Origin of the sequence: Halobellus clavatus, from assembly GCF_900107195.1 — an archaeon.
In the GTDB taxonomy this organism is placed as follows: domain Archaea; phylum Halobacteriota; class Halobacteria; order Halobacteriales; family Haloferacaceae; genus Haloquadratum; species Haloquadratum clavatum.
The window spans coordinates 562,528-620,198 of record NZ_FNPB01000001.1; the positions used below are offsets into that span (position 1 = coordinate 562,528).

The 57,671-nt window shown below is 53.8% G+C and carries 50 protein-coding genes (1 of these 50 running past the window's edge); 32 read left to right on the top strand and 18 right to left on the bottom strand.

From position 1 onward, the window contains the following. The 5 genes in view from BLU74_RS02765 to BLU74_RS02785 are tightly spaced (at most 4 nt apart) and all read left to right on the top strand, a layout consistent with a single transcriptional unit that may run on beyond the window. Window positions 1-1,110 carry the 3' portion of a metallophosphoesterase family protein gene (locus BLU74_RS02765; RefSeq protein ID WP_089764889.1) on the top strand. Its footprint begins 264 nt before the window's first position, so the window shows 1,110 of its 1,374 coding nt (coding positions 265-1,374); the start codon falls outside the window, past its left edge; it ends in the stop codon at window positions 1,108-1,110. Then, window positions 1,107-3,806, top strand: coding sequence for an AAA family ATPase (locus tag BLU74_RS02770; protein ID WP_089764892.1), 2,700 nt, complete (start codon window positions 1,107-1,109; stop codon window positions 3,804-3,806). The genes BLU74_RS02765 and BLU74_RS02770 overlap by 4 nt, the downstream gene beginning before the upstream one ends. Next, a complete protein-coding gene (locus BLU74_RS02775) occupies window positions 3,806-5,023 on the top strand; it encodes a DNA double-strand break repair nuclease NurA (protein WP_089764895.1) in 1,218 nt (405 codons plus the stop codon). The genes BLU74_RS02770 and BLU74_RS02775 overlap by 1 nt, the downstream gene beginning before the upstream one ends. A 4-nt stretch (window positions 5,024-5,027) precedes the next feature. Further along, on the top strand, window positions 5,028-5,651 hold the full coding sequence (locus BLU74_RS02780) for a DUF8166 family protein (protein ID WP_089764897.1): 624 nt from the start codon (window positions 5,028-5,030) through the stop codon (window positions 5,649-5,651). After that, window positions 5,652-7,292 carry an ATP-binding protein gene (locus BLU74_RS02785; RefSeq protein WP_089764900.1) on the top strand — a complete coding sequence of 547 codons (1,641 nt, stop codon included), beginning with the start codon at window positions 5,652-5,654 and terminating at the stop codon, window positions 7,290-7,292. Here BLU74_RS02785 and BLU74_RS02790 read toward each other — a convergent pair. From BLU74_RS02790 to BLU74_RS02815, 6 genes are read right to left on the bottom strand one after another with little or no spacing between them, the layout of a single operon-like run. Continuing rightward, window positions 7,284-7,691, bottom strand: coding sequence for a hypothetical protein (locus tag BLU74_RS02790; RefSeq protein ID WP_089764902.1), 408 nt, complete (start codon window positions 7,689-7,691; stop codon window positions 7,284-7,286). The genes BLU74_RS02785 and BLU74_RS02790 overlap by 9 nt on opposite strands. Continuing rightward, window positions 7,684-9,603 (bottom strand): type IV secretory system conjugative DNA transfer family protein, encoded by a 1,920-nt coding sequence (locus BLU74_RS02795; RefSeq protein ID WP_089764905.1) that lies wholly within the window; start codon window positions 9,601-9,603, stop codon window positions 7,684-7,686. The genes BLU74_RS02790 and BLU74_RS02795 overlap by 8 nt, the downstream gene beginning before the upstream one ends. After that, complete coding sequence (locus BLU74_RS02800; RefSeq protein WP_089764907.1) at window positions 9,600-10,577, bottom strand: DUF8128 domain-containing protein; 978 nt, start codon at window positions 10,575-10,577, stop codon at window positions 9,600-9,602. The genes BLU74_RS02795 and BLU74_RS02800 overlap by 4 nt, the downstream gene beginning before the upstream one ends. Then, window positions 10,574-12,733 carry an ATP-binding protein gene (locus BLU74_RS02805; RefSeq protein ID WP_089764910.1) on the bottom strand — a complete coding sequence of 720 codons (2,160 nt, stop codon included), beginning with the start codon at window positions 12,731-12,733 and terminating at the stop codon, window positions 10,574-10,576. Before BLU74_RS02805 ends, BLU74_RS02800 begins: the two co-directional genes overlap by 4 nt. Beyond that, window positions 12,733-13,812 carry a TrbL/VirB6 family protein gene (locus BLU74_RS02810; protein ID WP_089764912.1) on the bottom strand — a complete coding sequence of 360 codons (1,080 nt, stop codon included), beginning with the start codon at window positions 13,810-13,812 and terminating at the stop codon, window positions 12,733-12,735. The genes BLU74_RS02805 and BLU74_RS02810 overlap by 1 nt, the downstream gene beginning before the upstream one ends. A 6-nt stretch (window positions 13,813-13,818) precedes the next feature. After that, complete coding sequence (locus BLU74_RS02815; protein ID WP_245705706.1) at window positions 13,819-14,169, bottom strand: pilin; 351 nt, start codon at window positions 14,167-14,169, stop codon at window positions 13,819-13,821. 108 nt (window positions 14,170-14,277) lie between these two features. Between BLU74_RS02815 and BLU74_RS18365 the strand changes: the two genes are divergently transcribed. After that, a complete protein-coding gene (locus tag BLU74_RS18365; protein WP_139175597.1) occupies window positions 14,278-14,649 on the top strand; it encodes a hypothetical protein in 372 nt (123 codons plus the stop codon). On the opposite strand, the gene BLU74_RS18370 is transcribed toward BLU74_RS18365, so the two are convergent. Both BLU74_RS18370 and BLU74_RS18375 read right to left on the bottom strand, forming a co-directional pair. After that, window positions 14,638-15,192 (bottom strand): hypothetical protein, encoded by a 555-nt coding sequence (locus BLU74_RS18370; RefSeq protein WP_139175600.1) that lies wholly within the window; start codon window positions 15,190-15,192, stop codon window positions 14,638-14,640. The two genes, BLU74_RS18365 and BLU74_RS18370, sit on opposite strands and share 12 nt — an antisense overlap. A gap of 144 nt (window positions 15,193-15,336) precedes the next feature. Next, complete coding sequence (locus BLU74_RS18375) at window positions 15,337-16,728, bottom strand: hypothetical protein (protein ID WP_139175604.1); 1,392 nt, start codon at window positions 16,726-16,728, stop codon at window positions 15,337-15,339. Between the two features lie 383 nt (window positions 16,729-17,111). On the opposite strand from BLU74_RS18375, the gene BLU74_RS02820 reads away from it, so the two are divergent. The 11 genes from BLU74_RS02820 to BLU74_RS02870 all read left to right on the top strand — a co-directional run bounded on the left by BLU74_RS02820 (window position 17,112) and on the right by BLU74_RS02870 (window position 30,614). Further along, window positions 17,112-18,035 carry a DUF932 domain-containing protein gene (locus BLU74_RS02820; protein WP_089765267.1) on the top strand — a complete coding sequence of 308 codons (924 nt, stop codon included), beginning with the start codon at window positions 17,112-17,114 and terminating at the stop codon, window positions 18,033-18,035. 70 nt (window positions 18,036-18,105) lie between these two features. After that, the gene (locus BLU74_RS18380; protein WP_139175607.1) at window positions 18,106-18,531 is read left to right on the top strand and encodes a hypothetical protein; all 426 of its coding nucleotides are present in this window, start codon (window positions 18,106-18,108) and stop codon (window positions 18,529-18,531) included. 584 nt (window positions 18,532-19,115) lie between these two features. Continuing rightward, window positions 19,116-19,520 carry a hypothetical protein gene (locus tag BLU74_RS02825; RefSeq protein WP_089764915.1) on the top strand — a complete coding sequence of 135 codons (405 nt, stop codon included), beginning with the start codon at window positions 19,116-19,118 and terminating at the stop codon, window positions 19,518-19,520. 144 nt (window positions 19,521-19,664) lie between these two features. Further along, complete coding sequence (locus BLU74_RS02835; protein ID WP_139175610.1) at window positions 19,665-21,068, top strand: hypothetical protein; 1,404 nt, start codon at window positions 19,665-19,667, stop codon at window positions 21,066-21,068. A gap of 18 nt (window positions 21,069-21,086) precedes the next feature. Next, complete coding sequence (locus tag BLU74_RS02840) at window positions 21,087-21,488, top strand: hypothetical protein (RefSeq protein WP_089764922.1); 402 nt, start codon at window positions 21,087-21,089, stop codon at window positions 21,486-21,488. Between the two features lie 82 nt (window positions 21,489-21,570). Continuing rightward, complete coding sequence (locus BLU74_RS02845) at window positions 21,571-22,110, top strand: TATA-box-binding protein (protein ID WP_089764925.1); 540 nt, start codon at window positions 21,571-21,573, stop codon at window positions 22,108-22,110. Between the two features lie 71 nt (window positions 22,111-22,181). Beyond that, window positions 22,182-23,762 carry a type I restriction-modification system subunit M gene (locus BLU74_RS02850; protein WP_089764927.1) on the top strand — a complete coding sequence of 527 codons (1,581 nt, stop codon included), beginning with the start codon at window positions 22,182-22,184 and terminating at the stop codon, window positions 23,760-23,762. Next, on the top strand, window positions 23,759-25,027 hold the full coding sequence (locus BLU74_RS02855) for a restriction endonuclease subunit S (RefSeq protein ID WP_089764929.1): 1,269 nt from the start codon (window positions 23,759-23,761) through the stop codon (window positions 25,025-25,027). Before BLU74_RS02850 ends, BLU74_RS02855 begins: the two co-directional genes overlap by 4 nt. Window positions 25,028-25,039: 12 nt before the next feature. Next, window positions 25,040-28,024 (top strand): type I restriction endonuclease subunit R, encoded by a 2,985-nt coding sequence (locus tag BLU74_RS02860; RefSeq protein WP_245705707.1) that lies wholly within the window; start codon window positions 25,040-25,042, stop codon window positions 28,022-28,024. An 8-nt stretch (window positions 28,025-28,032) separates the two neighbouring features. Beyond that, on the top strand, window positions 28,033-28,578 hold the full coding sequence (locus BLU74_RS02865) for a TATA-box-binding protein (protein ID WP_089764935.1): 546 nt from the start codon (window positions 28,033-28,035) through the stop codon (window positions 28,576-28,578). A gap of 47 nt (window positions 28,579-28,625) precedes the next feature. Further along, complete coding sequence (locus BLU74_RS02870) at window positions 28,626-30,614, top strand: ATP-binding protein (RefSeq protein WP_175454546.1); 1,989 nt, start codon at window positions 28,626-28,628, stop codon at window positions 30,612-30,614. A 31-nt stretch (window positions 30,615-30,645) separates the two neighbouring features. On the opposite strand, the gene BLU74_RS18385 is transcribed toward BLU74_RS02870, so the two are convergent. Beyond that, the gene (locus BLU74_RS18385; protein WP_139175616.1) at window positions 30,646-31,176 is read right to left on the bottom strand and encodes a hypothetical protein; all 531 of its coding nucleotides are present in this window, start codon (window positions 31,174-31,176) and stop codon (window positions 30,646-30,648) included. 111 nt (window positions 31,177-31,287) lie between these two features. Here BLU74_RS18385 and BLU74_RS02875 point away from each other — a divergent pair, with 111 nt between their 5' ends. Next, window positions 31,288-32,193, top strand: coding sequence for a hypothetical protein (locus BLU74_RS02875; RefSeq protein WP_139175620.1), 906 nt, complete (start codon window positions 31,288-31,290; stop codon window positions 32,191-32,193). 16 nt (window positions 32,194-32,209) lie between these two features. Here BLU74_RS02875 and BLU74_RS02880 read toward each other — a convergent pair whose 3' ends face one another. Then, window positions 32,210-32,773 carry a dual specificity protein phosphatase family protein gene (locus BLU74_RS02880; RefSeq protein ID WP_245705708.1) on the bottom strand — a complete coding sequence of 188 codons (564 nt, stop codon included), beginning with the start codon at window positions 32,771-32,773 and terminating at the stop codon, window positions 32,210-32,212. Between the two features lie 282 nt (window positions 32,774-33,055). On the opposite strand from BLU74_RS02880, the gene BLU74_RS02885 reads away from it, so the two are divergent. The 6 genes from BLU74_RS02885 to BLU74_RS02905 all read left to right on the top strand — a co-directional run bounded on the left by BLU74_RS02885 (window position 33,056) and on the right by BLU74_RS02905 (window position 36,697). Continuing rightward, a complete protein-coding gene (locus BLU74_RS02885; RefSeq protein ID WP_089764943.1) occupies window positions 33,056-34,297 on the top strand; it encodes a tyrosine-type recombinase/integrase in 1,242 nt (413 codons plus the stop codon). Window positions 34,298-34,356: 59 nt separating this feature from the next. Beyond that, the gene (locus BLU74_RS18770) at window positions 34,357-34,509 is read left to right on the top strand and encodes a hypothetical protein (protein ID WP_175454547.1); all 153 of its coding nucleotides are present in this window, start codon (window positions 34,357-34,359) and stop codon (window positions 34,507-34,509) included. 34 nt (window positions 34,510-34,543) lie between these two features. Further along, on the top strand, window positions 34,544-34,960 hold the full coding sequence (locus tag BLU74_RS02890; protein WP_089764946.1) for a DUF8104 domain-containing protein: 417 nt from the start codon (window positions 34,544-34,546) through the stop codon (window positions 34,958-34,960). Window positions 34,961-35,059: 99 nt separating this feature from the next. Further along, window positions 35,060-35,683, top strand: coding sequence for a transglutaminase domain-containing protein (locus BLU74_RS02895; RefSeq protein WP_089764949.1), 624 nt, complete (start codon window positions 35,060-35,062; stop codon window positions 35,681-35,683). A 10-nt stretch (window positions 35,684-35,693) separates the two neighbouring features. Then, a complete protein-coding gene (locus BLU74_RS02900; protein WP_089764951.1) occupies window positions 35,694-36,221 on the top strand; it encodes a hypothetical protein in 528 nt (175 codons plus the stop codon). Next, window positions 36,218-36,697 carry a hypothetical protein gene (locus tag BLU74_RS02905; protein WP_139175623.1) on the top strand — a complete coding sequence of 160 codons (480 nt, stop codon included), beginning with the start codon at window positions 36,218-36,220 and terminating at the stop codon, window positions 36,695-36,697. Before BLU74_RS02900 ends, BLU74_RS02905 begins: the two co-directional genes overlap by 4 nt. A gap of 161 nt (window positions 36,698-36,858) precedes the next feature. On the opposite strand, the gene BLU74_RS02910 is transcribed toward BLU74_RS02905, so the two are convergent. The 3 genes from BLU74_RS02910 to BLU74_RS02920 form a co-directional block, all read right to left on the bottom strand. Continuing rightward, window positions 36,859-37,074 (bottom strand): hypothetical protein, encoded by a 216-nt coding sequence (locus BLU74_RS02910; protein WP_089764957.1) that lies wholly within the window; start codon window positions 37,072-37,074, stop codon window positions 36,859-36,861. Beyond that, on the bottom strand, window positions 37,071-37,523 hold the full coding sequence (locus BLU74_RS02915; protein WP_089764959.1) for an ArsR/SmtB family transcription factor: 453 nt from the start codon (window positions 37,521-37,523) through the stop codon (window positions 37,071-37,073). The genes BLU74_RS02910 and BLU74_RS02915 overlap by 4 nt, the downstream gene beginning before the upstream one ends. 85 nt (window positions 37,524-37,608) lie before the next feature. Beyond that, entirely contained in the window at window positions 37,609-38,631 is a 1,023-nt protein-coding gene (locus BLU74_RS02920) for a Cdc6/Cdc18 family protein (protein WP_089764961.1), read from the bottom strand. A 177-nt stretch (window positions 38,632-38,808) separates the two neighbouring features. Between BLU74_RS02920 and BLU74_RS18390 the strand changes: the two genes are divergently transcribed. Continuing rightward, entirely contained in the window at window positions 38,809-39,387 is a 579-nt protein-coding gene (locus BLU74_RS18390; RefSeq protein WP_139175626.1) for a hypothetical protein, read from the top strand. A 488-nt stretch (window positions 39,388-39,875) separates the two neighbouring features. Here the strand turns inward: BLU74_RS18390 and BLU74_RS02925 are convergent, their stop codons facing one another. After that, window positions 39,876-40,406: a hypothetical protein gene (locus tag BLU74_RS02925; RefSeq protein WP_089764963.1), complete on the bottom strand. Its 531-nt coding sequence runs from the start codon at window positions 40,404-40,406 to the stop codon at window positions 39,876-39,878. Between the two features lie 309 nt (window positions 40,407-40,715). Between BLU74_RS02925 and BLU74_RS02930 the strand changes: the two genes are divergently transcribed. Continuing rightward, window positions 40,716-41,510 carry a Cdc6/Cdc18 family protein gene (locus BLU74_RS02930; protein WP_089764966.1) on the top strand — a complete coding sequence of 265 codons (795 nt, stop codon included), beginning with the start codon at window positions 40,716-40,718 and terminating at the stop codon, window positions 41,508-41,510. Here BLU74_RS02930 and BLU74_RS18395 read toward each other — a convergent pair. Further along, window positions 41,505-42,254 carry a GNAT family N-acetyltransferase gene (locus BLU74_RS18395; protein ID WP_139175629.1) on the bottom strand — a complete coding sequence of 250 codons (750 nt, stop codon included), beginning with the start codon at window positions 42,252-42,254 and terminating at the stop codon, window positions 41,505-41,507. The two genes, BLU74_RS02930 and BLU74_RS18395, sit on opposite strands and share 6 nt — an antisense overlap. Window positions 42,255-42,880: 626 nt before the next feature. Between BLU74_RS18395 and BLU74_RS02940 the strand changes: the two genes are divergently transcribed. From BLU74_RS02940 to BLU74_RS02955, 4 genes are all read left to right on the top strand, one after another. Next, entirely contained in the window at window positions 42,881-47,095 is a 4,215-nt protein-coding gene (locus BLU74_RS02940; RefSeq protein WP_089764971.1) for a PAS domain S-box protein, read from the top strand. Then, a complete protein-coding gene (locus BLU74_RS02945; protein WP_217635327.1) occupies window positions 47,088-47,537 on the top strand; it encodes a response regulator in 450 nt (149 codons plus the stop codon). The genes BLU74_RS02940 and BLU74_RS02945 overlap by 8 nt, the downstream gene beginning before the upstream one ends. Further along, window positions 47,530-48,699, top strand: coding sequence for a hybrid sensor histidine kinase/response regulator (locus BLU74_RS02950; RefSeq protein ID WP_089764974.1), 1,170 nt, complete (start codon window positions 47,530-47,532; stop codon window positions 48,697-48,699). Before BLU74_RS02945 ends, BLU74_RS02950 begins: the two co-directional genes overlap by 8 nt. Before the next feature lie 394 nt (window positions 48,700-49,093). Then, entirely contained in the window at window positions 49,094-54,193 is a 5,100-nt protein-coding gene (locus BLU74_RS02955) for a PAS domain S-box protein (protein ID WP_089764977.1), read from the top strand. Between the two features lie 259 nt (window positions 54,194-54,452). On the opposite strand, the gene BLU74_RS18775 is transcribed toward BLU74_RS02955, so the two are convergent. Beyond that, window positions 54,453-54,596 (bottom strand): hypothetical protein, encoded by a 144-nt coding sequence (locus BLU74_RS18775; protein WP_175454548.1) that lies wholly within the window; start codon window positions 54,594-54,596, stop codon window positions 54,453-54,455. A 123-nt stretch (window positions 54,597-54,719) separates the two neighbouring features. Next, window positions 54,720-55,343 carry a metal-dependent hydrolase gene (locus tag BLU74_RS02960; RefSeq protein WP_175454549.1) on the bottom strand — a complete coding sequence of 208 codons (624 nt, stop codon included), beginning with the start codon at window positions 55,341-55,343 and terminating at the stop codon, window positions 54,720-54,722. 130 nt (window positions 55,344-55,473) lie between these two features. Here BLU74_RS02960 and BLU74_RS02965 point away from each other — a divergent pair, with 130 nt between their 5' ends. Then, entirely contained in the window at window positions 55,474-56,088 is a 615-nt protein-coding gene (locus BLU74_RS02965; RefSeq protein ID WP_089764979.1) for a DUF2238 domain-containing protein, read from the top strand. A gap of 127 nt (window positions 56,089-56,215) precedes the next feature. Continuing rightward, window positions 56,216-56,872, top strand: coding sequence for a potassium channel family protein (locus tag BLU74_RS02970; RefSeq protein WP_089764981.1), 657 nt, complete (start codon window positions 56,216-56,218; stop codon window positions 56,870-56,872). Between the two features lie 366 nt (window positions 56,873-57,238). Here the strand turns inward: BLU74_RS02970 and BLU74_RS02975 are convergent, their stop codons facing one another. Further along, entirely contained in the window at window positions 57,239-57,640 is a 402-nt protein-coding gene (locus BLU74_RS02975; protein WP_089765276.1) for a DUF6691 family protein, read from the bottom strand. Window positions 57,641-57,671: the final 31 nt, after the last annotated feature.

Consider the following 57,671-nt stretch of genomic DNA (forward strand, 5'->3'; position numbering starts at 1 on the left):
GTCCGAGGGAATCACGACGCTAACTTGTACAAAGAGGACTTGAACTGGCTGGAGTATCTTCACAGCCGTGGGAAACTGATTCTGTTAGAGGCTGATCTCAGTGAAGAGGAGGCAGTCTTCGAGAAACACGATTTCGATGATCCGGGTACTTCTTCCGGGTACGTTGATTTAGATGGGGTCCGGGTTTTCGGTCTCCAGTACCTTGGACAGAGAACATCTGATAATCTATCCAAGGTGGCAGATGCGATTGAACAGGTGAATGAGAAAGAAGGCGAGCCTGAAGCTACGGTCCTGATCGGTCACTTCGGCGTTGAAGGCCACATACCAGGGATGAGTGGTGGTATCTCGTTCAATGCCTTGGAACCAGTGGAGGAAGCTGTCGACTACCTCGCACTTGGTCACCTACATAAGAAATACAGTCACGGGAACTGGGTGTTCAATCCTGGTTCTCTGGAAGCCCACGATACACGGCAGGCGAGGTGGGATCTCGGTTACTACATTGTTGACGTTGAGGACGGGGAGATTTCCCCTGAGTTCCACGAGTCGAAGCGTAGACCATTCTTTGAGATCAGTTTCGAGGTTGATGCACACGACTCGCCGGATGAACTGGAGTCAGCGTTTACTGAGGAGGTCGAAGATCATCTTTCGGATCTTGACAAAGTACAGCGGAAGCCTCATTTCCAGCGTTCCGGGGAGAAGCGTGACCCAGTAATCGATCTTCGGTTAGAGGGTTTGCTACAGTTCAGCCGCTCCAGACTCGACAGTGATATTTTGAAAGATATTGTTGAGGAGAAAACCGGTGCTCTGTATGTCAATTTGAATGATGCTACGGAGTCGAAGGAGACGGCGAGCATCATCAAAGAATTGGATGGTGGTGAAGATGCAGTGAGAGATGAACAGGGCCAGATTGACCGAAGTAAGCTGGAATCCGCTGTTTTTCAGCGGTTGGCAGGTCAGGATTCACAGTACGGTGAGAAGGAAGAGGATGTTGCGGACACGTTGAGTGTGGTGAAGAAGAGCGTATTGGCTGAGGAGAATCCGGAGTCTGTTGCTGAGACTATCAAGAAACGCCGCAGAGAACTTTTCGATAACGGAGGGGATCAAGAATGAGGATTACCAACGTAGAACTCTCAAGCATCAAAAGCTACGACGATACAATCAATGAGATCGATTTCCGCCCAGGAGTGAATGCGATCATCGGGCAGAACGGGTCAGGCAAGTCTACAGTTCAGGAGGCAGTCGGATTTGCCCTGTTCGATTATCTTGATAAACGCGTCAGCCAGGGTGATTTCGTCCGGAATGGTGAGAATTCTGGAAAGGTTCGTGTGACCTTCATCTCGAATAAGAACGGGAAAAAGTACACCGTCGAGAGAGATGCGAAGGGATCGATTTACCGGGTGATTGATGAGGCGGATGGTGGAAAATTACCCTTGTCAGGTAAGGACGAGATATTGAGTTGGTTGAAGGAGCATTTGGGTATTCCAGAAGAGACTGAGCTTGAGACTCTGTGGAAATCCAGTATCGGTGTTCCTCAGACCAAGTTTACTAATGACTTTGCAGAGACCCCGAGGAATCGTGAAAGGGTGTTTAACCCGTTACTTGAGGTGAATGTCTACGACGACGTCTGGGAAGATCTCCGAGAAGCAAACAACGTAATTGAGGAAGAGATCAGTGATCTTGAGACCGAGATTGAAGGCCTGAAATCCAAGGTCGAAGACCTCGACGAAAAGAAAGAGGAATTCAACGACCTAAAGCAGGAGATTGAGGAGAAGCAGGAGAAGCTAGATGAGCTCAAAGAAGAGCAGGAAGATCTGGAGAAACGTGAAGAGGAACTCGAAGACTTAGACGACCAGATCTCTGATTTAGAGACTGAGATCGACAAGAAAGAGAGTACTATCGAAGACAAGGAAGACAGCTTAGAAGACGCTGAGGATGCGTTAGAAGAGGCTGAAAAAGCTCAGGATACTATCGAAGAGGTTGAGGAAGAGTACGAGGAGTACGAAGAGAAAGATGACGAGCTGGATGGTCTCCGTGAACAGGCGAACGAGCGAGATGATATCCAGGACAAAATAAACGGGCTAGAGAAGAAGCAGACTGAGTTGGAGACGAAGAAGGAAGGGTTGGAGGAAGATGTCGAGGATGCTGAAGAAGCGAAGGAGGAGATGGAGGATCTTGAGGACGATGTTGATCGTCAGGAAGAACTTGAAGAGAAGCTGGACGACATCGAAGACAAGGAAGACGAGATTGAGGACAAGGAAGAGGAACTGGACGACGCTGAAGATGAGTTAGACGGGATTGAAGATGAGATTGAAGAGTTGGAAGAGGAAATTTCTGAGATCGAGGATCTTGAAGACAAAGCCGATGAGTTGGATGAGTTAGAAGAGGAAGAGCAGGATCTTCGGGATGAGAGATCGCGGTTGGAGGGCCGTATCGATGACCTGGAAGAGGCTATTGACACGTTAGAGGATACTGAGGAAGCCGAGTGCCCTACCTGTGGTCAAGACCTTGACAAGAAACATCGTGGAGAGGTGCTGGAAGAGAAACGTGAGGAGAAGTCAGAGGCCGAAGACCGTATTTCAGAAATAGAAGGCGAACTGGATGATCTTGAAGACGAGATCAAGGACGCAAAGGATGCTGAGAAGGAGGTTAACCGTCTTCCTGACCTCTATGATAGGCTCGAAGGCTTGGAGGAAGAGCGCGACGACAAAGAGGAAGAGATCGATGACCTGGAAGATAAAATCGAGGAGTTAGAAGAGGAAGTCGGCGAGAAAGATGAACTCGAAGAAGAACTGGATGAACTCGACGACCCGAAGAGCGAGTATAACTCGGCGAAGGCTACGTACGAGAATAACAAGGAAGCTGAGGACGAACTTGAGGAAGTCGAAGAAGAGCTGGACGACTTAGAGGACGAGATCGACGAGAAGGAAGACGAACTTGAGGAGTTCGAAGGTCTTGATAACGAGATCGAGGAGATAGAAGATCGACTGGACGAGTTGGAGGACGCCCACGAAACCTACATCAGCAAAAAGGAGACTGCTGAGAAAGTCGAAGAGCGCCAGGAGAAGGTCGATGACCTCGAAGAAGAGATAGAAGGGTTGGAAGACGAGATCGAGGAGAACGAAGAGGAAGTTGAAGAACTGGAAGAGCAGTTCGACGAGGAAGAGTACGAGGAGGTTCAGGAGAGAATTGGTGATCTTCAGGGTGAAATCGGCAATCTTGAAGGAACTATTGAGACCAAGCAGGACCGTCTCGACGACTTAGAAGAAGAGATCGATGAGATGGAGGAGCAGCAGAAAGAGCTGGAAGACAAGCAGGACGAGTACGAGAGCTTAGAGAAGGATCACGAGTTCGGAAAGTTCGTCCGGGAGAGTATGAAGGAGGCTCGGCCTCTGATCACCGAGATCCTGGTTAAAGAGATCTCCACCGAAGCGGATCGAATCTACCGCCAGCTTCGAGGCACCGCGACAGAGCAACTGGAGTGGAGAACTGATTACGAGATAGTCATTAGAGAGAACGGCGAGGAAAAGGAGTTCCACAAGCTAAGCGGTGGGGAACAGATGAGTGCTGCTCTCGCTGTGAGACTGGCGATCCTGAAGCTTCTGAGTGACGTAGATATCGTGTTCCTCGACGAGCCTACGGCGAACCTTGACGAGGAAAAGAGACGGAACCTGGTTGACCAGTTACAGGAGTTGGAAGGTTTCGAGCAGCTCACGGTAATCAGCCACGACGACACGTTCGAGTCGGTGACTGAACACGCGATATCCCTTGAGAAAGTGGATGGCGCGACTGAGGTGGTGAGCGACTAATGCCGCTTTACAGAGGCCGTGTAGCCGAGGAACTGGAGGGGAAAAAGTCAGAGTTCACCGGAAAGGCGATCAACCAGAAGGCTGTTGAGGAGTTCCAGGGTGCTGCGCAGAATCTAACATCTGAGTTCTCATCTGAAGAGATCAAGCAGGCGCTTGAAGAGTATGAGCTCCCGAGTGCCTTGCCTACTGAGGAGTACAGTGAAGGCGGTGACCTCGTGATCTCATTCGAGGAAAGTTCTGGATGGGAATCTCACGAGGCAGTGAATAACTGGGCGAAAAAGAATATCCGTGGTGTGACGACTGTTGCAGCTGATGGTTCTCAGATTGATCCGGTAACAGAGTTTGAGCAGCCTGTTGGTCTTGTTCAAGCGGTTTGGATTGCGAACAGCCACACAGATGAAGGTGATTACCAGCGAGACGTAGAAACGAAGGTTCTCTCACCGGAGGATATCCTTTTCGAGGACCCGAATACCGGTCATATTCAGGTCGATAATGAGGAAGTGCCTCTGTCCCGGTTTGAGACGGAGATGCAGGTTCTGGAAAAGCAAATCAAAAAATACAGCGATGAGAGCGAGCCGCCGGTTGTTCTGTATGATGGCCCTCTGATCCTATCGTTTGCCCAGATGTTTGATCAACCTGTAAGAGAGCGTTACGGGGAGGCGCTGGCCCGAGTGCTGGCAGCAAGTAAGCATCACGAGGTCCCTGTAGTGGGTTACACGGCGGGTTCCAAAGCCAGTGATTTTGCGAAGATGATCGAGAAGCTGGACTTGATCGATGCGAGTAGTTCAGTGCGCGACTATCAAATCTTCGAAGAGATGACCGAGAACTGGGGTGACAGGACGATCCTGTTCAATTCAAGGCGGGACAATTCTTTGAACCAGCTTCAGACGACTTACCACGGCGTTGAGTACGACTTCTCAGATAGAATATTATTCTCGTATATGCAGATTGGAAGTGGCCCCCAATTGGACAGGCTAGATCTCCCTGAATGGGTCTTAGAGGAGGATCTGGTCGACCACGTGATGTCCGTAATCCGTTCCGAATGCGGTGTGGGCCGTGGTTACCCGGAGATTTTGCAGGCAGCGGACGCTGACGCGGTTATCAGCCGTCAGGATCGGGAAGAGTTCCTGAGGATGTATCAGGATTTCTCGAATGAGAACGATATTGAATTGAGATGGAATAACAAGGCTCTGTCAAAGAAACGGAGGCGAAGATAATACTATGACACTAGAAAACGACACAGAGGTCGGTTCGATCATTGGTTCAAACTCGCATATAGACTATGTCGGAGAGATATACACGGAGACGATGCGGGAGAGCCCGCCGGAGCCGACGGACTTTGAGTTCGGCCAGTTCGTGTATGTGCTGAAGGAGGTGCAGGGTCAACAACGGGCGTTTATTGGTATTATCTACGACACTCAGCTTGTGGATCCGGATCAAGGAAGATCCGGGCCACGGCTGGCTCAACCGGATGAGCAAAACATTTTCCAACCGAGTTACGTGGATGAAAAGCAGGTTCTCACCGGTATTGCACTTCTGGGCTATGCTGAGGTAGAAGACGGTGAGCTTGTGAATCCTGAGCACTCGATTCCGCGATGGACGTTGGAGATCGACGATGTCGTTCGGAAACTTTCTGAGGAAGACGTAATTCGGTTCCACGAGGTCGACGAAGAGGTACGACTGGAGTACTACCAGAGGATAGTCGATGTCGCTGGCGGGTTTGCTGAGGATATTCTCAGCCAAGTCTTGACCGAGCTGAAGGAGGAGAAGCCCGGTGAAGCAGATGCGTTAGATGTGATTCAGAAGAATCTAGAGTGGCAGACTAAGATGGGAGGTGTTGAATAGATGGTTGTCGGAATTGTCTCAGAGCCGGGCGAAGGTTCCAACGAGTTTGTAATCGTCACCCCTGACGATACTGAGATTAAGACGGGAGAGTTCGTGTACTACACGAGCGATGTAGAGGTCCGAAATGACGATGGTGAAATTGAAGAGCAGGAAAAGAAGATTTTTGCCCGCGTTACCGGACGTGAGCAGCAGCGCGGGTTCCCAGATCAGTTTATGGCTGATCCCGGGGTTTCACCGAATGCTGTAGCTCGTAAACTGGGTATCTCTACTGACGGAGTTGATCTGTACAATATTACTGCGACCGTCATTGGATACTACGACGAGCAACTCAACGATTTCACAAACCCACGTATTGTTCCGGAACCGGGCACTGAGATCAGTTTAGCGTCTGATTCTGATCTGGAAGACTATCTAACTGAAGCGGAGCCCGAAGAGGGTTCGGCGTTTATTGGTGACTTGATTCACCGGCCGCCGGAACGGACTAAGATTCATTTGCCGATTGATGCCTTTACGTCGACTCACCTGTCGGTGCTGGCGTCGACAGGCAGCGGTAAGTCGTATACTGCTTCTGTACTGGTTGAGGAGATGATGCAGCCAGATTCAAGAGCTGCAATACTGGTTCTGGATCCTCACGGAGAATATGGCTCCTTGGATGATATGGAGGAAGAGGAGTTGAGTGATAAGTTCCGAGGAGACGACGGTTACTCTCCGGAGGTCCAGATCAAGCGACCGGATGATATCCAGATCCGGATCAGTGAGCTTTCGTTAGGTGACCTGTTCTCGATTATCGACGATCCGTCTGATCCTCAGGAACAGGTTCTCGCAGAAGCTTGGAACCAGCTCCAGTCAGAGGAGGACGATTACATCTCCATCAACAATATCCAGGACAAGGTAGAGGAGGTCGGGGAGGAGAAAGACCTTGAGAGCAGTGCCCGCGCCTTAGATTGGCGGATTGACAAGGCTCTTGACCGGGACTTGTTCGATCATAGTAACCACCTGTCGCTTCCGGAGCTTCTGGAGCCTGGGCAGTGTACGGTGCTTCAGTTGGATACTATGGATCTCCGGGATCAGCAGATGCTGGTCAGTGTGCTGTTCCGGAAAATCAATCAAGAAAGAGTTGCCCACGAAAAGGATCGTGAGTCAGAGTTAGAGTTCCCGGTGTTTGGTCTGCTGGAAGAGGGACATCGATTCGCTCCGGCGGATGGTGATGCCCGCTCTCTACCAGTGCTCAGCACGATTCTGAGTGAGGGACGTAAGTTCGGGGTGGGTATCGGGATTATCAGTCAGCGTCCGAGCAAGATAGATGATGACGTACTATCGCAGTGTAAGACCCAGATCATTATGCAGATCCAGAATCCGCTGGATCAAGACGCTGTGAAGAAGGGTGTTGAGGATGTTGGAGAGGATCTGCTTTCGGAGCTTCCAGGCCTCACACCAGGACAAGCCATCATAGCCGGTGACAGTGTTAACACGCCGTTCCTTACCCGGATCAGAGAGCGGCATACGGAGCACGAGGCCGAGAGCTTGGAGGCCACAAAGAGATGGCAGCAGAACTGGAAAGAACAGCAGAGAGGTCCTGAAGGGGTTGCTGAACCGGAGGATGAGGAGGGTGCCGAAAACAGGGACCAGCCCCTAGATTAGCTTCTGTACCTGGTCTCTGAAGACCTCGAATTTCCTCTCCAATTCTTCTACTCGGTTTTCCAGTTCGTGGGTTTTTTCGACGAGTTCGCTGTGACTAAGATTTTCATATTCGTCTAGATCCGTCCGTTCCGAATGTTCCAGGTACTGTTGTCCTTTCTCGGTTAGCTGTGCTTGTTTGGGGTGTTGGAAGACCCGTTTCTGCCCTTCTATTACTCGTTCGACGGTGCCGTCTGGTTTTGACACCGTGAGTAGTCCGTGTTGTTCGAGTTTTTGGAATGCGTAGGTGACGTGGTGGTTTTCGAGGGTGGTTTCTGAGGTGATTTTCTGTACGTCGTCGTTGCCACTCCGGATTTGCTGGAGTATGATTTGTTCTTTGTCTCTGAGTTCTGGTTCAGTCATCAGCTGCTGTTAGGACGCATTGTGTTTCGAGTGCGGAGCAGAATCCCTGGTCGTCGCGGTAGAGGCAGAAGTTTTCCAGGTCTTCCCGGTCGTTGTGCTCCAGTTCAGGGCACTCGTTTTCCACTTCTTCGTGCTCCTCTAGGGTGTCGCCGCTGAGCTCCAGTACGCGGTACTCGGCCTGCCTCAGTTCCTCGACGTCGGTGATGGGTTCGCTGTCTTCGTTGGTGTAGTAGCTGTAGCTTCCTTTCTGGTCTTCGTGTTCATTGCCGCGGCGGTTGACCGGGTCGGAGACGATGTTCTCCAGTTTCGCTGCTTTCCCTTCCTCGACGACGAAGAACACTTCCCGATCCTCCTGGACGCCTCTACGCAGGTTTTTCAAGACTTTTCCGGGCTTTGTCAGTGTGGAGTGTTCTGCTTCGAGGTGTGCGACTTCGTTGTCGGGTAGGTGGACGTGGCCGTCGGGTTTCTCTTCTTCTTGACCTTGGTACAGCAGGTTGACGTGGAATCCCCGGTTTTCTAGATCTTGTTTGGCTGCTGCGAGGAGTTCCTGGTGCTTTTCTTGGCCGGCGTTGGCCTGGTTCCCGAGTGACTGGGTAAGCTGGACCTGTGTTTTGTTGTTGGTGCGGGCGGCAGCTTTCTCCGCTTTGATCTTGTCGACGTCGCTGTAGTCGGCTTCCCAGGGCGGGTACGTGTTGAACAGGACTGCGTTTCTCTGGTTCTTCTCCGAGGGTTTCTGGACTACGGCTCGGTACTTACCGAGGCTGGTCAACGTGTGTTTATCGATGCCTTGCAGCATTCCTGCGATCTGCGACGTGTTTTCGCTGCCGCTGGGGTTGAAACAGATTTTGGTCCGGCAGTTGTTGGATACGGCCCGCCGCATTTCTGATGCGAGTTGTTGGAGGTACTGTGTGGCGAGCCAGCAACCTAAGCGGTATTCGCGGGCTTCGGACAGGATTTTGGTGAAGTTGCTGCCTTCGCCGGCGAAGTTCTGGAGTTCGTCGACGTACAGGAAGAACGGGGTGCGTTGTTCCTGGGGTTGTGTGATCCGGCTTTGTGCTGCTGCCCAAATCTTGGTGATGACAATACTTCCGACGAGTTCTGAGACGGTCCCACCGACCTCTCCCTTCTGAATATCCACCAAGACGATCTTCCCGTTGTTGACAGCTTTTCTGAAGTCTAAGCCGGATTCTTCTGCGCCGATGACTCTGCGGATGGTCGGGTTCATCACGAAGTCGTTCAACCGTCGCTGCAAGGGCTCCATCTCGTAACTACTCATATCTTCTTTGACCCGAACGAGTTGTTCCCGGATGACGGAATCCCGTGTCTGGTCGATGAGCTCGGTTAGTGGTTCGTCTTGGATTACGCAGCGGAAGACGTCGACCAAGGTTTTCGAAGAGTTTTGTTTGATATTGAGGTCGAGGTGTGCCCTGAGGAGTGTTTCGAGGACTCGTCCGAACTGGTCTCCCCAGTTCTCGCTTTGGCGTTTGAACAGGTCGATGAGGTCGGAGACGATGATCTCCTTCTGGTTCTCCCTCTGCGCCTGATTCATCCCTTCCGTAACCTGGGGTTCGAGGACGTTGATCGGGGTCACCGGTTCCCTGGCCGGGTTGATGTAGACTACGTCGTCCAGCCTGTCTTCAGGTAGTTTGGCGATGAATTCGTCTATCAGGTCTCCTTTCGGGTTGAGAATGGCGAGGCCGTGATCTTTCTCTGCGTCCTGTAGTGCGACGTGGAGCAGGAGCTGGCTTTTGCCGTAGCCGGTCGGCCCGATGTTCAGGACGTGAGTCGGTCTGTAGTCATCATTGACGCCGACGTTTTCCTCGACTCCTAACTGGCTTTCACGGAAGCCGAGGTACGTCGTGGTCAGGTTTTCTGTGCTTTCGATCAGTGTACGGGTATCTTCCGGGTTCATTGTTCAGCTTGGGTGATGTTTTCCTGCTCAATGCTGGGCAGCGACAGCAGGGCGGCGAGTTCGGGAACCGAAGTTTGGAAACTGTGGCTCCAGGATCCGAACTGTCGGTGGGCGACCGTTTTTGCGAAGTCGAGGACCCGCTGTTCCCGAAGTGATTTGACGGTGACTGTGTCGAGGTATTGGCCGGTGTCCGGGTTTTCGAAGGTGTTGTAGCCGCCGCTGAGTTCCTTCACCCGGCTCTGCGTGTATTCGTCTGCTCCGATAACCAGGAACCGGATACTGGTGTGGAAGCGGTTGGTTCCGGCCTTGTCTTCGATGGCGTCGGCCTGCCGTTTTTCCCGTGGGGTCGGGTTACGGCTGCCCCACAGCTTTTCTTTCTCTTTACGGAGGTAGCCGATTCTCTGGTATGCTCTCTTCCTCCAGTACCACCGACGCAGGGGTTTGCCGATGACGGGTTGGAACAGGATTTGTACGATGAACTTGGTGTCTCTCATCGCGTGCCTGTGCAGGCTGGAGACGACGGAGTTCACCGGCGGTTGTTTGAATTCGTGTTTCAGCGGGTACCAGTCTTTCCTGCCTGTGGTGAGGAGTCCTCCGCCGACTGTGTCTTCTGAGGCGACTGGGATTCCGTTGGTGCCTTCTTCGAACCGGATTCCTGGTATTTCGTTGGTGAGGTGTGTCCGTAGTTTCCGCTCTAGTCGGACTGTGGGTGTGGAGAACTGGAACTTGATTTTGTCTGGGTGGGTTCGCCGGATTTCGAAGGCGGCGACTGGTGACGTGTTTAGGAGTCCGAAGTACTTGGACTGTAGCTCGGTGACGGCTCTCACCAGGTTTTCCGGGACTGCTGGAATGTCTCCGTTCCTTGGTGTCTTGACTTCGATGGTGTGGGACTGTACCGCGGGTTTCCGCAGGTGTTCTGCTTCCTCTTCGGAGGGTGTGGTTGTGTAGTACAGGAGGGGGTCAAGGAGGCTCACTGGTTTTCACCCTGGTTGATGATCTGGTGTTCGATGTCTGTGGATTCGATCTTGATTCGGGTGTCGAGTTTTCCGGAGATTTTCAGGAGTGCTTCGCTGTACTCGCTTTCTGTCCCGGTTTTGAGTTCGTGGAGTTCCTGTCGTTCCCGGTCGGAGAGTTGGAAGTATTCGACGACGTCGTCGGGCACCCGGTCGTGCCTCATAAACACTTTACACGGCATATTGTCGAGGATTTCACGGCCTTCTCGGCAGTAGGTGAAGTGGGAGGCGTTCTGACTGATTAGGGTGACTGCGGTGTTGGTATCTCGTCCTTCGAGGACGAACTGGTTCAGGACTTGTCGCCCGGTTTCGTGGTTCATCAGGATCCGGGCTTCGTCGATCAGGACCAGTGTTTTTCTCTGGTTTTTGCTGGTGTAGCTGTAGATGTCTTGTACCAGATCGACGAGTTCGTCGACGTCGTCTCTTTGGCCGCGTTCCTCGACTTGGAAGCAGAGGTGCTGGTCGTCGAGTTGTTCGAGGCTTTGTTTGTGTGGGAGGGTGATGCAGGTTCCGTCGAGGCTTTGAATGATTTCGTGGTACTCTTTTTTCGGGTCTACTGCGATGATCTGAAGATCGTCGTAAACGAGGTCAGCACGCAGTAACTCGATTTTGGCGGCGTAGCTTTTGCCGGAGCCGACCATTCCCATCCGGGCCATTGAGTGAGACGGCCACTGGAATCGATCGGCGAGGATGGGTGCTTCGTCGCTGGTGTCTACGCCGTAGATGACACCGTTTCTTTGACCGGTTTGCTGTGTTCCGAAGGGGAAGCCTGCTGCTGCGGTGGTGGATGGTACTAACTGGGTTTCGTTCAGAGGGTCGGGGTACAGTGGCTGCTGTGTTTTGTAGGCTTGATCGGTTCTGAGGAATGTGTTCCCGTACTTGATTTGCTGGGTGTCTAACCTGTTTTTGATCTGTCTAAGTGTTTGCCGGCACTTGGTTTTGGATTTGCTGTGTGCTGTGATGTAGACGGCGTGGTCGACGGGTTGTGCTTTCCTGTCTGCGAACAGGTCGAGGATCCATTCCGTGTCTTCGAGCAGTGATTCGAGTTTGTTGGTTCCGCGGTAGCCGTGGCTGAGGAAGGAATCGATCTCGGCGTTCAGTTTCTCCGAGATGCGTTGCAGTTTCCTCGTTGCTTTACCTGTGTCTCTGGGTTCGATGACCTGTGTTACGTCGATGAGGCCGTCGGTACGCAACAACTGTAGAGGCCAGCCCAGCTCGACGCTAGACGGGTATTCGGAGATGTACAGGGTTTTCCTGTACTGGTGGCTGGAGTTGTAGTCTTCTCTGCGTGAGTTCCAGGTCGGCGAGGTCTGCGGTCCTGTGTCTCCACCGATTATGACATTTCCCTCACTGAACCGGTGTACCTTGCTTTTCAGGCTTGATTCGGTGAGGCGTTCGGCCTGTAGATCTGCTGTGTTGAGTGTGGTGATGACTTCACGGCACCGGTTGTCCAGTTCGCTTCTACGGTTTTTCTTCCGTGAGTAGTTGTTGTACTGGAGTTTGTCGAGGAGCCAGTGACCGGTGTCTTTCTCCGATTTCAAGATGATGTAGTGTTTGGTCGTGGATTGCTCTTCCTCGGAGAGTGAATTGATGTATTGCGAGTAGTGCTCTCCTAGATCTGTGCCGGGAGAGCCTCTTTGCCAGATGTTTTCCTTGTAATTCCTCAGATTGCGGCTGCGCTGCTGTGAGTGGATGTGGATCGGGTAGGTGACGGTGTCCAGCAGGTCCTGATAGATGTTGTGGAGGGCTCCTTGCTCGGTGTCCGTCTTCATATCCAGGTTGGTCGGTGAGACCTGGATTACCGCTGCTATGGTGTCTCTATCTAGTCTGACGTACTCGTCTCTATGGGGTGCTACACTCGGTGCTTTCAGTTGCCGCTTGTTGATGAACCAGCGTGGAGCGTGGTATGCGAGCTGGTCCAGGTGGTGGCCGAGCGGGGTCCACCGGTACCAGACTGCTCCCAGCACTAATGCCGAGGCCAGTACCGGTATCGGGGCGTTGGTGAAGTATGCGAGTGCTGCCGGCGTGAGGAGCCTGGTCAGATCTTTGACTGTGAACTGGCCGAACAGTTTCGTGTCGACGTCGAGCCTGCCAGGTGCCTTGATTCTGAGACTCATCAGTCATCACCCCAGTCGTAGCTGAATGACTTGCTGGATGAGGCGCGGCGTTTCCTTCTGCGTTCGCGCAGCCGGTTCTTTTGCTCCTCGTTGAGCAGTGAGTCCTGGTTTTCAGGGCTGGAGTTGATTCGTTGTTTCACACTGCTGGAGGCGGCGTAGGTCAGTCCGACTGCGGCCTGTGAAGCATCCCATACCTGCTTCGGCACCAGCAGCAGTAAGACGAGGGATGCGACTCCGAGCAGCCAGTTCGAGACTCCTTGGAGTACTGTAGATCCTGCTCCACTGGTCAGGGCGAAGGAGAACTTCAGTACGAGCATATCCAAAGGTGCGATCAGTAGTGCGGCGAACCACCCGGCGATAAACGTGTCACTGTATCTTTTCACGCGTGGCAGGCTCCACCCTAATGCGAGCAGTGGGGAGATCGCGGCGACGAACAGGATGTAGACATCGCGGATGATGAACAGTACTGCAACCGCCAGCAACAGCAGTGACTGGAAGATGTAGGCCAGTACCAGGCCGGTGGTGATACCCCAGTTCTGCTGTATAGTTGTATCCAGGAAGTCGGGTTGGAACGCAATTGTCAGTGCGCGTGTGAAGTCCACTCCGAGCTGTAGTAGTGGAAGTGAGACTGCGGAGAATACGAGTGCGATAATGACTCGTGGCAGGATTTTTCGGACCTGTCCGTAGGAGATTCCGAGGATTGGACCGATCATATGGAGTATTCCGGCGACGATGAACGCCAGTGAGGACAGTAGGAAGGTGACGAGGAGTACGTCGGTGTGGACTTCTTCGACCGCTGGGTTGGGATGGACGTCAGGTGTCGCTGTCAACAGCCGTGCGATCAGTGATAGGAGTGCGCCGACCAAGTTGATGAACGGTTCAAACAGGATGCTGTGGAGAAGATCCTCCAGGTTTTCTTCCCAGTTCTCTGTGAACTCGGAGATTGCTTCCGTTAGTTCGGCAAGGATACCGGTCTGCTGTTCTTCCTCTGTTTCGTGATCCGCTGCCACCGGAGCAACGAACACGGTGCTGAGGGCCAGCAACGTCAACGCCGTGAAGACGAGTTTTCCACCTTTCATCGTCTTTTAGGCGCAGATGCTACCTCCAAGCTGGGAAACCAGGTACGAGGTAATCATATTCGCTGACAGGAGCAGGACTGCTCCGATGAACCCGTTCTTGGCAATGTTCTTCCCGAGGCGGTTGTAGTCCTGTCCGGGGATGATCAGGCAGGTTCCGGCGACGACGAATGTCAACGTTGCCAGGCCGACTCCGGCCAGGAACGCTAACTCGGTAATCGAGTTCAGGAAGGTGAACAACGGCTCCAGTCCATCCGGTGGGTCGCAGGGGAGGTCGTCCGCAGCGGTTTGTAGTATGATGGTTTTCACCATCAAGAGCTGTGCTTGCGATAGCGCCGTACCGATGCTTTGCTGAAGCATCAGTCAAGGTTTGAACAGGGCTGTAAAAGGAAGTTTAGAATTTCTGATATGATAAGGGATGATTAGATGCCTAAAGATTCTAAAACGAGAAAACCCAAACAGATTTCAATGAGTACTATCGGCACGGGAGAAGTGCTGACGAAAGATGAAGTCCAGATACCTTCTCATCTAAGAGCCAAGGTCATATTCGATCATCCATTAGATGGTAAGTGCGTTCGGTGGTATTACGATTCAGAGAGAAATATCGGGATTGTCTCATCTGAAACCCTTTCGGAGTATGTAGATCTGGGTTTTACCAAAGTGTATTCGGATGGTTCTTCCGTCAGGCCTCCTAAAGCACTGAGAGATCAACTAGAGTATTTACCGGAGAGTATGGTGATGGTTTACTTGTCCCTAAATGAGGACCGGCTTGGTATCAGCTTCTTCGAGGAAAAAAGGTTCTTTGAAGAAATCGACGAAGAAAACCTTTCACTTGGTTGAATTCCGCTCAGCAACGCTTTTAGAGTGATCTTCTATCACCGGCTGAAACTCTTCAGCCAACTTAGAGACAAACTCGCGCAGAATATCAACGCAGTTGTCTAAGTGGTGGTGATTGATGCCTTCCTCAATAACTACGTCAACAAGTTTGGGAGATCTATCTGGGAGATCAGGGATAGACACGTATCTTGGATTGGTGTTTTCAAAGAACATTCTCGTGAATCCGTGATATACGCCGTATCCGTTTTCGTCATCAAGCCGGAGCTTAGGGTTAATACGAACGTTTCCTTCAAGCATTATTTCGTGTTTAGATCGAAGATAGGGGGATAATCTGAAGTTCAGATAAGCAATACGGTCGGGGAAGTGGTATGTTGGATTTAACCCGGTTTGATTGCCTTCTTGATTAAGATATTCTTGAAGGCTTGTGGCTTCATCCCACTCCTGAGTCAAAAAATCAGTCTCGTGGAACTTGGATAGGTAAGGCAACCAGTCCTCCGCAGAATAGCCCTCAGAATCGAGTGTAACCGTGGAGACCTCGTCAGCCATTCTTGGGTACAGGTAGCTACTATAGGTGCGTTAAGTTTTCGACGATGTGTCTAAGAAGTAGTGTTTCGATCTTTCCCCACGAATCACATACATCAGGATGCAGAACAGCGTTAAGACACTATAACCGGAGTAAAAGAAGTTCATTTAGCTCGCAGTCACTCTTTCTTTTACTTGGTTGTAGGCTTGGTCTCTGCGGATTTGGTTGACTGTTTCTTGTGTTGTGGCTCTGATTTCTGGGTTTTCGATGGTTCCTGTGAGTGCTAGTGGTGTTTCCCAGTCTTTTGGTGTTTGTTGTCGTATTTGGTAGATGCCTCGGCCTACGTTTTCGAGTTGCTGGCGTGTATCCGGGTCTGGGTCTTCTATGTATGCTTCTATGGAGTCTCCGAACTCGTGTGAGACTACTGTGCCGCCTTCTCCCTCTCTTGCTTCGTCGATGTTTCTGTCCGGGTTTTTGTCGTATCCTGTGATTCCCGTGTCGTCAACGAGTGATACAAGTACATCATTTAAATGGTCTCCTACTGCGGTATAGTTGTCTGAACTGTTTTCTCCGAGGCCGAGTAGGTCTTGGTTTTCTAGTTCTCTTGCTTTACGGTATTCTAACGGTGTTACGTAGTGTTCTGGGAATCTTATGTTGCTTGTGCCTGCTTCTGCTGGTGTTTCTGCTTCGGCTATTTCGAGTGGTGTTGTGGTTACCCGGTCTTGGTCTAGGCTTGAGTGGTATAGGCTGTCTTCCGGGTCTCTGATCGAGTATTTGAAGCTTGGTGATTTGAGTGCGTCTACTTGTTCTACGTATTTTATGTGTGTTTCTCCGTTTTTCTGGTATTGTAGTATTGCTGCTGGGTGTCTGAATCCAGAGTTTCCGTATTCGTCTCCTGTTTCTTCTACTGTCCGTGTTTCTTCGCTTACGAATCCTGTTTTTCCTGGTTCTGCTGGTTCTGTTGCTGGTACTGTGGAGAGTTTGTAGTTGTTGAAGTCGAGGTCTAGTTGTTGGACTGTGTGTTCTGCCAGGTTTGCTGTTATGTCGTCTGCGAGTCCTGAGCTGTCGCTTCCGGCTTCCTGTACGGCTCTTATTATTGCTCGTGTGAACAGTATTTCTTCGTGTTCTTGTTCAAGGTTTATTTGGAGTGTGTCTGTCCAGCCGGTGTCGAAGTGTTGTGTCGGGTTTCTGTAGATCTGGTTTGTGTCCTGTACCAGTTGTTCTACTGTGGTGTCTAGTCCTCCTGAGTTGGGTTGTTCTCCTTCTGTCAGGGCTGCTTCTGCGTATTGTACGTCGTTTTCCTGTTTTTCCTGCCACTCGTCTTCTTCCAGTTTGTTTTTGATGATTCTCCAGTCATCTACGTCTTCAGGACGGTTCTGTGTTCCTAGTTGGCCGAGTGTTTCGAGTTCGTCCAAGAAGATGTATTGTTCTCCGTTTTTGTCGATCTGGTCTTCCTCTTCTGTGGTGTTAGTGTTGTTTCCGTTTTCGTTGCTTGAACAACCAGCCAAAGCAGCCGCTCCTACGGCTGAAGCACTTGTCAGGAATTGTCTTCGATCCATACTGTGATGATTCACTTACTGGTTGTGAGTGATAGAAGCGTTATATGATTTTGGTGGGGTTTTCTCGTCTTTTGAAGTACATCAGGATGCAGAACAGGGTTAGAGGTGCTGAGATCTTCCAGTATCCCTGAGCTATTCTTACTCCGCCTACTGCTGCGGTGAAGAGCCAGAGTTTCTGGTCTGTAAGCATCGATCTTTGACCCGGTATTTGGGAACTTGCTGTCTGTTGTTCTTATTGTTCATCCGAAACTTGGTGTGTGGTTTGAATAGTAGCGTTTCGGTCACCTGTTTTCTCGTACAAAGGTGATTCAACGATTAAAGGCGAAACCTACGTTTTCGACGATTTAGACGAGCTTTACGAAACCGCAGAAATGCTTCCGGAGGTGGACCGGCACGACGTCTACGCCCATCACACCGGGGAGGATGACTGGGAGGATATTCCGTACCGGGACAGTTTGTGGACTGACGATGGCAGAGCTACAGGAGTCGTTTCCAGTAGTGATGATTTCTACAACATCATTCAGTACGGGGATATCTTGGAGACGGTCGGTGATGCTGTCGACAGGCACGAGGATGTAGAACCTCGTGGTCGCGTATCTATTTCGCCCACGGCTCACAAGATGAGTGCGAACGTCGAGTTTGACGGGGCAACGGTGTACGCTTCCCAGGATGACCCTATCGACCTTGGTTTACAGGTTCAGAGCGGTCACTCAGGTTTTCACGGCTTGAAGTATGACGTGGGTGCTGAGCGCCAGGTATGTAGTAACGGGATGACCGCTTTCATCTCCGAACTTGGTTTTGATCAGACTCACGGGGAACCGTTCCAACCCGGCTTAGCGTACAACGCTGTTGACGCTGTTATTGAGTCGCCGGCGGAGATTGAGCACCGGTTGGCGCAGGCGCAGAACCGGGAGTTGAGGAATCAGGATGAAGCCCTGCTGGTGTTGATGGATACTGGGATTGATCGGTACTTGGAGAACCCTGTTCCTGACTTGTTGAATGCGATGCACGACGAGGTGGAGGATACGGAGTCTCCGACGCTCTGGGAGACGTACAACACGGCTACACGTGCACTTACGCATTACACGCAGGATGTACCGGATTATGAACTGGCGCAAGGGTTCGAGCAGGCTTCACAGCTCTTGGAGACCGGCGGTAATGAGGTTCCGGAGCCTGATCGACTGGGTCGTTCAGCGGTCTACAGTCGGTCGCGTGACTTGATTGAGCAGGGTGATTCGGAGCCGTACTGGCCTGATGAGGAAAACGCTCTTAGGGAGTTGATGGAGGAGCACGAGATTCAGGCATAGCCCTATTTTTTCTTTTTCTTCTCGCTACTGGATTACACTAATAAAATTTTCTAGGTTTTGTTACTATAAGGTGAGTACTTTGGGAGATTATCTTGAAGAAATAAACACAGCCCTAGCAACCCAGGGAGAAGGCATCTATTATGAGTCCTTGGAAGATGTGATAAGTGATCTTGAAAATGAGAGTGAAGAGTACCACGAGAAAGCTAAACAACGCGCAACCGCAGGACTTGGAATCTCAGGTGCTGGCGTAGCAGGTAAACTTGTTCCAGAGTTCTACTCACAGATCGCAGAGCAAGCCGACTCAATTACACAGAATGACCTTGCTACAATTGGTCTTGTCGGAGCTCTTGGTGTTTCTACAATTCCAGCATATGTGACCAAGAGGAGTCTTGATGAACGGGATGAGATCAACCAGATGATAGAGGACTTGGAAGAAGGCAACTACGACGAAGCCGACACCGATTTTGCCTACGAAGTAGCCGAGAAACTGGCTTGAACCAGGTTCTCTAATTAAGGGCCACAAACATTTTTGCATTATTTTTGTATTATTCTCATACGAAACTTGGTGTCTCATTTTTCTACTATCTTTACGGATTCCGTGTTCTCCACAGTACGATGACTACTGACACATCAGATATGCGGGAAGGTTCCCCAGAAGCCAGTCAAAAATCCTCTAAATTGAGTACTCGGCCAGCGGTGACGTACAATTACTGATTACGATGAGGAGGAGCCTATTGCGGAGTGGGAGGCCGCGTTTCTTCCGGACTGGGAGTGGGAGGCCTACGACAAGGTCGAGGGAGACGACGATGTCTACTTCGGCCGTGTCCGCTCCCCCAACACGTACGGGAAATGGGAGTATGGCTACTTCAGCCAGGAACAACTCGAAAAAGCCGGTGCCTACAGGACTGATCTAGATCCAGAGGAAGACGCACCCTTGTATCCTGACGGTGGAGAAGTTGAGGACGTCGTTGGCTTGTTTGAAACTGAGTTAGAGGCGTTGCTTGAACCTGAGGAAGGTGATGAACGATACAAGGAAAGATAGACGAGCTGCTTGAAGAGTATACGAGGGAGAAACAGTACGTGGAAGAGGAGAAGCCGTACTGGATGAATCTTACCGGCGGCACCTCCTTCTCCGGTCCTCTACGGTTCGAGTTGGAGAATTACTTCCCCGAGGCGCACTACAAAGACGCGATTGATCAGGCTTTCCAGGACAAAGCCGAGGAAGAAGTCTTGCCGGACGGTGGCAGCATGACACAGTACTACTGGAGTGGAGACGAAGGGGTTGTGTACCATACCGAGGCTGGAGATGAATTGGTTGATCCCTTCTTTGGCTCAGTAGAGGAGGCTGAGCAGTATCTTGAGAACCTAGCTGACCTTCACGGAAAGGAACAATACTCAGGGATGGTGCTGCGGAAATCAGGGAACAGGAAAGTCGAAGAGGCGACCGAGGTCTTGACTGAGCAGTCCGGCTTGACCGAGTGGTGAAACATTACTTATGAAACGAGAAATGCACAGAAGAGGTGATCAGTTATAGAAGAGGATGTCTTCGGTGTTGATGTTGAGGGATGGGTTGAGCAGAACCGGAGTCGTGACCTGTATGAGCTGGTGCGTGAGCCAATTCAGAATGCGTTGGATACCGAATCCGATCTTGACGTACAGGTTGATTACGGTGACCGAAGTATTGTCGTCGAGGATTACGACCCTGAAGGTGTAGAAGATCTTTCCCGGTTCTACGACCTGTTTTCCGGCAGCAAACAGCATGATCCTGAGAAGCGCGGTCGTTTCGGCCGTGGTGTGAAGGAGTTTATCGGTGCGACCGATGAAACTGTAATCTCGTCGACGGGAGGAGGTCTTAGATTCAGTTTTGACACTGTATACGATGAAGTCCTGGATGAGTATCAGGTCGAGTCTTCACGTGAGATGTTACCCGGTGTGGAGAGGGAGCGCGGTACGATGGTCTACGGTTCGAACTCGGACTGGACACAACAGGATCTGGAGCAGGTTGAGGATTTTATCAGCGATCTCTGGATGCCTCGTGATCGCGAGTTACGATTGGAGACTTTCAGGCCCTACAGTGAGAAGGTGATGACGGGTGAGGAGCCGGACGCTACTTTGGAAAATCAGTACTTGCCAACGATAGTTTTTGATGAAGGTGTTCAAAAGGAGAAGCACCGTAGTACACCGGTTGAGGTGAACAAGACCGAGCCTGGAGAGGGCGGTATCTATGAATTGGGTATTCCGGTTACGCGTGGTGAGGAGTTCCCGTTCCTGTTTAATGTGCATCAGAAGACCCCAGTTACGGAGAGGAGAAACGAACTAGATAACAGTTATAGAAGTGATTTGATGCGGTCCTTGCTTGATAACCGTCTCGACCTCCTAGACGACGAAGAACTAGAGGAAGAGTACGTCACCCAGTATATCTCCCAGTTCAGCCACAAAACCAGTGAGGACACCCAGCAAGAGTATATCTCCCGCAGGTTCGGTACTGACCCCGATGATCTACTGGTGTACAGTGATTCGACGCCGGATATGGCGGTTACGTGGGCCACTCAACACCAACTGCCGATGGAAAAGTTGAACGAGTACAGCCGAAACATCAGTGGAATACTTGACAGCCAGTGTCCATCGGTTCAGGAATGGTTCAACGAGCAAAACAGCGATAGATCAATCGAGCCGGTCGAAACGCCGGAAGAGAATCAAGAAGATCTGATACAGTTCTTTGAAGAAGAGATTTTGGGACGTACCAGTGCCGGCGACGTCGACTTTGAGTTAGCGTACATCAGTGAGGACTCTGATGAAGGCCAGACACACGCAACGTACAGCCCGGTGGAAGAGACAATTTATTTGAATGCGTTGGCGGATGACTGGAGTTCTCCGACACCGCGTAGGATCGGCACCGCTCTACACGAAATCGGACACCACGAAACAGATCCGAACAGGGACGGGCACGGACCCCGCTGGTACCACGCAGTCGAAGAACTCAGCGGCGAAGTAATCCAAAATCTAGAACAAGAACTCGAAGACTTCGAGTAAAGACCCTCTCTGGGTGGTGTGGTTATAGAGAGTTTGGAAGATGAGTTCGGTAGGTCGCTGGGGCATCAGGTCCGAGATCAAATTGTGAGAGAATATGAATTAGATGAAAGAGACCACGTCCTCGAAGAAGAGTACATTTCGGATGTTTCACATCAAGACGGAGACGTTCCTTACCGAATGCAGATCAGCTACGAGGACGGAGGCCCCAGCTACTTCGTCAACGATTACTTCCCGCATTTCCACTACCAGGCCTCGGCAGCCCTAGCAGACGAAGACTACGACCTACTGATTGAATACTGGGGAACCAGAGACACCGATCTGGGAGACCTAGAAACCGAATCACAGGCCTTAGAAAAGCTGAGAGAAGATGGAGCTGCCAACAATATCTCTGAGCTTGGTTTGGATTATGGTGGTATCTAGGGAATCGTAGCTAGATAACACACCGATATACAAGGCCTGAAGACAGAGGAAGGTCTAACAGTCAGGTAATGACCGGTACACTATGTATGTAGTAAGTACGATGGGCAGCGGGGATCTCGGCCGTGAGCTAGACTTAGACGCTGTTATCGAATCCTTGGAAAACGAGTTTGATATTGAATCGAACCAGCACAGCGGTTCTATGGTTACTATCCGCTTAGAATCTGAGGGACCCGCTCTTACCCTCTACCGGACAGGAACATACCAGATCCGGGGAACTGACAGTAGAGAAGCGCTGTTCGAAGCTAATGAAGATCTTTTAGATGCTCTTCGCTCAGTTGGTGTGGAATTCTCTGAACCAGATTTTGAACAAAATAACGCAGTCTTCCTTGAGGATTTTGAGACCAATATTCAATTAGAGACACTCTCATTACATCTCGGTTTGGAGAATGTAGAGTACGAGCCAGAACAGTTCCCTGGCGTCATCTACAGGCCACCGGAAATTGGCACCGTTAATCTGATTTTTTCCAGCGGCAAGACGATCATCAGCGGGACAGTACAGAATGAGGTCGCTGAACAATCTTCTGAACACCTGCGAAAACAGCTTTCCACCCTTCCCACCTAAACACAGTAACTTGGTTTCGAAGCTATCTACCCAACACAAGCATTAACAGTGTTTCCTTAGCAGTACTATACATGGCGATAGCGGGAGACTCTAACGGCGAACTTGAAAAGAAACTCTGGGAAACTGCTGAAAAACTACGGGGGCCAGTTGACCCCTCCGAATACAAAGACTTCGCACTAGGCCTACTATTCTTGAAGAGTATGTCTGACTCTTTCGAGGCCCGAAGAGAAGAACTTGAGGAGAAAACACGAGACGAAGACTCCCGATACTATACAGAAGACGAGAAAGAACGCGAATACATACTAACTGATAAAGACGAGTACAAGAGTGAAAACGTATTCTACCTCCCTGAAGATGCCCGCTGGCAGTATTTTGTCGACAACGCAACTGATCCACAAATCGGTAAGAAAATCGATGATGCGATGCGAGCCATCGAAGAGGAAAACCCGCGACTCAAAGGAATTCTCCCGAAAGGATATTCCCGCTCATCTCTTTCAGATAATTCTTCTGACGCACTCGAAGGCCTGATCAACCTCTTCGCTGATCTGGAGATGGAAGCAGGTAACGGAGACGGCGACGAGGACATCTTCGGCCGAATCTATGAATACTTCATTAAGCAGTTCGCGATGGAAGGAGGCCAGAAAGGAGGAGAATTCTACACACCAAAGAGCGTCGTCGAGCTTATGGTGGAAGTTCTGGAACCTTATGAAGGCCGTATCTTCGACCCATTCAGCGGCTCCGGCGGAATGTTCGTCCAGAGCCAGAAATTTATAGAAAGCCACGGCGGCGATACCGACAAAATCTCGATCTACGGTCAGGAGATCAAGGAAAGCACCCTCCAAATCTCCAAGATGAACCTCTACCTTCGAGGCCTCGATGGCAATATCAAACAGGGTGATAGCATCCTCAACGACCAGCACAAAGGCCTCGAAGCAGACTACGTCATCACTAATCCTCCTTTCAACATGAGCGAATGGGGGAAAGATTCGATAGCGGATGACGACCCTCGCTTTAGATATGGTCTAGCACCGTCTAATAATGCGAATTACGCCTTCATCCAGCACATGATAAGTCATCTCGGAAATGATGGCATGGCTGCTACAGTTATGGCAAATGGCGCAATGTCAGTTCAGAGTAAAGAGGGTGAAATTAGGCAAAGCATCATCGAAGATGACTTGCTTGACGCTGTTATCGCGCTTCCCAAGGAACTGTTCTTCACAACAAGCATCCCAGCTTGTATTTTTATTTTGAGTAAAGGGAAAGACTCAGACAAGTACCGTGATAGAGGCGGTGAAACACTGTTTGTAGATGCCAGAGAAGAATACGAAAGTATAAATCGGACACAAAACACCCTTACCGAAGACAATATCAATAGAATCGTTGAGAAGGTTAGAGCCTACCGAGGAGAAGATGGAGTAGACGAATACGAGGATGAGACAGGATTCTGTAAGGTAGCTGAAATCGAAGATATTGCAGACAATCGTCATATAATTACGCCTGGCAGATATGTCGGAATAAAAGAAAAAGAAGGCGACGACGAGCCATTCGAGGTCAAAATGGAGAGGCTCTCCGCTGATCTCAGAGAAAACTTTCAGAAGTCCAACGAACTACAAGATCAGATTGAGAAAAATTTGGAGGTGCTAGGATTTTGACCAAAAAGCAGCGCAAACTGGAAGGCTTAGAAAAAAAGAGTCAAGAGCGTAGAGAATGGCAAACGAAGAAGTTAGAGGAGGTAGCTCACATCAACTTAGGTCAGTCTCCAAAAGGTGAGTATTATAACGAGGAGGGAGACGGTCCACACTTTATACAGGGGAGTAAAAATTTTGGTGACAAATATCCAGAACTTGAGCGGTTCTGCTCAGAGCCAAAAAGGGAGGCTGACGAAGGAGATGTATTAATTAGCGTCCGTGCACCAGTGGGTCCAGTCAACATTGCTCCTGAAAAACTCTGTATAGGTAGGGGCGTGACTGCTCTCACATTAAACGGAGGTTCAAATGAATATCTGTTTTACTTTTTAAAGTATTTTGAAAATAAATGGTCGCAGTTTGCCGATGGAACAACCTTCAATTCAATCACAAAATCTGATCTACAGAACTTAGAACTTCCTTATCCTCCGACAAATGAGCGAAACAAGATTGCGTTCATATTAAGAAAATTGGATGAAAAAATAGAGAATAACAATAAAATTAATGAAATTTTGGAGGAGTTAGTTCAGACTCTATTCAAATCTAGGTTCGTTGATTATGAACCCTATGAGCAATTCAAAGATGCGGAGATCGGCGAAATTCCAGAGGATTTTGAGCTTCTTCAAATAGGGGATGTCTGCAGTACTAGGGGTGGGGGTACTCCGAGCACAGACAATGATGAGTACTGGAATGGCGACAATCTATGGTTGACACCTAAGGAGGTTACTTCACTTGATTCGAAGATCGTGTTCGATACGGAGAGGAAGGTTAGTGATGAGGGTCTAAACAATAGTTCTACGGCAATTATGCCAGAAAAGTCAGTACTTCTTACAAGTAGAGCTACTGTTGGAGAAGTAGTTGTTAACCGGGAACCAATGGGTACTAACCAGGGATTCATTTGTATTCAGCCAAATGATAGGGTAGAACCGTATTATCTTGCTTGTCTTGTTGAAAATAAGCGGCCTGAAATAGAGAATCGAGCTAGTGGCAGCACATATGATGAAATAAGCCAGACTTCATTTAATGGAATCCAAGTTGCGATTCCTCCGAAAGAAGATATTGAAGAATTCGAAGACAAAGTAGAGGAGATCTATGAGGATATATACACTAGGGAGCTTGAAAACCGTCGTTTGGAGGAATTACGCGATACTCTGCTTCCGAAGCTGATGTCGGGTGAGATCAGGGTTAATGATATAGAGTTGGATGAGTTAGAGGTTGATAGTGAGGTTTGATCTGTTATGTCTATGAATGAGATGGAGTTGTCGGAGAGGCCGGCTCTACAGGCTTTTCAGGACATTGGGTATTCTTACAAGCATGGTTCTGAGCTTGGGCCGAACAGTGAGGATCCGGAGCGTGAGTCTCTTTCTGATGTGGTTTTGCGTGGCCGTCTTGAGCAGAAGCTACGTGAATTTAATCCGTCGATGCCGGATGAGGCGATTGAGGATGCGATCTCGCAGCTTCTTGGCTATAATTCTACCCGGCTACTGAAGAATAACAAGAATTTCCATGAGAGCCTAGTTAATGGTATCCGGGTAGAATACGAAGTAAACGGAGAACCCAGAGGAGATTTTGTTGATGTGTTTAATTTTGATGAGCCGAGGCAGAATGATTTCTTAGTTGTTAATCAGTTCCGGGTGCAGATAGGCGATGGGCCTGAGAGAAGGCCTGATGTGGTTGTGTTTGTGAATGGGCTTCCGATTGGGGTCTTGGAGATGAAAGATCCGACGAATCCGCAGGCCTCGATGGGTAATGCGTATAAGCAGGTCACAGATCGGTATGTAAACGATATTACTGAACTGTTCCACTATAATGAGTTGATCGGGATTTTGGATATGAATAATGCCCGTCTTGGCTGTCTCTCTGCGGGTTGGGAGTGGTTCTCTCCTTGGCGGTATATTGATGAGGAGAAGGATGCAACCGGTGAGTTACCGCCGTCCGAAGTCTTGATTAGAGGTGCTTTTGACAAGGAACGGGTCTTGGATTTAATCAAGAATTTTGTGGTGTACTCTGATTCGGACGGGAAGTTGAGTAAGAAGCTGGGAGCTTATCACCAGTTTTACGCGGTGAATAGCGCGGTTGACAGCAGTAAGGACGTCGTCCCGGATCCTGATCAGAGCCGTATCGGGTTGGTATGGCATACCCAGGGTTCGGGTAAGTCTCTGTCTATGGTTTTCTATGCGAAGAAGATCAAGCAAGAGAGTTCGATGAAGAATCCGACTCTTGTTTTCTTGACTGATCGGAATGATCTTGATGATCAGTTGTATACTGAGTTTAGGAAACACGGTTTGGACGCTGAGTGGGCGGACAGCGATAACAGGGTTGAGCTCCGTGATCGGTTGGATCGTGAATCAGGAGGCATTATTTTTGCGACGATTCAGAAGTTCCAGACTACGGATGATGAGGTTCAGTATCCGGAGGTCAATGACCGCGATAACGTGATTGTGGTTGCTGATGAGGCTCATAGAACCCAGTACAGTACTTTAGCGGAGAATGTGCGAGATGGCCTGCCGAATGCCTCGCATCTTGGGTTTACTGCTACTCCGATTCAGAAGGAGGATCGGTCGACGATCAATACCTTTGGTGGATACGTCAGCCAGTATACGATCAAAGAGTCTGAAAAGGATGGTTCTACGGTCCCGATCTACTATGAGAGCCGGTTAGCGAAGCTTCAGGTAAACGATCCTGAGATTGAGGATCGGTTTAATGAGTTGATGGACTCAAAGTCTGATGATTTGAAGCAGGAGATGAAGAGGAAGTGGACTCAGCTTCGCCGTGTCATTGAGAACAGTGAGGAACGGACGGAGATGATAGCAGATGATGTTGTAGAACACTTCAATAATAGAGAGATTGAGGGTAAGGGAATGGTGGTTGCGATCAGCCGCCAGGCAGCGGTGAACCTGAGCCGGAAGATTAGAGATAATCCGGATGCGCCGGAAACCCGAGTAGTGATTTCAGGTCAAGAGGACTTCATAGATGATCCTATCTCAAACGAGAAACTGAAGAGGAGGTTCAAAGATCCCGACGATTCCTTCGATATTGCGGTTGTCTGTGATAAGTGGTTGACTGGTTTTGATGCCCCGCATCTACACACTCTGTATGTGGATAAGCCGATGAAGAATCATAATCTGCTTCAGGCTATTGGCAGGGTCAACCGGGTTTACAAGGATAAGCCGGGAGGACTCGTTGTTGATTATATTGGTATAAGCGAGAGACTGAAGGAAGCTTTGGATAAGTATACTTCTGAGATCCGGGAAGATGCTATGCTGGATATTGAGGAAGCAGTGAAGGTGATGAAAGAGAAGCATCAGGAGGTCGCTGACTTCTTTTCTGAGGTTGATTACAGTGATTGGCCTCAGTTGGATCAGATGGATAGGCAGCGTCTGTTGTACAAGGCACAGAATGAGGTATTAATTACTGAGAAGCGGGAAGAAGACTTTAGAGAGTCAATGAAGGGCTTGAAGAAGGCACATTCGTTAGTGTCTCCGAACAGCGCTGCTAGTGAGATCAGGGCTGATTTGGCGTTTTTCGAAGCGGTACTTGGTGCGATCAACAGTATCGATAAGTCGGGTAATCCTGATGAGGTGGAGGAGTTGGATTCTGCGATGAAAGAGTTAGTCGCAGAGGGTGTCGGTATTGAAGATCTGGTTGAGGTAACTGGTTTCGATAAGTGGGAGAAGGAGAAACCGGTGTTGAGTGATGAGTTTTTGCAGGATGTAGAGGAAGTTGAGTTTGAGAATTTGCAGGTGAAGATGCTTCGGCAGTTGCTGGAGAATGAGATATCGACTAGGAAGAAAGGTAATCTGGCGAAATATGAGTCGTTTGAGGAGGAGCTTGAGGAGACTATAGATCAGTATAATGAGGGGTTCTTATCGACCCAGCAGGTTATTGACGAGCTTCGTGATTATGCTGATGAGATTCAGGAGTCGGATGATCGGCAGGATGAGCTTGAATTGAGTGATGAGGAGTTAGCGTTCTTTGATGCAATTTCTTCGAATACGGATACGGAGATTGAGGAGGAGAAATTAAAGACTATTGCTCAGGAGCTGAAGCAGAATCTGAAGGATAGAGTTGAGTTGGACTGGACTAATCGTGATAAGATTCGTGCGGAAATTAAGACTGAGGTAAAGGCTGTTTTGCGGAATAATGGTCTCAGCTTGTACAAGCATGAGGACCTAGTAGAGCCTATAGTGGCTCAGGCAGAAGCTTTCTATGGGGGAGCTGCGGCCTAATCTAGTTAATGATCGAGATTGTGAATGCTGTTGGCTCGGGTTCTTTTGATAGGGAGTTTGATCTTTCTGTTATTGCTGAAGATCTTGGCTCTCTTGCTGATTTTGATGAAGAGAAGTACCCAGGAATGTATGTCAGGCTTTCTGAAGATTCTCCGTTGGCAACGATTTATCGAACTGGCAAGTTCATTATCACGGGGGCAGATTCTATCGATGAGTTGTATGATGTGAAAGAGGAGCTAGTGGATATTCTAACAGAGCCTGGTATTGTTTTGGAAGGAGACTTGGAGTGGTTTCGTCTTCAAAATCTGGTTTGTACTACTGTTCTTGGGGATAAGTTGAATTTGAGTGCTTTAGCTATTGGTTTGGGTTTAGAACAGACTGAGTATGAGCCGGAGCAGTTCCCAGGCCTGATTTATCGTAATCCTGATTTTGAGTGTGTGGCCCTGATTTTTTCGACTGGTAAAGCTGTGATCACTGGTAGTAGTGACTTGGAGGAGGCGGAGGCTGTAGCTGATTTTCTGGAGGAAGAGTTATCGAGGCTTCAACTGAATTGAGGCCTTAAATCCGTGTTTTAGCTTCTTATGTTTCAGTCTGAGTTGTTGTGAATCGAGACGGGAAGGGTCTTCTAGATCTGGCGAAGCGCAGCGATATATTGAATAACGAGGAAGTACAGAAACTGGTCTTAGCGTCTGGCCTATCCAGTAATGAGCATCTCCAAGATACGGTTTCAAAAGCTGTTCTGGGTAAATCAGTTGGGCAGTATCGTTACCCGTTCGAGAAGAGCACGAGGTACGGTGATATCTATCTGGGAGAGACGTTCCGGAACCAGTCTTTCTATCTCTCTCAGGAGGAATTAACGAAGCACCTCTTGACGGTTGGTCAGTCGGGTTCGGGGAAGACGACGTTGTTCTACAGTTTGATGTGGAGGGTCGATAAGCCGTTCTGGGCTTTTGATTTGAAGCAGGATTACCGGCATCTTGCCCAGGATACTGATTTGCTGGTGTTGCCGTGGACGAAGCTGAAGTTCAATCCGTTGAAGCCGCCGGAAGGAGTTCCGCCGAGGAGGTGGGCCCAGGTTTTCGCGGAGATCTACGGCCACGCTACCTCTCTGTTGAGTGGTTCGAAGAATTACTTGATGAAGAAGATTGTCGAACTCTATACGCTGTACAATTTGTTTGACAAGGTTTCGGAGCCGTATCCGAGTCTTCACGAGTTGGAGCTTTTGATCAAGAAGCAGAAGGTGAACTTTGTTCGGAAGGCGTCGGATTACCGCGATACTCTCCTAAACCGGTTGGAGGCGATGAACCTGATAGCAGGCACGGTCTTCGACTGTAGCGTTGGTTATCCGGTAGAGGAGTTGCTTGACCAGGATGTTGTCTTTGAGTTTGACGGTCTTTCTCACGACGTCCAGAACTTCTTGATGGAGATTCTTTTTGCGTACGTCTACGAGTACCGTATGGCGCAGAATCACCGGGATGAGGGTTTGAATCACTTGTTTTTCCTGGATGAGGGTAAGCGTGTTTTCAGTGTGTATAAGGAGCGGCAGGATGCGGCTGGTATTCCCGAAGTTGATGAGTTGACGGCGAAGATGCGGGAGTTTGGTGAAGGTCTCGTCGTTGCAGATCAGGAAGCTTCCAAATTGACGGATTCGATTAAGGCGAATACTCATACCAAGCTTCTATTGCCTACGGCTGACCGGAAGCAGTTTCAAGCGGTGACGGATGCGATGAACCTGTCTGAGAGGCAGGCGAAGTTCGCACACGACCTTGTTACGGGAGAAGCAGTTGTCCAGGTCGGAAGCCGTGACCCAGTCCCGGTCAAACTCGAAAACTACGAACTAAAGAAGACGGTCACGAACAGAGAACTGGAAAAACAGCAGGCGGAGAAGTGGAGTGAGCTAAGCAGTGAGAGGCGGAAGACCACGAAGCGTTTCGACGACAGGATAGCACCCGGACGTTCCGAAGAGGTACCGGAGACCTCGATCCCTGATGATCCAACCGAGATACAGGTCTCGAAGGACGCCGACCGATTACTGAAGGATGTCATCAAGAACCCGTTCAAGCCTCTGACTGAGCGGTACGAGCGTTTCAGTAGTACGTACAAGGGAAACAAGGCGAAGAACGAACTCGTCGACGACGGCGTCGTCATAGAACGCCACGTCAAGGGTCAGGATGGCAAGCGAAAGCTGCTCCAGTTGACTGAGAAGGGCCGTGATTACGCGGAAGGTATAGATCTGGAAGTGAAACACAGGGGGCGAGGCGGGATCATCCACAGGTACTGGCAACACCAAATCAAGGAAGCATTCGAAAGACAGGGTTGGGATGCGTTCCTCGAAAAGTTCGACGCCGACGTCTACATTAACATGGGAAACACAGAGTTAGTAGTCGAAGTAGCGATGGGTGACAACCCAAGAGAAATCGAGCACGTCCAGCAGCACCTGGAGAAAGGATTCGACGCAGTCTGGGTAGCAGGCCGGAACCAGGAAGTACTGGATGGATTGAAGCAGAGGATAGAGGGAGAAGGGTTAGACCTGGATCGAGTGGCGTTTAGATTGGTTCGGGAGTTTAGAGAATTAGAGAATAGTTTTTAATCGGCTGTTCTGGGAGTTCGGTGTATATAAATCATTCTTGTGAAGATATATTGACTGCTTCAAGCTGAAATGACTTTTTCAATTCTTTGCCACTTTCTGTTGATATTTTGAAATAGCCGGTATAGTTCCCTGGTTGAGATGGCGTATATACTATTGGAGAGTAACTATCTCGGTCTCCAATAACTCCGCTAGCATTCAATGTTCGCCTTCTTAGTTCTCTTTCCTGTTGTTCTATGTATCTATCCAGATTTTCGACCTCAAGTTCGGTATCTTTTGGCTCTTCATCCTGTTTCCGGCTGGAATTTACGTGCCACCCATATAGTTGGAGGTCATCAATGACCACCTTGTGATCCCTTTGATTGATTGCCACAATGGGTAGCGGCCAGGAGGTATTAGCTGGGACCCGATACTGATCATTTGTTACTATATTAATGGGATTATCTTGTGACTGTTGGTATTCTGCGTAAGCAAATTGGCCTAAAAGCGTTAAAGTGACTGTAACGACTGCAATTAATAAGTCTCTCTTCGTCGCCTTATCCTCTAGCCACTCGGGAAAGACCATAATAGACTTCAGATATTTATTATTTTAAGAGCACAGGGATTGATTGGCTCTCAAATAAGGAATTTAATTAACAAGGTTTAGCAGATGTATGGCACAAACGCGGTTCAACGGTTGGAAGAGAAGCTTGATTACGAGACTTGGATACTCTCGTTTCTATCGGAAGAGATAGAGCCATTCCCGTCAGGAGATGCGCGAGCGGAAATCAACGAGGATGGCTCTAAGCATATCGCTGTTGCAGCGAAGACCAGTATCTCGCAGGCCAGGGTTGACAAAATCGTTCAACGGATGTATCCATTGGTTTTCACTGCGAGTTACAAGGCGCTCGATATGCAGATGGAGTGGATTCTTGAGGAGCACGATAGCCAGGGAATTATCAACGGTGTGCCTTGGAGATTTTCAGACAAAATCGATAAACTGGAAGACTTAGAAAAGAACAACAATCTCCAGCTTCCCTCAATCTACGACCAAGAGAAGTCAATTTACGACCGAGTATTTGCGTTGTTTCGAGATTTGAACGATCACAGAAATACCATCATACACGGTGAAGATTTCGAGATATCGGACGAGTTGGAGATAACCGATAGAAATGGCACCACATTTCAGTTTGACACTGAGGAACTCTTTGCATTCGCTAAGGTTGCTTCGATTACGGGTGATTCGCTCAAATCAGGTAGTTTGAACCCACACACCAAGAGAGAATTACAAGCGTTTCTGGACTATCTAGATTTCGCACACGGGGAGCCAACTTACGGATGTACTCCACCTTGGAGCCCCATTCTGGAGAAGGAGGTAGAAGCAGAAAGTGAAGATCCATACACGTTTGAAGTCGATATAGAGGACATCTGGGACGCATTTAAAGCGTTCCCTGACGCGAAAGGGTTTTATCTAAATGTTGTCGGTACATCGGGAGGAGAAGATGTGGCAGAGTACAGAATTCCGAGCGATGCCCTCCCAGATCAAGGCGTGATATCTTTATCTACGGATAGTAAGAGTTGGTCAGAATGGAGAGAAGTCTAGGATCACAAAGAAAATATTAAACATATCTGTTAGCTTGACGGACCAATGCGTCGTGCGGATCTGTCTCCGGTCTCTGTTCGATTACTTGGTTGAAGGCTTCGTTGAGATTGTTTTGTGTAAGGTGTGTGATTGCTGCTGCGGCGACTGAAGGACTACGAGAAGAACCTGCCGAACAGTGAATTAGGATACGTTGACCGTTTTTATGATACTTCACGACCTCCTTTACAGCTTCAGCAAATGCCTCGTAACTGTTCTGTGGTCCGTCTATCATCGGCACATCTACACGGGTGATGTCTCCTGTATCTGGTTCGCTATGGGTTAGAGAGATGACGGTGTCGATACCGTGTTTCCGTAGAAGTGATTCGTCGCTGGCGTTAGATTCTGTCCCTACAAAAATCCCATCGCTCACTTCATTCATCCCGATACAACCTTGTTGAGAAGAATCTATGAGCAGGATCTGGTTAAATTCTACCTGTCCATAACCCCCGAGTTCCGATGACAAACAGGACAGATTATTTAAATATTCTAGACCAATTTTCAGATGAAAACCCAAACGAAGCGAGGAGAGCAAAGGAAACAAACGAAAGCCACGAGCAAACTAAGAACGAGACATTAAATCGTTTGTCAGATGCTCCACCCGCCCACTGTAACAACCGTATAGTGGGCTAGAACCGAAATGAGGCCTTCTAAGGCCAAGAGAAACGCTCTCAATTCAAGAGAAGTAGACACTGAACGAAAGATAACATTCTCGCTGGGAACACTATATCCGATTTCGGTTGGAGCATTGAACCCATTGGAACTGTGGTCTCTCCCCATCTCCTCCAAGGTTTGGGTCGAACCAGATTAGGTGAACCACCAAACTATGAGCTCTACAAAGTACATCAGCGTATCTAACGCTCTTGAAAACCTGGAAGACCAAGTCAGCACGGAGAACTACAACACGATTCGCTCCTTCATCAACGATGCCGCGGCAGAAGGCATCGGTGAAAGCCAGCAAGAGAGGCAGATCTACGCCCTCAAAACGGTCCTGAAGAAGTTCGCTCCTGAAGGCTTCACTCTAGATGGAGCTACGGAACAGGAGCTGAAGAACATCGTGGCAGATCTTAACCGGAGTGATTACGCTGAATCAACGAAGGCAAAGATCCGTGGCACGTTGAAGAAGTTCTACAAGGTTCAGAACGGAGGGAATGAACATCCTGAGAAGGTTGAGTTCTTCTCGGTACACAAGAGTCGGAAGGAGGAGAATACGATCTCACGGGAGGATATATTCACGAAGGAAGAGCTTCGGGAATTGATGCGGAACTTCAGCAATACGCGGGACAGGGCTTTCACTATAACTCTCTACGAGACGGCAGCCAGGCCTGGTGAGCTTTTGAACTGTAGTATAGGAGATTTCACCACGAACGGGAAGGGTGACTTCGTCTACCTAGAGGGACTGAAGGGTACTCCAGATCGTACTAATCAATTGGTGCGTGCCGGTAGGACTCTGCGTGAATGGATTGCGCATCATCCTCTGGGTGGAGAGATGGGTGATATTGATGATCCGAGTGCGCCGTTGTGGGTGAAGAAGGAGCAGCAGATGTGCAAGAAGTGCGGTGAGAGAGTGACTCAGCACGATGGCTCGTGTAGTTATGAGCCGGATTTTCGGGAGGAGATGAGTTACCAGGCTTATCGTCGACGTTTCAAATCGGCCTGTGAGAAGGCTGGTATACCGGGGAATAAGCGGAGGCCGTACAACCTGCGGCATACCCGTTTGACTGAGGTTGCGACGTTTATGGGGTACGAGCAGTTGAACAAGTTTGCTGGTTGGGTGCCGGGATCAGGACGAGCCAAGGTCTATGTCCACTTGAACAACGACGACGTCAACAAGGCGATCCGGGACAAGTACAACGTGGAAACAGAGGTAGAGGAAGAGGATCAGAGCAATACGTGTCCTTTCTGCGGGACTTCAAACGAACCCGAGTTCAGCGAGTGTCGAGACTGCGGCCGACCATTAAGCCTCGAAGAACAATCCAAGAAAGAAGACAAACAAGAGGTTCTTGAACGGTTAGCCGAGCTGGAGGAGAAAGGTGTCTTGGAGAAGTTGGAACAGCTTGAGGACTAGTCCTTGGGAAATACGGTGTTTGCGTACTTTCCAATCCTTTCCTTTCTTTTTGTTCTGGTATGAGTCGTGTCGCATCAAGCGAAGTGTTCGAGGCCGAGGAACTCTTGGAGGAAGTCGATTCCTGGAGTGATGAGGAGATCGAGGAGTTGCCGAAGTTCTACAGGGAGAAGGCAAGAGAATATCGGGGTCTAACGAACTCTGGAGAGGGATAACACCCTTCCAACTTCTTCTTTTCAACAACGGGGTATGGAGTACCGTGATTACTGGGAAGACCTAGATCTGTCATCCTCCGGATTCAGCGTTGAAGAGTTTCTGCGCGAGGAACAACAGAATGAGGAAGAGAGGCTGGAGCAGGAGTTGGAGCGGCTTGAATCCTTGTTGGATGAGCGTAGAGAGATTCACTCGGAGACTGTCGAAGAATTGGAGTCGAAGCTTGACTGGTATGTTGAAAGATTGGAGGATCTGTACCACGGGTTTGGAGGCGTTGAGGAGGAAAAGAAGGAGCGGTTGAAGTCGAAGATTGACGGTTTCTATTCTGAGTTGCGGAGTGAGAAGCGTCAGCAGTGGCGTGATCGTATTGAATTGGAGATGGAGGTTCGAGAGGTTCAGAAGGCCTTAGAAGAAGTTAGCGATGAAGATGAGCTGTGGAAGTTGCTCGAATAACATTCGCAATTGATTCTATGCCCGCCGAAGCCACCAGAGTATCAACCTCGTAGAGTAGTTGAGTAAAAGGTTAACTTATCGTAGGCCTTTCTTTTGGCTATGACTGGTTATTCTGCGCCGGGAGACACAGAGCAGGAGTACAGTACGACGAACAGGACACGGGCTGAATTACTTGTCAACGGTGTGTACCCGGAGAAGGTGCGGGACCACGCAGCAGAAGTGTTGGAGGGTGTGGAGCCAGGTGTTGAACGGTACAGGTACGCTGCTGCCTTGACCGAGTTCGTGTATGAAAACGTGGATGGTACAGATGGTGAAAGCAACAAGGCACTGTACCGACCGGACTACGTCCTTGACCACGGCGTTGAGTCGGATTGCGAGGATCAAGCCGTGTTGTTGGCGTCGTTGTTGAAGGTTCGCAGCTTCAAAACCCGTTTACTGGGTGTAGTCGATGAGGACTGGGGGAATCATTTGATGGTGCAGGTCTGTTTCCCGGAGAACAGCGTCGAGGATCTACAGGGAGAGGCACAGGATTTCTACAGTGCAGAGGTTCCACGGATTCGTTTCCAGTCTGACGGCAGCGGCGGTGCTTGGTTGCTTTGTGACCCGGTTTACAGTCCTGTAGTCGGGTGTGTCAACGAAGAGTTCTTCCAGGAAAACGAGGGCGGTGAACTGGTGTTCAACGAGGATACCAGGTATGATTACTTTTCCTTGGAGGATTCCTGAATAACAGGTTATGGTTCTGAAAGAATTAGGTGAGTTCTTGAAGAGGGCGAACGGTGACGACGAGGTAGCGTATTTACAGCGAGGTGACGAGGATATCTGGGTGTACGCCTTGCCGAAGTCGAAGTACACGTTCCACTTCTCAATCCATTCGAAGAGTGGAGACGTGGAGAAGATTCAGGCCCGTAATATGGACTGGATCGATAAGCACGTCGCTGTCTTCGAGTACGTAGAGCCACCTGTTTTTGTCAGTGACACAGTCAGTGAACGTGTTGAACTGGTGGAAGATCCGGACGCACTGGCTATACTGGACGATACCTGTGTCCGGTGCCAGGAAGAGTACTTGGTGGATGTCACGCCGAAAATCGACTTGTTGATAGACGGCTTGTATGCTCAGAGAATGGTTGAGGAAGAATGTCCGGACTGCGGCCAGCCGTTAATCAGTAGACACACGTTCCAACCACCGAAACAGTACTCCGAGGATTTCCTGGATGAAGGAGAAGGTATCAGCAACTACACTTGGAGGCACAGCCGTCGATGACTGAAGACGAAGTTCATCCGATGACCCGGTTTCTCCACGAGGCAGGGAACGGGACGGTTGCCTATAATACGGCAAGTGATCAGGATTCAGGGCGGCACTGGATCTTCAACTGGGAGAACGACGGTTTCAACTTCAACTTCGTCGTCCAGGACCAGGACGATGTACTGGGGTACGAGGTCTACGCCAAGGATATCCAGTGGATCGGCAGGTTCCTTTACGAAAGAGAAATCAGGTACGTCGAGGAGCTGTGTGACGAGGTCCGGGAACTGATTTCGGAGTACGTGGAGATCCGGGAAGAGCCGTCGAACTTTGAGGAAGTTAGGTTGTATTGTTCCAGTTGCCGTACGGATCACGAGATGGATGTCAGGGCTAAGATGGAGTTAATGATTGAGGGTGAGCCGGGGCAGCAAGTGTTTGAAGAGTCCTGTCCTACGTGCGGCGAAAAACTGGTCGAAAAAGTCTGTGTAAACGGTTAGAGTTCCTGTTTCGGCAGATCTGCTACAGCTTCTTCTTCTTCACAGTTGAGGACATGGTCTCGGCGGCAGATCATAGAAAAATACTCGCTCGGGCCTTCGTGACTCTCTTGAATGAAGTAGGCTACACAGTTTTCTCAACTAGTTCGTTGACTCTGCCTCTCCTAATCAACAGTGTATTCTCCCCAGTTACCTTTGTTCAGCTCTACCAGTCCTCTTTCCCGCATATCCTCCAAGCGGTCGTGGAACTCCCCGACATCGTATTCCTCTATCACACCTCTCCTCTTCAGCTCTAATCCGATATCGCCGGGTGTCCGGACAGGTTCGTCGCCGGTCAACGTATCCAGGATCTCATCTTCAATCTCGGCAGGATCAGTCATAGTTTCTCTTCCGCGTCTTCCCAGATGTTTTGCCAGGCTTCTTGCTTCAGTTTTCGCTCGAACTCGGTGACGTCGACACCGGCTTCCTCCAGGGTTTCCCGTGTATCGCTTTGTTCCTGTTCTAACCGGTTTAGTTCTTTCTCCAGCATCTCTCTGGTCTTGAGGCTGGTTTCTTTGTCTTTCTCCAGTACGTGGACGTAGTGTTCGCCGAGCGGTGTTAGTGCGTATGTCTTTGATCCTTCTTTCTGTGGTCTGAAGGCGAGTTCCGAGTCGATCAGGCGTTCGATGTTTTTCTGGAGGCCGCTTCGTGAGATACCGAGTTCTTCTGTGAGTTCGGAGACCGGTTCGTCGTTGTAGAGTTGTAGAAGGATACGCAGACGTTTCTCGTTTGAAAGGGCTTGATAGAGATCAGCAAGGTCTTCTAGGTTTTCCCTGCTCAAATCACTCATTAACTCGAATCTATACACTGTCGCTGATATAAAACTGCGGCAGTTGGAGGAGTCAACTATCTACTACACTTCCTATATGATGGGTTCAGAGTGAGACCAGTTTCACGTCTCGTGTTTTGCCGTTGCTGCCGCCATAGTGGTATTCTGCTTCGATCAGGTCGAGCAGTTCCAGGTGCTTCAGGTAGTCGCTGAGCCGGCGTTTGGACAGTGTGTTCTCGTTGTAGGTCTTGCAGAGTTCCTCGTACCGTGTGTAGATTTCTCCGGTTCGTATCGTGTTTTCTTCGACGTCGAGTTCCTGTACTGCCTGGTAGAGTAGTCGGTGGTGTTCTGTGAACCGGTTAAGCAGGTGTGCGGCGTACTTCTCATACGCTTTCTCCTGGACTTGCTGGACGTGTGATTCCGTGATGACTGATTCCGTGGTTTCGGCTGCGTGTTTCAGCCAGTGTAGGCCGACGGCGATGTTCTGGGTTGTGGATGTGATGTAGGTTAAAGCGGCTTTCTGGAGGCTCTGGTTGACCAGTGCTTTCTGAGCTCTTTCTACGAGGATTTGGTATGCGTCTTCTGCGGTGTAGGGTTCAAAACTGACCCTTCGGGGTTGTAGGCTGCTGTAGGTTCGTTCCTCGATCTGTGATTTGAGTCCGGAGTGGTTTGAGGAGGTGAGTACTAGATCTACGTCGTTGCGTGTTTCCATCCTGGTGAGGAAGTAGAGGAGGTCGTCGCCGTCGTTCAGGAGTAGGAAGTCGATGTCGTCGAGGATGATTACCGTGTTGACGGCCTTGGTTTTCTCCACGAGTTTTCTCTGTAGGTCGGAGGTGTGGTGGCCGTCGTTGACTTCTTCGTTTAGGGCTCTGAGTATCTGTTTCAAGGCCTTGTACTGGGTGTCGTGCTGGGTGCAGGGAACGTAGCATTTCCTGTCGGTTTCTTCCAGGGCAAGGTGTGTGACGTGGGTTTTACCTGTTCCGCGGGGGCCGTGGAGAAAGAGGTTCTTTGGAGCAGAGTTTTTCGATGAAAGGTTTTCCAGCAGCTTCTGCTCCTCTGTTCTATCGTGGAGTTTCTCGGGTAGGTAGTTTGGTTGCAGTGGTGTCGGGTCTTTCAGTGGTTCTGGCATAGATCATTTTTCGGGGAAAGGGGTTACACGGGTTTACAGGCACCCGGGTTCGGATGCCTTTCCGGTTGAGTACTGCGGCCTTGCTAGTTTTAATTCGAGTCCGGAGGTTTCCGCGGAATAGTTCGAGGGTCAGGGTTAGCTACAAAAGAATCGGAGAGTCACCATTTCATAGCGCGAATGAGTCCTGAGGAGGAAGAAGGTAACTCGAAACCTGAAGATGTATCAGAGAATGATGATTCTGGAGAAAAGCAGAAATCTGACTCCATTATCGACTGGGAGTTGCTTGTATATGGAATCTTTGGTGTCATAATTCTATACTCTATATTTATGTCTATGTTTGTTTCGAGCGGGACAGAAGGCGCACAGCCTGTAGAAGATGGTAATGACAGAGTGTATGTGAACGATTCGCTTTCAGAGATTCAGTCTGTGTTGCTTGGTTCAGATTCTACCTATACAGATCTTCAGAAGGATGAGATTTGGAGTTCCAAGTATAGGGGTAAGTGGATTAGGGCGAGTGCGTACGTTCACAGCGTGGATGAGAATGCTTTCGGGAAGCTTGTTGTCTTAGCCGGTCCACAAGCTGAAAGTGAGCTAGACATCGGCTTTTCACCTTATAGAATCGGGTTCAAAGAGTCCGAGAGAGGTGATCTTCTCAGAGTTAGTCCAAATCAAAGGATCCGTTTTGAAGGAAAACTGACCGACTACGGTGGAATCACATCTTCTATCAGTATTAGTGAAGCAAGACTTATCGAGTGAGACCAGATCACGGAAGAGGCCAAACAAAGAAGCGTTTCCGCGGAATGATCCAGATTCTTTCTTAATACCTGAGTGATCTAACACGTATCCGTTATGAAGAACTGTGTGAGAGACGACGGCCACGAGCTTGTGAAGAAAGAACAGGAAGCGGGCAGGTGTATCTACTGCGGTGAAAGGCTGTGAGCTCGGTTTCCCGGAGATTCGATCCCACGGATTTCACGAAGAACAACCCGTCTACGGATATCAAGCCGTTGCAGGGTAGAACGACATCTAAGCCGTACACGAGATCGAATCACTGGCATAGACAGAGCGACCGGTACGAGTGCTCTGATACAGGCCTTTCCAAGTGGATCAACGGCCAGACATTCCAGTGCCTGAATTGCTGCAATAGCATCTGTTGGTATCGTTACCCGTGGGGAGACGGTTTGCCGGAGTGGTTCAAGAATCCCCGGAAACGGGAGGTATAGCTATAGAATCAGCCGCTGGATTCACCAGTTACCTACGTCGTTCTCCACGCGGTATTTCTGGTAGTATGCCTTCTCGACAGTCCGAAGGTCGAAGTCACCGGGATTTCGGTCTCGGAGTTCGGCGAGAATTTTGGGGTAGTCAGTCACTCGAATTGTCCGGTCTTCTCCGAAGAACTGGTCAAGGATGTAGCGGTCGCCAATTCCGTAGTTCTCGGGATCGTAGAAGGTTAGAATGACCGTTGCAGTGGCTGGTCCGATACCTGGTATAGATTTCAGGGTCTTCAACTGGGTTTTCGGGTCGTCAATCAGTAGTGCTGCTTCAGTCACCCGTTGAACGTACTCATCGGGAACAGTGTTGACTCTCTCAACGTTACCGCCCCGTCTTCCTGGCATCCCGTTCAGTTTCCACTGAACCACCTCTTGTAACTGGTCACGGGTCAGATACCCCTGTTCTCTCAGTTGCTTGTGTATACGCTCTTCTGTTTCCTGAAGGTCGTCGTCATAGGCTTCATCGTACCGTTCGCTCCATTTACGGATATCTTCCTTGTTCATATCGTCTACGTACTGACAGCCGGCATAAAGTATCCCTCACATCTTTGTCTATCCACGTTCGACTGGTTCTTATGATTGAGCGGCCTGATGAGGACGCGACGGCGAGTGAAATAGCGGAGTGGATGGAGGAAGACTTCTGGGAGGGAGTCGCGGAAAGTATCCGAAGCGCCGGCGAGAACGATAGTTGAGCGTATCGACATAGGGTTTCTTGTGCTTTTGTGGAAGGTACAGAAGCAAGTGAAACGCCTCCCCTGATCCGGTTTTTGAAACTACCTGTTACAGGTTAGATGATACGAGGCGAAGATAAAGTTGTTTCAAGAATCAACAAGCAGCGGCGGGATTCTACGTTCGGAAACATACCTGACAACGAACTATGAGCCGGATGAACCGGTAGGTCGAGAGACCGAGATCAACAGGATTGCTGACGCTGTCCGGCCTTTGACGAGGAGAAAAACTCCGGAGAACCTGCTGGTGTACGGCCCGGCCGGAGTCGGGAAGACGACCTGTGTGAAGCACGTTTTCGACCGGTTAGAGACTGAAGCCGGTGCAGAATCCGTGTACATCAATGCCTGGCAGTACAACTCCCGCTCCTCACTTCTGACCGAGTTACTGATCCAGCTCGGGTATCCTGCGCCTCGGAAAGGCAAGCCCGTAGATGAACTGCTTTCCAAGCTTCGGGAATGGCTAGACAAGAACCGTGGAGTAGCTGTGGCCATCGACGAGTTCGACCAGCTAGAGGAGAAGACGGAGATCATCTACGACCTGCAAATGCTGAATCAGGAAGCGGAGAACTCGCTTGGCCTCGTGATGGTTTCCAACCGGCCGCCCTCCAAGGTCCACCTGGATCCACGGAGCCAATCACGTTTGAACTGCCAGACACTCCAGTTCAACTCCTACAACGCACCCCAGCTCCAAGAAATACTGTCGAAACGAGTGGAGCAAGCATTCAAACCCGGAACCGTCCCCGACGAAGTCATCGAAGAGATCGCTGAAACCGTGGCAGAGAACAGCGGAGACTGTAGAGAAGCACTAGAGAAACTATTGAGGACAGGACGGAAAGCAGATCAGAATGGTAAAAGCGAATTAGAGGTGAGTATGCTATAGTCGGATTGCTTTCCTCACGTACTTATCCTCGACCTTTCGACCGAATATTTTGTCATCGCTATCGATTAGTGATTTGAAAAGTTCCTTGCCCTGGTCCGTCGGCTTGTTCATCCATAGCTCGCCGTCAGCGGGGAGAACAGTCTCACAGATGTATTCAAGTAGCATAGTAGCAACATCCTGTCTTCTGACACCTGGGTCTGTCCAAATCTGGATTAGCTTATCGTTGTCATCGAGGGTGACGAAGCCACAGTAGCAGTTATTCAGGCTTGCCAGCCAAACCCTGTGACTGTCTGGCTGGTAGGACCAGAACCCTACTCCTTCTACTTTCGTTGACCAAGAAAACATCTCAGCGACTGTCTTTGTGCGTTCACTATTGACAGCCTGGACCTCAAATCCTGAACCTTGGCTGTTATTCAGGAACTGTTCCGGTTGTACAAACTGTCCGTTTGATTTTACTTCGAGGATGGTCGTGCAATTTCGGCAGTAGTACCCCGGAACCTCCCACCGTTCGCCTATCTCATTATCTCTGGTATACAGTACCTCTGAACTACAATTACTGCAAATAGCGTAGTCAACAGTGGCTTGAGTACTGTAACGCTTGTGCGCTATGTGAGAATCACATTCGTAGCAAGAACCACTGAGCTTGGCTTCATCGTGAAGAGAGCCACAGTCCGGACATTTTAGCAGATCGAGCTGCCTATCCGATTTCTTCGAGTATCCCTGGAGGAGTTCTGAAGAGATCATATTCCCCGCTTTTGCACCTTACAACAAGAGTCTTGACTGCAAAGACTCGCTTCGGGCCTAGTATTCTTGCTCAGGCCGAAAGACTGCTTGCCCGGTGTTTCAAGGGGGTGCGCGATAATACTAAGTTGACGAAGAGACCGGCCAGCTACAGGAAATACAGGGAATTCCAAGACGGCGACGTGGTCTGAAATATAGACGAAATATGTGTTGTGTGAAGACGGTCAAAATTCCGGTTTCAGGCCACGAAATGTATCAACGTCTTGGTAAGGACGAGACCCCGGGTTCAAATCCCGGCCTAGGCTTCTTCCGCTGGTTTCACTCCCGAGAATCGAGCGTCGAGGTCAAACGGATCAGATGCGAGCGGACGCTGGGTCGAGACGACAGCGGGACTGAATGGTGCGGCATCCGAGATCCGAAGCAGGAGCGCGCGCCGGATCGACTGGCCTAACGCAGCCTCTTTGGGGTTTCTGGCGATTTGCGGACGAGAAATCCAGCCTCGAAATCGGACTGTGCGTCGCCGAAAAGAGGTCACGGTTCAGACGCCGTCGTAGTATCTGTGAGATCCTAGTTATCAGTATTAATAACATCACCGAACGGTTAAATCCCGATTAGCGCCTTAGTACCGTATGGTTAGCGCGCACTCGTCCTGTGGGCCCCCAGGGCGTCTCCTCGACCTATCAGCGCAACTCAGCCGGGCCGCCACGACCGAGAGTGCAGTCGCCCGGACGACGGCGTTAGCGGAGGCGGTGTTCGATCAGCCGGAGGTGAGCGTCTGTGCGTACGATGCAGGCGACGACACAGTCACGGCGATCGGAGCAGCGGCCCCGGATGCGAGCCGAGGCGGCGGCACTCCAGCCCGGATCCCGGAATCGGTCGTCGAGCACCTCGCCCACCGCGGCGGTGACCGACCGGCCGACGAGACACCTGCAGCGACAGTCGACACCGAGCCGCAGGGATCCGCTGGGACTGCGATGCTCGTTCCTGTCGGTCGCAATCGGGTGTTACGGATCGGGGTGAGGGACCCGAGCGAGATCGACGAGGCGGCGACGAGCGCCGTCGAGGGAATCGCGGCGGTCCTCGAAACGGCGCTCGCTCGGGTCGACCGCGACCGATCGAGGCCCGGAGCCGGTGACGACCCTCCGATGCTGTCTGAGGAAGCCGAAGACTGCGCCGACGCTGACACGGCGGCGCTACGACGGTTGAACGAACTCGCGGCCGACGCTGCGGGGTGTGAAGAGACCATCGAGCAACTGCTGTCGCTCGGGTGCGACCACTTCGGTCTCGAGACGGGCATCCTCACACGCGTCGATGGAGACGAGTGCGTGGCCAGGACCGTCGTCGACGCGACGGAGACGCACGAGGCGGGCGCGGTGTCCGACCTCGGAGAGCCGATGTCCCAGGTGACGCTCGAGGTCGGGGAAACCGAGGCGGTGGCGGTCGCCGATGTCGCCGAGTCTACACGCCGAGACCACCCGGTGGCGGAGGGCGTGCGCGCCTACATCGCGGCACCCGTCGTCGTCGACGACGAGACGTACGGGACGGTGACCTTCTCGATGGGGAAACCGCGTGAGGATCCGTTCCGGCAGGCAGAACTGGAGTTTGTCAGGCTCCTGGCACAGTTGATCAGCACGGAGTTGCGCCTCCACCGCACCGAGCGGGTGGCCCGCGGGAATCGCGATCGGACGCACCAGATCATCGATATGCTTCCCCAACTGGTGTTCTCAAAGGACGAGTCCGGCGAGTTCCTGCTGGTGAACGAGGCCGTCGCCGACGCCTACGGGACGACGATCGACGACCTCGAGGGCTCGACAGACGCGGACTTCGCCGATTCGCCCGAAGAGGCTGAGCAGTTCCGTGCGGACGACCGCGCCGTGATCGAGTCTGGCGACCCGAAGCACATCCCCGAGGAACGGCTGACGACGGCCGACGGCGAGCGTCGAATCCTCGAGACGACGAAGATTCCGTACGAACCGATCGACGGGGACGGCTCGGCCGTGCTCGGCGTTTCGACCGACATTACCGAGTTCAAACAGCGCGAGCGAGAACTGGAACGGCAGTCGGCCGCGATGGAGGCGTCGATGGACGGGATCTCCATCCTCGATGCCGACGGCGAGTACGTCTATATGAACCGGGCACACGCTGCCGTCTTCGACTACGAGCCCGAGGAACTCATCGGCTGCTCGTGGCGGCGAATCTACCCCGAGGACGAGATCGAGCGGATCGAGCGGGACGTGTTCCCGGAACTCGAACGCGAGGGCGAGTGGCGCGGTGAGACAGTCGGGAAACTGAGCGACGGGCGCGCCGTCCAGCAGGAGATTACGCTGTCGCTCTTAGACGACGGCGGGCTGATCTGTACGAACCGCGACATCACCGATCGCAGACGGCGCGAAGAGGACCTCCGCACCCTCACAGAACGTCTCGATCTGGCCATCGAGGGGGCGGATCTGGGAGTCTGGGACTGGGACCTAGAGACCGACGAGGTCGCGTTCAACGAAGAGTGGGCGACGATGCTGGGCCTCTCGCTCGACGAGATCGAACCCACCCTCGAGACGTGGGAACAGCGAGTGCACCCGGCAGATATGGGATCGGTCGAGACAGCCCTCGAAGCGCACCTCACGGGGGAGACCGAGCGCTACGACTGCGAGCATCGGATGCGGACCGCCAGTGGCGACTGGAAGTGGATCCGTGACGTCGGTGAGGTCGTCGAGCGCGACGGAGACGGGAACCCGACGCGCGCCGTCGGCATCCACCTCGACATCTCCGAGCAGAGGGAATCCCGCCGCGCACTCGAAGAGGAGCGGGACATGTTCGCGCAGGGCCCCGCAGTGGTGTTCAAGTGGCGGAACGACGACGGGTGGCCCGTCGAGTACGTCTCCGACAACGTCACCAAAACGTTCGGCTACACGCCCGAGGACCTCCAGTCCGGGGAGGTCCCCTACGCAACCTTGATTCACGATCAGGACGCCGCTCGTGTCAGCGAGGAGGTCGCCAAGCACGGCCGCGAGGACGTCGAACGCTTCAGTCACGATCCCTACCGAATGGTGACCAAGAGCGGCGACGTGCGCTGGGTGCAGGACAACACCAAAGTCATCCGTGAGGACGGCGAGGTCACGTACTACCTCGGCTATCTCACCGACATCACCGAACGCAAGCGGCTCGAAGATTCGCTCCGAGAGAGCAAGGAGGCACACCGCGAGATCACGGCGATCGGATCGGATACCGACCGGGACTTCGGCGCGAAAGTCGAGGCGATTCTCGAACTCGGATGCGACCGCCTCGGGCTCCCGTACGGGTTCCTGAACCGGATCGACGACGACACCCAGCACGTCATCGAAGCGAGCGGGACCCATCCGACCCTCCAGGCGGGTGAATCCGCACCCCTCTCGAAGGCGTACTGCCGCCGAACGATCGAGTGCGACGAGGTGCTCAACGTCCAGGACGCGATCGACGAAGGCTGGGGCGACGATCCGGCGTACGAGGAGTTCGGACTCGGGTGCTACATCGGCGGCAAGATCATCGTCGAGGGCGAAGTGTACGGGACGCTCTGTTTCGGAGACGAGGCCAGTCGCGCGCACGCGTTCGACGAGACGGAGCGCGGGTTCGTCGAGTTGCTCGTCCAGTGGATCAGCTACGAACTCAGAAGTGACACCGTGAAACAGAAGCTCCGCCAACTCAACGAGACGGCGCAGCGGTTGATGACGAACACGGACGCAGCGGAGTTGGCGTCGATCGGGACCGAGAGCGCGACGTCGGTACTGGAGATGCCGATGACGTGCATCTGGCGGTACGACGAGCAGGCGGACGCGCTCGTTCCGGGAGCGATGACTGAGGAAGTTGCCCGCGTGCTCGACGAGCAGCCGACGTTCGAGCCCGGTAACTCGCTCGCGTGGCAGGCGTTCGAGGACGGATCCACCCGGGCTTACGACGACGTACAGACTGTCGAGGGACGGTACAACGAGGAGACGCCGGTGCGGTCGGAGATCATCGTGCCACTGGGCGAGCACGGAGTGCTCATCAGCGGATCGACCCAGCAACACGCGTTCACCGATACCGATCGGAGCCTCCTCGAGGTACTCGCCGCGACCGTCGAGGAGGCGCTGAACCGGGCGAAGCGCGAGCAGGACCTGCGCGAGACGCGCGAGCGCCTGGAGCAGTCGAACCAGGAACTCGAACAGTTCGCCTACGCGGCGTCACACGACCTGCAGGAACCGCTTCGGACGGTGTCGAGTTACCTCACACTGCTCGAACGACGGTACGGCGAGTCCCTCGATGACGAGGCGATGGAGTTCGTCGAAATCGCCGTCGACGGGGCCGATCGGATGCGCGAGATGATACAGGCACTGCTCGAGTACTCCCGGGTCGAGAGGCGCGGCGGCGCGTTCGAACCGATCGAGATGAGCGACGTTTTCCAGCAGGTGACCCAGAACCTGGAAGTGACGATCGACGAGCGCGAGGCGACCGTGGTGTCTCCCGACTCGGCGGGAACCGTCGTTGGCGACGAGAGCCAACTGGTCCAGTTGTTTCAGAACCTCGTTGAGAACGGGATCAAGTACAGCGAGACCGACCCGCGCGTCGAGATCTCGATGCAGCACCGGGACGGCATCGTCGAGTATGCGATCGCGGACGAGGGGATCGGGATGGACCCCGAGCAGTCCGACGGGATCTTCGAGGTGTTCCAGCGGTTGCACACTCGTGCGGAGTTCGATGGCACCGGCATCGGGCTCTCGATCTGTCGGAAGATCGTTGACCGCCACGAGGGCGATATCCGTGTCGAGTCCACGCCGGGCGTCGGATCGACGTTCGTCGTCACGGTACCCGCGGACGGTGAGACCCGTGTCTGAGGGCGTGCAACAGGACGCCGTCCCGACGGTCCTCGTCGTCGAGGACAATCCCGCCGACGTCCGACTCGTCGAGGAGGGGATCGCGGCGGCCGACACGGACCTGGAACTGCGCGTGTACAACAACGGCAATCGGGCAGTCGAGTGGATCACGAGCGACACGCCGCAGAGACATCAGCCGAACCTGGTACTCTTAGATCTGAACATTCCGGGGAAATCCGGCCTCGAAGTGCTACGGGCAGTGCGCGAGGAGTCCGAGTTCAGTCGCGTGCCCGTCGCGGTGGTATCAAGTTCGAAGAATCCCGACGACGCCCGGCGCGTCTACGACCAGTCGGCGGACGCGTACGTCACGAAACCCGCCGACCCCGACCAGTACATCCAGATGATCGGTACCGCCGTTCGCTTCTGGATCCCGACAGCGGACACGCAACCCAACGATGAGTGAGGCACACCCAGACCGAATGCTGCTCGTAGAGGACAACCCGGCGGACGCCCGCCTGATCAGTGAATATCTGAAGGAAGGGGTGTCACCGAACGGCGGTACCGCACCCACCATTCGTCACGTCGAACGGCTCGCCGAAGCCATCGAGGTTCGAGACGCCGGTGTCGACGTGATCCTGTTGGATCTCGGGTTGCCAGACACCACTGGCTTCGAGACGCTCGAAGCGATGCTCGCGGCGTCCGGTGACGAGCCGGTCGTGGTGCTCACGGGTCTCGACGACGAACGCGCCGGCGTCGAGGCGGTCGAGCGGGGAGCGCAGGACTACCTCGTCAAAGACGACCTCACGCCGAAGCTCCTGCGACGGACGCTCCGGTACGCGACGGAACGCGAGCGCCAGCAGCGGGAATTGGAACGGCGAAACGGAGAGCTCGCGCTGCTCAATCGGATCGTCAGACACGACATCAAAAACGACGTCGCGATCATCACCGGCTGGGGAGAGACGCTCCGGGGACACGTCGACCCGGCGGGCGAGACGCACCTCGACCGGATCCAGAGTGCGAGCGAGCACATCGTCGACATCGCGGACACGGTCGGGGACTTCCTTCGGATACGCGAGGGCGAAGCGGGTCCGAACCTTCGACCGATCGACCTCGCAGACGTCCTCCGGACCGAACTCGAAAAGGCGCGGTCTGCACACGGTGCGGCGAGCATCACGGTGACTGAAACCCTGCCCGACAGACTGGAGGTGTCCGCCGCGGAACTCCTCTCGTCGGTCTTCCGGAACCTCCTGAACAACGCTGTCGCACACAATGACAAGGCGACACCCAGAGTCGCCGTCGACGTGGAGGTGCGAGCGGAGACGGTTCGCGTTCGCGTGGCCGATAACGGCCCCGGTGTCCCAGACAGCCGGAAAGACGAGATATTCGGCCGCGGCGAGCTGGGACTGCAGAGTTCCGGGTCGGGGATCGGGCTCTATCTCGTCGATACGCTCGTCGAGATTTACGGGGGCGAGGTTACAGTAGCGGACAGAGAGCGACGCGAGTTCATCGACGGCCAGCCCGAAACCCTCTGCGCTTCGGAGCAGACTGCCGAGGACAGCCAGCAGGCGGCTCGCGGTCGTGAGCCTGCAGGAAGCATCTTCACCGTCACCCTCCAACGGGCATAACAGATGGCCTCGAACAGCGTCACCGCGATGAATCCCGCGCGTCGCGAGGGCCACCTTCCGCTGCCCGGCGGAGGACGGCCATACAGCACCTGTATGACTCCCAAGCGGAGCGCTGACAGATCGGCCGGACACAGGAGCCGGTCAGCCGGCCCGTGCGCGCAGCGCGTCGTGAGAGACGGATCCGTCGCGAAGCATCTCGGACCCGCTCGCGAACACGGACGAAAACCGGCGGGCGCCGAACGGCGACCGCACAGGAGCGAGTCGATACCACAGTCGCGTACGACGCCGAGAAGCAGGTCCGGTCCGGATCCCGTTGCGAAGGAAATGGCAAGAGAACATCAGGAAAAACAATCACGGCCAAACGGTTCATGTACCCTCAGCGCAAGGATTCAGTATGACTAACGCCAACTCATCATACGGGCAGCCGGGGCAGCTGCTCACACTATCAGCCGACCTCAGCCGGGCCGAGACGGTTGAGACCGCTGTCGCCCGCGCAATCGAGTTGGTGCAGGAGGTGTTCGACCAGCCGGCGGTGAGCATCGGCGAATTCGACCCGCACACCGAGACGCTTGCGACAGTCGATGCGGCCGCTCCGGCGTCGATGCCGAGTGAAAGGCCCGTGACTCGGCTCTCGGGATCGGTCGTCGAACGACTCCGTGAGCGTGGCGAGGAGCCGACGGCCGGAGAGATCCCTGAAGCGACGGTCGACGCCGACCCTCGAGGATCGGCGCAGGCCGAGGTTGTCGTCCCCGTCGGTCCCGACTGGATACTGTCGGTCCGCGTGGCGGATTCGAGTCGTTTCGACGACGCGGAGGTGGCCGCCGCCGAAGGGATCGCCGGGACGCTCGAAACGGCCCTTTCGCGGCTCGACCGACGACCCTCGGCGACTGTCGAGGGCGACGTCCGTAGCGCCGCGTTCGATCGGTCGGACGAACGGGCCGAGATGCGCGAACCGTGGGGTCAGGCCGCCGATGCGGCCGCCGCGCTACGCCGTCTGAACCGACTCACGGTCGACTCGAGCGAATTCGACGGGACCATCCAGCAGTTGCTGTCGCTCGGATGTGATCACTTCGGCCTCGAGACGGGCATCCTCTCGCACGTCGACGGGACCGACTACGAGATCGAAGCCGTCGTCGATGCGACCGGGACGCACGAGACGGGCACGGTGTACGACCTCAGAGAGACGATGTGCCAGGCGATGCTCGCGAGCGACGGCATCGAACCCATCGCGTTCGCCGACGTCGCAGACACCGAACACGAGAGCCACCCGGCGGCGGAGGGCGTGCGCGCCTACATCGCGGCACCCGTTATCGTCGACGACGAGACGTACGGGACGGTCAATTTCTCGATGGGACGTCCGCGTTCGGGTGCGTTCTGCCCGGAGGAGACGGAGTTCGTGAAACTCATCGCACAGTGGGTCGGGAGCGAGATCGAACGCCGCCGGCGGTTCGAGGAATTGGAGCGATACGAGACGATCCTCGAAGCGATCGGTGATCCGGTGTACGCACTCGATCCCGAGGGACGGTTTACCTACGTCAACGAGGCCGCGAGGCGCGAGTTCGGATACGGGACGGAGATCATCGGAGAACGGCCGTCGATCGGTATGAGCGAGTCGGACGTCAGACGGATTCGAGCACAGATCGAGGACTTGCTTGCCACGGACCAACGATCGATGACTGCGGAGTTCGAACTCGAAACGGCCGACGAATCACACACGGTCGTTGAGAACCGACTCGCGGTGATCGGGGACGAGGAGTTCCGCGGGACGGCCGGCGTCCTCCGGGACATCACCGCACGAAAGGAACGGCAGCGGCAACTGGAGTCGTTCCAGCAGGCGGTCGAGGAGGCCGCCGACGGGATCGCGATTCTCGAGGGTGACGAGTACACCTACGTCGATCAGTCCCACGTCGATCTGTACGGCTACGACGACAAGTCGCAGTTGCTCGGTAACACCTGGCGAATGCTGTACGACGAGAGGGAAGTCGAACGGCTGGAGGCAGAAGCGTTCCCGGCGCTCGAATCTGAGGGGCACTGGCGCGGGATGGTGACCGGCAGTCGACCGGACGGGTCGACGTTCCCCGCCGAACTCTCGTTGACGATCGTCGAGGACGGACGGCTCGTCTGTACCGTCCGCGATGAGACCGAGCGGCAGGCCCGTGAGCGCGAACTGGAGTTGAAAGAGCGGGCGATGAACGAGGCGACCGTCGGCATCCAGATCACCGATCCGAACCGCGAGGAGAATCCACTGATCTACGTCAACGACGGGTTCGAACGACTGACTGGCTACACCCGCCAGGAGGCGGTCGGTCGCAATCCGCGGTTCCTCCAGGGTCCGGAGACCGATCCCGAGAAGATAGCGCGGCTTCGAGCGGCGATTCGGAACGAAGAGCCCGTGTCGCTCGAACTCCAGAACTACCGGAAGGACGGCACCCCGTACTGGACGCGACTGTCTATCACACCAGTTACCGACGAAAACGGCGTCGTACAGCACTTCATCGGCATCCAGCAGGACGTCACAGAGCGCTGGGAGCGAGAACGCGAACTCGAATTGAAAGAGCGGGCGATGGACGAGGCCAACGTTGGGATCACGATCAGCGACCCGGAACAGCCGGACAATCCGCTGGTGTACGTCAACGACGGGTTCGTCGAGCAGACTGGCTACACGCGCGAGGAGGCAGTCGGGCGGAACTGTCGGTTCCTGCAAGCCGACGACAGAGACCAGCCGCCGCTCGACGACCTGCGGGCGGCGATTGCGGTCGAAGAGGCGACGACGGTCGAGTTGCGAAACTACCGCGCGGACGGCGAGCAGTTCTGGAACCACCTCTCCGTAACCCCGGTCTACGACGAGACGGGGACGCTCACGAACTACATCGGCATTCAGCAAGACGTGACGGAAGGAAAGCGCAGAGAGCAACGCCTGCGGGCGCTCCTCGGGACGACGCGGGAACTCCTCCAGATGGATACGATCGAAGCGGCGACCGCCGAAGCGGTCGAAACGATGGTAGCGGAGTTCGGATTCGAGCAGGCGACACTGTATGTCCGCGAGGGAGACGATCTCGTGCGAACGGCCTCGGCGGGAACGAGTACCGCCCGACCGCCCGAACGGATCGAGCGGGGACGGTCGCCGCTGTGGGAGGCGTTCGAAACCGGTGACCCGCGTCACCGCGACGACTATGCGTCGCTCGACGACGGCATCGATCGCGGAGACGTGTCCGCGAGCGCATACTTCCCTGTCGGTGAGCACGGCGCCGCGGTGGTGGGGGTCACAGATCCAGATCGGCTCGGACGCAGTGAGCGCCGACTGGTCGAGGTCCTGACTGGCAACCTCGCGGCCGTGCTCGATACCCTCGACCGCGAGGAGTTACTTCGGGAGAGCAAACGACGGTACCGCAGTCTCGCCGAGAACATTCCGAACGGGGCTGTCGCGACGTTCGACGCCGACCTCGAATACACGCTGGCAGCGGGTGAACTCCTCTCGACGTTCGGACTTGAACCCGAAGCGGTCGTCGGCAGAAGGGTCAGCGAGATATTCCCCGAGTTGGACGTAGCGGATGAACTCGTGGCGCAGTTCCGAGCGGCACTGGACGGCGAGCGCACGGACCGCCGGGTCGAACTCGCCGACCGGACCCTCCGAGTCCACGTCGTCCCGGTCGACCCCGAAGGCGGGGACGCAGCCGACACCTACGGACTCGTGCTGGCGCAGGACGTCACCGACGAGGCGCGCCGCGAGCGAGAACTGTTCGAAGAACGCGAGCGGTTTCGGCTGTTGACCGAGAGCGTCGACGAGTACGCCTTCCTCGTCGTCGACGAGGACGGCACGATCCAGACGTGGAACGAGAGCGCCGAGACGATGTTCGGCTACGACGCCGAGACGGCTGTCGGAATGTCGATGGCCCAACTCCACCCGGAGGCCGACCGGGACGCAGAACTCCCCAAGCGGTTACTCCAGCAGGCGCGCGTCGCCGGTGAGAGCGCCCACGAGGGGTGGCGCGTCCGGGCCGACGGCTCGCGGTTCTACGCGGATGTTCGGTACGCACCGCTCGAAGAGGCTGGCGGCGAGTTCCGCGGCTACGCGAAGATCGTCCGTGATATGACCGATCGACGACGTCAGCGGCGGCGGACTGAGCGGTTCGTCGAAGAGTCCGACGACGTGGTGGCCATCGTCGACACCGACGGGACGATTACCTACGCCAGTGGCTCCGCAAACCGCGTTCTCGGCCACGAACCGGACGACCTCATCGGCGAGAATCTCTTCGATTACATTCACCCGGACAGTCGAGAGAACGCGATGGAGACGTTCTTCGCCGGTATCGAAGAGCCGAGAACCGATCTCCAGACCGAATGTCGAATCAAATCGGGCGACGGCGAGTGGCGAAACATCCGAGGACAGTGCCGGAATATGCTGGACGACGACGCCATCGACGGGATGCTCCTGTATCTCCGGGACGTCACCGAGCGGAAAGAGCGCGCTCGCCGGTTCGAGAGCATCTTCAATCAGACGTTCCAGTTTACGGGGCTCTTGGAACCGGACGGTACGGTCCTCGAAGTCAATCGCGCCACGACCGAGTTCACCGGGGTCGAACGAGGAGCGATCGTCGGGGAGCCGCTCTCGGACGCCTCCTGGTGGGACGTCTCGCCGGAGGTCAAAGACAACATTCGGGACGCGGTCCGTCGGGCCGCGAACGGCGAGTTCGTCCGCTACGAGACGGAAGTGCGTGGGGCCTCGGGCCTCGCGACGATCGACTTCTCGCTGAAGCCCGTGACCGACGAGGACGGAGACATCTCGCTGATCGTGGCTGAGGGTCGCGACATCACGGCCCGCCAGCAACACAGGCGACACCTGGAGGTGATGCAGCGGGTGGTGCGTCACAATATGCGAAACGATCTGACGAAAGTGCGCGGCTGGACAGAGGTGATGTGCGAGGAACCGGACGCCGACAAGCGGGCCGAGTACCTCGAGACCGTCATCCGGATCCTCGACAAGTGGGAGGTGATGACCGAGAAGATGCAGGAGATCCGGCAGGTGCTTCGATCGCAGAACGAGACCTGGGATCGAACGGAGTCCAACGCACTGATCGAAGACGCCGTGGCGACGGTCCGCGAGAACTCCCCCGACGCGACGATCGTAACCGAACTCGCAGACGGTGGGGAGATACGACTGCCAGCGACGCTCTCGATCGCGGTGCAGGAACTGATCGAAAACGCGATCGAGGCCAAAAAGGACGCCACAGTCGAAGTCGGCCTCTCTCGTCCGGAAGATGGGTGGGTCGAGATCACCGTGAAGGACGACGGACCCGGATTGCCGGCGATGGAAGCGGACGTACTCGAGACCGGCGAGGAGACGCCGCTCAACCACGGGCAGGGGCTCGGCCTGTGGATGGTTCGAGTGATCGTCACGCAGATCGGCGGAGACGTGTCGATCGATTCGACGGCCGACGGGGCGACAGTGCGTCTCCGTCTGCCGACCGAATGGATGGTCGAACCCCGCAGGTAACCGGAGCGGACTCGGACGCTCCCGGCGTCGTCGTCGCGGACGGTGGGACGCCGCCGGGTGCCGGCGAGATCCGGCTCGGAGACGGTAACGGTTGAGGGGCGTGTTCGGGCGAACCGGACGACAGAGAGGGTGACTCGTCGACGGCCCCCTCGTGGCGCGCTCTCGGGAGGAACGCCGCGTGCGGTTCCGGGCTGGCCGCTCGTCGACCCGCTCGGCGGAGGGACTGACTCGAGAGCCCTGGCTCGCGAGCGAGGCGCAGTCAGTCGGACTGCTGGCAGTCCACGCAGAGGGCCCCGTCGACAGCGTCAGTCGGGATCACGGCCCCGCATCGCCGACACCGAAACCGACCGTGCGTGTACTCGGTGTGCGATTGGACCGAAGAGATGGCACTTTTCTTTGCCATAGGTATACATATGACTCTCCGTACAAAATACTTCTGGACATAGTAGAATATATTTGCGCTATCGTCGGGCAGGCGGCGACAACTCGGCGGCGGACGTGACTGAACGATCAGTTCCGATCGGGATTATCGGAAGTCTTCGACGAAGCGGGCCGGGAGCCGATCGAGGTGTTCGTCCGGCAGCGCGTCGACAACGGCCTGAGTGACCTCGACCATCGGCTTGCGCAGCAGGACGTACCCGGCGGAGATACCGAGTGCACCGAGGACGACGGTCCGGGCCGTCCCGTCGAGCACGTAGAGTGCGGGCAGAGCGAAGGCTCCCGCAGCGAGCAGGTCCTCGGGCGCGCCGTCGTAGCGGATCCACCGGCGCGGGCGGATCCACCGGCGGTGGTAGTGACTGTAGACGGCTCGATCGGACGTTCCGAGCCACGGTTTCAGCTCCAGTCCGCCGCCGAGGGCGTCCATCGCCGAGTGGAGGCCGGCAGCGACGAGGAACAGTGCGGCCGCGACTGTCGTCACAGTCGGAACGGCGACCGCGACCGCGACCGCGACGGCGGCGGCGACGCTGAAGTACACCGGGAAGTGCAGCGTGCGTCGGTGGCCGGCGTAGAGGTCGAAATCCGGGAACAGCCCGCCGAGCGCGGCGGCGGCGACCGGGAGCAGCGACGTCCCGGCCGCGCTCTCGGGGAACAGCACGCCGACGAGCACGGCGAGCGCGACTCCCGCGAGCGCGTGGGTAGTGGCCATCATCGGGGTACGATAGGCGAATCCGCCGTAAGACCGTTTCGTGTGTTGCGGTAACACGTCAAGTCTCCGGCGCGAGACGGAACAGTGGCCGAGTGGGGCCGCACCTTTTTGATCGAGGTCGCGTACGGCCCGTATGCGGCTCCCGTCGCGGTCGACGGCCGCGCGGCTCGCGGCGAGCGCGATGCGGATGAGCATCGCGCTCGTCCTGGGCGTCGGCGTGGCGACGCTGAACGTCAGCGTCGTCATCAACGCGGTCGTCGCGCTCGCAGTCACGTACCTCCCCGCGCTGCTCCGACGGGACTGGGATCTCCGGCTCTCACCGGGACTCACGCTCGTCATCACGACGGCCGTGCTCCTGCACAGCCTCGGAATGGTGGGGCTCTACGAGGGGCTCTGGTGGTACGATCACCTGACGCACACGCTCTCTGCGGGGATCGTCGCCGCCGTCGGTTATGCGACGACCCGGGCGATCGATCAGCACTCGGACGCGGTCTCGTTTCCGCCCCGCTTTCTCTCGGTGTTTCTGCTCCTGATGACGCTGGCGCTCGGGGTGTTCTGGGAGGTGCTCGAGTTCGTCGCCCGACTGGCGGCCGGCGCCGCGGGGATCGACGCCGTCCTCGTCCAGTACGGACTCGAAGACACGATTCTCGACTTAGTCTTCGACACGCTGGGCGCGCTGTTGGTTGCACTGTTCGGGACGCGACGCCTCTCAGGGCTGGTCGCAGTGATCAGCGCACGGCTGGCGTAGGCGGGGCGAGCGTCGCTGCGTCCCGATCCCAGGACCGAACCGGGTCGGCGGATCACCGCGGCGCGTGCCTGGGGGTGTGACCCGCGGCGGTTCACGCTTTTGTAGGGGGAGCGTGTTACGTTGGCATATGACGTTCATCATCGTCGGGTACGGCCGAGTGGGCGCGCGCACGGCCCGGATCCTCCACGAGGAGGGACGTGCGGTTGTCGTGGTCGAAAACGATCCGGACAAGGCCGAGCGCGCCCGCGAGGCGGGCTTCGAGGTCGTCGAGGGTGACGGCAGCAGCGAGTCGGTGCTGAAGCGCGCCGGCGTCGAGAACGCGGCTGCGCTCGGCGGACTGACCGGCGATCCGAACACCAACTTCGCCGCCTGTATGGTCGGCAAGCAGTTCGGCTGCCGGGTGGCGATGCGGATCAGCGAGGATTACCGGGAGGAGATCTACGAGCGCTACGAGGAGGACGTCGACGAGGTCATCTACCCCGAGCGCCTCGGCGCGGCGGGCGCGAAGACCGCGCTGCTCGGCGGGAGTTTCAACGCGCTCGGCGAACTGACCGAGGAACTCCGGCTCACGGCGGTGACGATCCCCGAAGATTCGCCGGTCGTCGGCAAGAAGGTCAACGAGATCGATCTCGGGAACTTCGGGCGGATCTACGCGCACGGTGGACGGCACGACGAACTGACTATTCCGCTCCCTGGAACCGTCGTCGAGGCGGGCGACCGGCTAGCGCTGGTAGCCGATGACGACGGCCTCGAACAGACCCGGGCAGCGCTCTTGGGCGAGTAAGAGTGCGACGTCGGCGCTGTCACTCACAGCATCGAGCGCCGACGTAGCCGCGCGCCGAGGGTCGCGTGCGTCGTCGCGGGGGGCGACGACGCCGGCGAACCGGGGTGCAACGTCCGCGTGCCGGGCGCGCGGGTGGGAGGATGGGAACGACGGCGGCGGTCGCGGTCTCGCGTCCCGCCGCTGGACCGGAGACGCCGTTCGTCCCGGTCGAGGCCGTCGGTGCGCGCCCGGACAAGTGATCGGTCCTGTCACACATAAAACCGCGTCAGACAGAGAGCATACCGTCGGCGGATGAACCCGGCTCTGTCAGGCGGTTCTGTCAACGAATCAATGTCGAACGGAGCGAAAAAAGTCGACTCGGCCGCGTTACTGTCGAAGCACGCCCTGGAGGTACGCGCCGAGGAACATCCCGGCGAGCGCCCACAGGATCGTGATGTTGCCGGTACCGAGGCTGGCGTAGGCCGCGCCGGGACAGATCCCCGAGAGCCCCCAGCCGACGCCGAAGATCGCCCCGCCGATCAGGACGTTCCGGTCGAACGGCTTCAATCGACGCTCGTAGGGATCGCCGGTCAGGGGTGCGCTGTCGCGGATCCGCGGCAGCACAGCGAAGGCGATCCCCGTGACGATCGCCGCCCCGAACATCACGAAGGGGAGTCCGAGGTCGTCGAACTGGAGGAAATCCAGCACGACCTCCGGCCGCGCCATATGGCTGAAGCCGAGGCCGAATCCGAAGATCAGGCCCCCGACGAGGATCAGCGGCAGAAACAGCGGGTGCCGGCCCCCGTCGCTCGCGAGTCGG

What these genes read in the sequence shown, in the direction of transcription:
- BLU74_RS18395 (WP_139175629.1), bottom strand. Translation starts at nt 42,254, where the DNA reads ATGATCTCTTCAGAACTCCTCCAGGGATACTCGAAGAAATCGGATAGG.
- BLU74_RS02815 (WP_245705706.1), bottom strand. Translation starts at nt 14,169, where the DNA reads ATGCTTCAGCAAAGCATCGGTACGGCGCTATCGCAAGCACAGCTCTTG.
- BLU74_RS18365 (WP_139175597.1), top strand. Translation starts at nt 14,278, where the DNA reads ATGAGTACTATCGGCACGGGAGAAGTGCTGACGAAAGATGAAGTCCAG.
- BLU74_RS02965 (WP_089764979.1), top strand. Translation starts at nt 55,474, where the DNA reads ATGCGGCTCCCGTCGCGGTCGACGGCCGCGCGGCTCGCGGCGAGCGCG.
- BLU74_RS02950 (WP_089764974.1), top strand. Translation starts at nt 47,530, where the DNA reads ATGAGTGAGGCACACCCAGACCGAATGCTGCTCGTAGAGGACAACCCG.
- BLU74_RS02920 (WP_089764961.1), bottom strand. Translation starts at nt 38,631, where the DNA reads ATGCCAGAACCACTGAAAGACCCGACACCACTGCAACCAAACTACCTA.
- BLU74_RS02970 (WP_089764981.1), top strand. Translation starts at nt 56,216, where the DNA reads ATGACGTTCATCATCGTCGGGTACGGCCGAGTGGGCGCGCGCACGGCC.
- BLU74_RS18775 (WP_175454548.1), bottom strand. Translation starts at nt 54,596, where the DNA reads ATGGCAAAGAAAAGTGCCATCTCTTCGGTCCAATCGCACACCGAGTAC.
- BLU74_RS02940 (WP_089764971.1), top strand. Translation starts at nt 42,881, where the DNA reads ATGGTTAGCGCGCACTCGTCCTGTGGGCCCCCAGGGCGTCTCCTCGAC.
- BLU74_RS02790 (WP_089764902.1), bottom strand. Translation starts at nt 7,691, where the DNA reads ATGACTGAACCAGAACTCAGAGACAAAGAACAAATCATACTCCAGCAA.
- BLU74_RS02900 (WP_089764951.1), top strand. Translation starts at nt 35,694, where the DNA reads ATGGTTCTGAAAGAATTAGGTGAGTTCTTGAAGAGGGCGAACGGTGAC.
- BLU74_RS02805 (WP_089764910.1), bottom strand. Translation starts at nt 12,733, where the DNA reads ATGAGTCTCAGAATCAAGGCACCTGGCAGGCTCGACGTCGACACGAAA.
- BLU74_RS02780 (WP_089764897.1), top strand. Translation starts at nt 5,028, where the DNA reads ATGACACTAGAAAACGACACAGAGGTCGGTTCGATCATTGGTTCAAAC.
- BLU74_RS18370 (WP_139175600.1), bottom strand. Translation starts at nt 15,192, where the DNA reads ATGGCTGACGAGGTCTCCACGGTTACACTCGATTCTGAGGGCTATTCT.
- BLU74_RS02795 (WP_089764905.1), bottom strand. Translation starts at nt 9,603, where the DNA reads ATGAACCCGGAAGATACCCGTACACTGATCGAAAGCACAGAAAACCTG.
- BLU74_RS18390 (WP_139175626.1), top strand. Translation starts at nt 38,809, where the DNA reads ATGAGTCCTGAGGAGGAAGAAGGTAACTCGAAACCTGAAGATGTATCA.
- BLU74_RS02785 (WP_089764900.1), top strand. Translation starts at nt 5,652, where the DNA reads ATGGTTGTCGGAATTGTCTCAGAGCCGGGCGAAGGTTCCAACGAGTTT.
- BLU74_RS02910 (WP_089764957.1), bottom strand. Translation starts at nt 37,074, where the DNA reads ATGACTGATCCTGCCGAGATTGAAGATGAGATCCTGGATACGTTGACC.
- BLU74_RS02905 (WP_139175623.1), top strand. Translation starts at nt 36,218, where the DNA reads ATGACTGAAGACGAAGTTCATCCGATGACCCGGTTTCTCCACGAGGCA.
- BLU74_RS18770 (WP_175454547.1), top strand. Translation starts at nt 34,357, where the DNA reads ATGAGTCGTGTCGCATCAAGCGAAGTGTTCGAGGCCGAGGAACTCTTG.
- BLU74_RS18385 (WP_139175616.1), bottom strand. Translation starts at nt 31,176, where the DNA reads ATGGTCTTTCCCGAGTGGCTAGAGGATAAGGCGACGAAGAGAGACTTA.
- BLU74_RS02865 (WP_089764935.1), top strand. Translation starts at nt 28,033, where the DNA reads ATGATCGAGATTGTGAATGCTGTTGGCTCGGGTTCTTTTGATAGGGAG.
- BLU74_RS02960 (WP_175454549.1), bottom strand. Translation starts at nt 55,343, where the DNA reads ATGATGGCCACTACCCACGCGCTCGCGGGAGTCGCGCTCGCCGTGCTC.
- BLU74_RS02770 (WP_089764892.1), top strand. Translation starts at nt 1,107, where the DNA reads ATGAGGATTACCAACGTAGAACTCTCAAGCATCAAAAGCTACGACGAT.
- BLU74_RS02895 (WP_089764949.1), top strand. Translation starts at nt 35,060, where the DNA reads ATGACTGGTTATTCTGCGCCGGGAGACACAGAGCAGGAGTACAGTACG.
- BLU74_RS02860 (WP_245705707.1), top strand. Translation starts at nt 25,040, where the DNA reads ATGAATGAGATGGAGTTGTCGGAGAGGCCGGCTCTACAGGCTTTTCAG.
- BLU74_RS02915 (WP_089764959.1), bottom strand. Translation starts at nt 37,523, where the DNA reads ATGAGTGATTTGAGCAGGGAAAACCTAGAAGACCTTGCTGATCTCTAT.
- BLU74_RS02845 (WP_089764925.1), top strand. Translation starts at nt 21,571, where the DNA reads ATGTATGTAGTAAGTACGATGGGCAGCGGGGATCTCGGCCGTGAGCTA.
- BLU74_RS02925 (WP_089764963.1), bottom strand. Translation starts at nt 40,406, where the DNA reads ATGAACAAGGAAGATATCCGTAAATGGAGCGAACGGTACGATGAAGCC.
- BLU74_RS18375 (WP_139175604.1), bottom strand. Translation starts at nt 16,728, where the DNA reads ATGGATCGAAGACAATTCCTGACAAGTGCTTCAGCCGTAGGAGCGGCT.
- BLU74_RS02810 (WP_089764912.1), bottom strand. Translation starts at nt 13,812, where the DNA reads ATGAAAGGTGGAAAACTCGTCTTCACGGCGTTGACGTTGCTGGCCCTC.
- BLU74_RS02775 (WP_089764895.1), top strand. Translation starts at nt 3,806, where the DNA reads ATGCCGCTTTACAGAGGCCGTGTAGCCGAGGAACTGGAGGGGAAAAAG.
- BLU74_RS02850 (WP_089764927.1), top strand. Translation starts at nt 22,182, where the DNA reads ATGGCGATAGCGGGAGACTCTAACGGCGAACTTGAAAAGAAACTCTGG.
- BLU74_RS02890 (WP_089764946.1), top strand. Translation starts at nt 34,544, where the DNA reads ATGGAGTACCGTGATTACTGGGAAGACCTAGATCTGTCATCCTCCGGA.
- BLU74_RS02885 (WP_089764943.1), top strand. Translation starts at nt 33,056, where the DNA reads ATGAGCTCTACAAAGTACATCAGCGTATCTAACGCTCTTGAAAACCTG.
- BLU74_RS02955 (WP_089764977.1), top strand. Translation starts at nt 49,094, where the DNA reads ATGACTAACGCCAACTCATCATACGGGCAGCCGGGGCAGCTGCTCACA.